This is a genomic window from Paenibacillus sp. BGI2013 (assembly GCF_002843485.1).
GTDB lineage: Bacteria > Bacillota > Bacilli > Paenibacillales > Paenibacillaceae > Paenibacillus > Paenibacillus amylolyticus.
This window is the reverse complement of record NZ_PJFA01000015.1, coordinates 1-57,671: the sequence shown is the minus strand read 5'-3', so window position 1 is coordinate 57,671 and position 57,671 is coordinate 1. Positions and strand designations below refer to the sequence as shown.

Genomic DNA, 57,671 nt, shown 5'->3' with positions numbered 1-57,671 from the left:
ACTTCCGCTTGCGACAACGGCAGCACATTACCAGCGGATACAATCTGATTGCCACGAATCAACACAGCCCCGTCATGTAATGGCGCACCAGGAATGAATAGCGATTCCAACAACGCATGCGTCACTCTCGCATCCACAGTCACGCCTGAGTGAATGATCGACTCCAACGGAATCTCCCGTTCAATCACAATCAACGCCCCATATCTCCGGTCAGATAGATGCTGTACGCTCGATGTTAATTCGGCAAACTTCTCGGTAAAGGGTGACAGATAACAATCCAGATAAAACGAAGAGGCGAGCACCTCGATCTGCTTGATCTCCGCTCGAATCTCTGCAAATTGCCCCAGCAGACAGGCACTGTCATTGTCAAATCGGGATAACGTCAGATTCATACGCTCTGCTACACGATGGAGGTCTGCCTTAAGCTTCTGCCTCATCGAGGAACTGTCACAGTCTGCTTGCTGGGTCATCATTCGCCGCCTCCTTGGTTGGGTTGGGCTTCACGCCGCATCATTAGTACCCATACCTTCCCCTCTGGAGCACATATTTATGCAATGGCGGGGCTGTAGGAGCTAATCACGAGCTTCATTGTAACTGATATAACAAGCAAAAAAAGAGCCTCTCCGCAAAACTCCACGGTCAGACTCTATTTGCATAATGATTTGGTGTTTGTCTACTTTACTTATTGTGCTTTTCCGTATGAACCTGCCTTAAACGTAGTCGGATCATACCATTTGTACCCTGCCGCAGGTGCAGCCCATGGCTCAAGTTGTGGCTCGGTTGATGCGGCCGGAGCTTCGATAGGAAGCAGGCTTGTGGCCGTATCCAATGTCAGTCCTGGCACTTGTGCCAGACTCGTGTAGCTCTCTTTGACCGCGAGCCATTTCACAGTATTCACAAGGAACGTTGCATCATCCACTTCTTTGAATCCATCATAGGTCTTCTTGGTAGCACCTGTCTCTTCACGCAAATATTTCGGAGTCGCGTCTTCTACAGGTGAAGAGTCACCGATAAATGCGGCTTTGCCTGCACCAACCTTTGCAATGGCAGCATAGGCTCCTTCAGCTCGTCCACCACCATTGTATACGCCCTGATCCACGGCATTGCCCCACTTGGACACACCACTTGGTACATACACCAAGCCTTTGGCCTTGTTAGGATCTATAATCGCAATGGTCGATCCCGCATGCATGGCTACAGAATTAACACCAGTCGTAATGCCAAAGGATTGTGCAGGTGCAACGATATCCGATGCGTTCACATCTCCAAGGGCATTGTAGCGGAAACGGACACCAAAGTTCGTCGCGAGCCAGTCTGAACTCGTCACGCTCTGCATCGCTGGTGATTCGGCTTCAGCCGAGGACATGCCTTTGGCCGGATTCAGGAAGGCACCGCGGCGATAGCCGTTAAATACTTCGGAAGAATCCCAGCGGTTTTTGTTGCGGTCTGCATTATAGTGGTCGGAGATGAAGAAGATACTTCCTCCGTTCTGCACGTACTGCACCAGCGCAGCCTGCTCAGTCGCTTTGAACGGCACGTTGGCTTCGCCGATGACAAAGACGTCGTAATCTTTCAATTTATTATAGGTGATAGCTTGCTCACCGAATGTATACGGGATGCTGCGTTCCAGCTGATCCACGGCAAAGCCTGCGTTTCGCAAACCATTGGCAAAATCCGAAAATGCCCCGTCAATAATCCAGTCGGCAGCACCTGCTGTCTGGGCGTGGGTATTATCAAACAATACTTTCTTGCCGGTACCGTCCGGCAGTGTTGTGCCAGGGTTTGGTTCTGGATCAGGATTGGTTGTTCCGGAGGAAAGTGTGATGGACGTTGGGTTTTTGACTCCTGCATAGCTGTTGTAGGCACCTAAGGTTCCGGTTACGATGATCTTTTTGCCTACAAGACTGGGGTTGGACGCCAATCCATATTGCGAACGGAAAGATGAGGGAACTTGTACATCCAATAATCTGGCGTTGGTTCGCTCTGACGCTGAATCCGCAATCAGAACATTAAAATCATTGGCATAGGGAGATGTAAACTTCGCGGTAAGCGACCCGGTAGCATGTCCAACAATGATTCCTTCAACCGTTGCTGTGCCTCCACCGCTCTGGGCAGCGATGGCCTGAGATATCGTAAGTGGTGCTGCAGCTTGTACCGGACTTTGCGAACCCGGCCCCAGCAGTGCGGTTGCCATCATGATAAAGACCAGGAATGCCCCGATCCAGTGCTGCCATAACGCCTTCTTCATATTCCCTTTCTCCTCCTCCAAATTACCTGATAATGGGTTATCCTCCTTTAATTTAATTGTTCATATGCTGAATTCCTCTTTCTTTTTGTAAAGTTTATGAAAAAGTTTAGAAGTTGAGTCTATTGGCCCATACTGATTATCATTAGAATTCCATTTACCGAAGGAGTAAAACGATGATGAAGTTGGTATTTTTGTTGCTCTTGTTGATTGTCCCGCTGATTATGGCTTATGTTGCTCTTCGTTCCCGGATGGTTAGACGATTGTTTCATATTCTTGCGCTACTCTGTTTCTATAGTGCGGCAACCGTCATTGCTGGTGATGTGTATGCGACGAATGCTCATATGACCACATTCACCACCGAGATTCATCATTTCCTGTTGAATGGCTGGTTCCTGTATCCGTCTGCATATCTCGGAGTATACATTCCCTATGTGCTGTGGATGAGCCTATTTTCAGAAAAAAGTTAAATTCGATGCGGACTTGGGATTGCATTTTACCAACGTTCATTGCATAATGAATATATAAACATGATAATGATTATCATTCTTGAACTTGTCTCTTTGTAACTTTCTACTGCATATGATTTTACGATTTTATAGATAAAGGGGAACGAACATCGAATGAATACAACTCTGCAAAAGGCTGATCTGCAGCTTGACGATTATTTGGATCTTCTGAACCTGGCAACCAACCTGGGTGATACGAGATGGCAAAAGGAAATTATCCGTAAGCTGGCTTATACTTATCCCGCAGTTCAATGTAAACAACCACAATAGCATGCCACATACATCATAGATCTACATTATGGCTCATGACCGATTCATTCGTTGAATCTGTTATGGGCTATTTTTGTTGTACAATGTACAGTAAAGTTATTCAAAAGTGAAGGAGTGAACAACGTTGCAACTGGAGACCGAACGACTCATCATTAGGGATATTCTTGAGACCGATTGGGAGAGGATTCATGCCTATACTTCCATGCCGGAAGTTACACAGCATACAGCGTGGGGGCCGAATACCGAAGAAGATACACGAGCATACGTGCAGTTTGTATTGGACACACAGCAGGCACATCCAAGAGAGGGCTTTGAACTTGCAATATGTTTGAAAAGTGATGGAACTCTCCTTGGCGGAGTCGGTATTCACGTGATGGAGAAAACCAATGCAGAGATCGGTTATGTCCTTAACCCCGCTTACCAAGGGAAAGGTTATGCCGCCGAAGCAGCCAGTGCTCTACTAGGCTTCGGTTTCAACGAACTGGGCAATCACCGGATTTACGCCAAATGTCGTCCGCATAACACTGCTTCGGAGAATGTCATGAAGAAGATCGGCATGCAGCGTGAAGGTCTGCTGCGGGAGCACTGGTTCTACAAAGGTTCCTTTCATGACTCTGTGATCTATTCGATTCTTGCAAAGGAATATGCAGGTGAACAATTACAAAGAAACACAAAAAGCTGACTCCCATATATGGGACGCCAGCTTTTCTTTTACTCCGTAACGACCCCAATCGCCAATGGAGGTGAAGCCTTGAAGCCTCATTTGGAATCCAAATCAAATTTGTTCCTCAGGGATGCAACCGTTGTTCTTCCCTCAACTCGGAACACCGGAACAAGTTATTTTACAGTCGGCAGAGCTCTACCGGGCAGCTTGGGAATGTCGGACATCCGCACATACAGCGCAGGGCTGCCAGGTCACGAATCATCAGTTTGCCGTCCATCATATCCAGCGTACCTTGTTCCTTCCATGCCCCCAGCATCCGCGTTACGCTCTCCCGGGTCGCTCCAATCATCTCGGCAAGATCGGTATGGTTCAGCTTCATGTCCAGCACAATACCATCCGGTGTAACCCTGCCATACGAATTGCTGGCACGGATCAGTGTCGAAGCGAGCGCACCCGCCTTGCCATAGAGCAGCAAATCACGGAATCTCGACTGGGTGATCCGCTGCGACAGTGCCATCCATTGCAAGAATTTCAAGGCAAGGTCGCCATGTTTGCTGAGTATACTTTCCAGATCGCTAAGCGAGATAATGGCCAGTTCCCCTTTTTCCGCCATCTCTGCACTGTAGCTATGATTCAATCCGCCGATGCCGCCGAATTCACCGATGAGATCGCCGCTTTGCTGAATGGATAAAATAATTTCCTTGCCATCCTCCGTCGACTTGGTCATTTTCACTCGTCCCGAACGAATGTAGTACAGATATCCGGCTTCATCGCCTTCGAGAAAGAGACTATACCCCGACTTCACCCGTTTGGGCTGCATTTTTGCTTCAATCAGGCCCCATTGCTCAGATGTAACGAACGAAAGGATTCCGCCTGTTTCTCGTGTCATTTTGCCCGCCTCCGTTTGTTTCTGCTCTGCTCTTTGGGTTGTTCTTTCTACAAATACTGTACCCATAACCTTCGTCCCCCTCGGTGATTCCTTATGTATCCATCATACCGCGAAAGTAGCGCGAGGGTTATCGGGGGATTACCTGATCATTAACGAGAAACTCCCTGAATTTGCTGTGAGAAAAGTCACATTTCACCGATATGCCTCATCCTTCGCATTTCTTCAATCCCTTGGTGCACCTGACTCAGGAGCCCTCCACTGCCCAAGTTCAGTAGATTATAGAACGGAAATAGGGGTTTTCCCTGAATTACAACGTACGAGAAAGGGTCTACAATAGAATTAACATTGTAATACCCTTACTTTAAGATGATCCTGTTCAAAGGTTAATGATAATAATTACACGTCACGTACGTTATAATTTTGAAAAAGGAAGTGTCCTCTCATGCATGATGAACTGCCATCTGGCATTCAGGAGATGATCGACGGCCTGCGCCTGAACACATCCAGCGACTTCTGTGGACTTGCCTGTCTGAACGGGACGATGCTACGCTGGAAGTATACCTCTGGGGCTAGTAATGAACGGGTGAAACGCATGGAAATGCGCGCCGGACAAGATCTGGTGGGCACAGCCCTTCGGACTGGACGCACAGCCCGATCTGATGCACAATCCACCGGGGAGCATACACCCGGTCGTTGCCCGTTAATGCTTGCTGAGCGGCTGGTATGTGCCATAGCGGTACCTGTGTTCCAGGAAGGAAGTGTGCCTGGCGCCGTGCTGCTCGTTGGCAGCAGATTGCCTTGCACCTTCTCACCGGACATGATCCGGCAGACGGAGCAAATCGCTCTACATCTTCAGCCGAAGGTGTTTGGATAAAAGTTTGAACTAGAGCGTGAGAGAAGCTATTCGGAGATTAAAGCTCTGAATGGCTTCTTTTTTTGTTATGATATAGATAGAACTAAGGAAGCGGACAGGGGGAAATCATGTGATTCAACTATTAGTTGTAGACGACCATGTTGTCGTGCGTTCCGGGCTGATCGCCTTACTTGAAGGAAAGAATGATATACATATCGTTGGAGATGCCGCAGATGGCGATGAAGCCATTGCCAAGGCTCAAGAGTTGAAACCAGATGTGGTCTTGATGGATTTCAGCATGCCGCCAGGCAAAGACGGTCTGACCGCTACGGCTGAATTGAAGAAATTGATGCCAGATGTCTCCATTTTGATACTAACCATGCATGACGATGAAGAATATCTGTTCCGCGCCATCCACGCGGGAGCATCCGGATATATACTCAAAAGTGCGCCGCATGAAGAATTGCTTGCTGCGATTCGTTCCGTAGCAGAGGGTAGCGCCTATCTGTACCCCAGTGCAACCAAGCGGCTGATGAGTGAATACCTGGACAAAGCCAAACAGGAAAACGCCGGACCGTATGACACGTTATCCGAGCGGGAGAAAGAGATTTTGTCCTGGATTGCCAAGGGTTACGCCAACAAGGAAATCGCCGAACATCTGATCATCAGTGTCAAAACGGTCGAATCCCACAAAAGCAATCTGATGGAGAAACTTGGCCTGCGTACACGACCGGAACTGGTGAAGTTCGCCATGAAAAAGGGGTTGCTGAACTTTGAGTAGTGCACGCAAGAACAGATTAAGTGGACTCGCAGACCAGCCCGTACGCCTCCTGCTGAACGAAATCGATGATCACATTACGGATAATGAATTTCGCAGCAGGTTGAAGGGTTCCCTGCATCAACTGAGTGATCTGAAATTTGCCTTGGATGAATCCTCCATTGTAGCCCTGACAGACCGCAAGGGTAAAATCCAGTATGTGAATGATAAATTTTGTGAAATCTCACAGTATGAGCGCGAGGAACTGATCGGTAAGGATCATCGAATCATTAATTCCGGATACCATGGCAAAAGCTTTATGAAAAACCTGTGGGACACGATATCCTCAGGTAAGGTTTGGAACGGGGAAATTCTCAATCGTGCCAGAGATGGCAGTCATTATTGGGTCAACACCACCATCGTGCCTTTCCTTGATAACGACGGGGAGCCCTATCAATACTTGGCTGTACGCAGCGAGGTCACCAAGCTGAAATCCGTCGAAGCCGAATTGCAAAAGATGATGTCCCAAGTGATGAACATTCAGGAAGAGGAACGACGCCGGATCTCGCGTGAACTGCATGACGGGATTGGACAGAGTCTCTTCTCTCTGGTGATTCAGATGGATCGCCTGCTGGCAGACCAGCCTCACCCCGGGGTTGAAGCACTTCGTAAACAAGTCACGGGTATCATGGAAGATGTACGCGGTATGGCATGGGAGCTGAGACCATCCGTTCTGGATGACTTGGGTGTTGTTCCGGCCATTCGTACGTATATCGAGAATTACACCCGTCACTACGGGATCGAAGTTGATCTGGAATGTAATTTGCGCAAACGACTGGAGATGAACCGGGAGATAGCCATCTACCGAATTATTCAGGAAGCCTTAACCAATGTCGCAAAGTATGCCGATGTTGCCGAAGCACGTGTTACTATAGAAGACGCTGAGAACATGACGATGGTTATTATTGAAGACCAGGGTGCTGGATTCAGCGAAGCAACCGCTGGCAATGGCGTTGGATTGTTTAGTATGGAAGAGCGTGCCCGTGGTGCAGGAGGAACGTTGAGAGTTTCTTCCGAGCCTGGCGAAGGGACCACCGTTACCCTTTTACTGCCCAAGACAGCACAGGGATAACCGTACATGCTTCGTATCACACTTTGTGCTTTACTCCAGCTTATCTATTATTTAACGGCTGCTCGCTATTGGACTGTGCGAGTGGTCTTTTTATTTCCGATTGGTCGAAATGACAAAATGAAGGCTCAAAATCGGTTAAATTCAATAATCATGATAAATAGATTGACTCCAGTTACGATTCGTCATTAAACTATGAATGCCACATACACATTGTATGTTTAGTAAAATTTCATTGTTCATTTCATATAGCGAGAGAAAAGGATGGTCAACATGTCAGAGAAACGCTCCTCCAAAGGAGGAGAAATTCCACAAATGTACAATCTGGACGAGATGGATCGCAAAATCATCGCCGCGCTTCACCACAACAGCCGAATATCCTATACGGACCTGGGTACACAGATCGGGTTGTCACGTGTGGCTGTTCAGGCCCGCATTAATGCGTTATCCGAAAAAGGAATCATCGAACGCTTCACCGTTGTGATCAACCCTGGCAAAGTTGGGCTTCAGGTCTCAGCCTTTTTCAATGTCGATGTCGAACCGCCCTTCCTGGATGAAGTCGCTGAGAAACTGGATGAAGAGCCAGCCGTCACCAGCCTTTATCATATGACAGGCCCGAGTACCCTGCACATGCATGGTATTTTTGCAGATATGGAAGAGATGGAGCAGTTCTTGCTGGAGAAGCTCTATAAGATGCCGGGTATCGTCAAAGTGGAATCACAGCTATTGTTGAAACGTTATAAAAGCCGGATGGGCATGAGACTCTAGGAGGAAATCAGCATGGGTTGGAAAGATTACAACGGTCTCGTCATCGGAATGGTACGAACCGGAATTCTCGGATATGGCGGCGGCCCTTCGGTGATCCCGTTAATCCGTTACGAAGCCGTTACGCGTTACAAATGGGTCAGTGATGAGGAGTTCGGCGAGATTTTGGCTATCGCCAACGCCTTGCCGGGTCCCATCGCGACCAAAATGGCCGCATATCTCGGTTATAAAACCAAAGGTGTGCTGGGCGCGATCGTGTCTGTACTCGCTCATATTTTGCCGACAAGTATTGCCATTATTGCTCTGCTCGGTTCCATGTACGCGCTACGCGAGTCGAAAGTGGTAGCAGGCATGGTAGCCGCCGTAAGGCCAGTCATTTTTGTCATGCTGGGCATGATGGCTTATGAATTTGCCATGAAAGCCTGGAAGGGACTTGGTAAAGTTTTTGCCGCCCTATTCGGCGTAATTGCCTTTGTACTATTGCAGCTGCTGGATATCCATCCGGGGATTGTGATCGCAGTTTTCCTTGGATATGGTGTCTTCCATCTGGATTTGGTTCAGCGCTTCAAGTCCAAAGGCGAGTCCGATAAGGGGGTGTCCTAAGGATGCTCCAGACCTGGTGGGAATTATTTTGGGGATTTTTCGTAGCAAACATCTTGGGATATGGGGGCGGTCCAGCTTCCATCCCGCTTATGCAGGAAGAGATTGTGAACCACTACCAATGGATGACCACCGAGCAATTCGGTGATGTACTGGCGATTGGTAACGCCCTTCCCGGCCCGATTGCAACCAAAATTGCTGCATTTGTCGGGTACCACGTAGCAGGCTGGTTTGGGGCATTTATCGCAAGTTTTGCCACAATCGTGCCTTCCGCAACCGCACTAATTATATTACTTCGTCTGTTGAACAAACATCGCACGTCACCAAAAGTCAAAGGTATGACTCTACTCGTACAGCCTGTTATCGCTGTACTCATGATTCTGCTCACATGGGAATTCGGGCAGCTGTCCACTGATTCCATCGGCATCTGGCAGACGTTGATCATTGCAGGCATCTCGCTCTGGGTCATGACCAAAACCAAGCTGCATCCGGCCATTCTGATCGTGATCGCTTTTGCCTATGGTGCGCTGGTACTGTCTCACACGATGTAGTAGTAGAACATACAGGGAACGTCACAGAATCACTTGGTTATACATCTGTAATAGGATGGTGTATGCGAGGGTTCTGGACGTTGGCGAATGGCTAGATTATTTTCATTTTTTAAGGAACTGAGGACGTCTTATTCGTTCTTATAGGACGTTTCAGATTCGTTAGAGCTTGAAGACATGCCTAGTTTATAAACAAAAAACGGTGATGCCAGCTATTAGCTGGCATCACCGTTTTATTTGCGCGTTTCACACTCACATTTGGAAAAGCAATTACTTCGCTTCAACCACTACCGTTACTTTGGTTTTCACACCTGCAAATGTTACTGTAATCGTTGCTTTACCTTTGCCGTTCGCCTGAATGATTCCATCTTTCACCGATGCTGTTGCAATACGGGAAGATTTCCAGAGAGCCGGTTTGGATACATTCGCTTCACTGCCATCGGCATACGTTGCAGTTGCAGCCACGGTTACCTTTTCACCAGGTTTCATAGTCAACGTTACTTTATCCGTCTGCAAATATTTCAGTGTATCCACATCTAGAGCAATCGTTACAGACTTGCTACCGTATTTTGCAGTAATTTTGGCTTTACCTGAACCTGTAGCTTTGACTTTACCTTTGGTCACTTGAGCTACTTTGTAGCTGTTCGTTTTCCATTCAGCTTTGTCCGTAACATCACGCTCGCTACCGTCGCTCAAGAAGGCAGTAACCGTCAGATCAGCTGTATCGCCTGATTTCAGGGAAAGAACCGGCTCGGAAGCTTCAATACGTGTGATGACATCCACTTCAACTTGGATCGTCACTTTTTTGGAGCCGTATTCTGCTGTGATATTGGCTTTACCACTGCTGTTACCCGTAATCACGCCTTTTTTCACATCCGCTACACGTGCATTGCTGGATTTCCAGGTTGCTTCGGATGTAACATCCAACGTGTTGCCGTCCTCATCCGTACCTGTTAGAAGGATCGTCTGAGTTTCTTTGGCAGACAGAACAACGAAGTTCACATCTGCTTCCAGTCCACTAGCCATACCTACTTCAACAGGCAGAGTCAGTGTTTTGCCTTCAATCTTCGCGGTAATGGTTACTTTACCTGTAGCAACACCTGTGATAACCCCTTTGCTATCTACCTCAGCGATTTTGTCGCTGCTGCTGCTCCAAGTTGCATCTTCAGATACATCTTTGGATGTTTCACCATACAACGCCAGTACTTTGGCAGAAGTCGTTCCACCAACGGCTACTGATGCTTTCTTCTTGTCCATCTCATACTTGTCTGCTACGTCTACATTGACTGTGAATTTAACCGTTTTACCGCCATAAGCTACAGTAATCGTAGCCGTACCGGATTTGTATGCAATCAGATCGCCGTTTGATACATATACAACATCTGCATTGCTTGAAGTCCATGTTGCTTTGGAAGTTACATTTTCTGTGCTTGCATCAATATACTCTGCATTGGCTACCAATTTTTTGGACTTGTTCTCACCTGTAACACTCATGGCGAGCTTGTCAGTCACATCTTTGATATCCAAATATCTTGCCGTATCTACATCCACAGCAACTTCTACGGTTTTGCCACTGTAGGTTGCTTTAATCGTTGTTGAACCTGCACTAATCGCTGTGACCTGTCCCTTGAATACCGTTGCAACCTTCTCGTTGCTGGATGTCCATGTTGCCTGATCGGTTACATTCACATCGCTGCTGTTTGGATAAGAAGCCGTTACAACGACATTAGCCGTTTTGGTTGTATCACTCAAACGGAAGAAAATACTTTGTTTCACCACACTCAGTTTGCTCGTCAGATCCACATCCACGTCAACGGATACTGATTTCGTACCGTATTTGGCTGTGATCTTGGCAGAACCTGCCGAGTATCCTGTAATTTCGCCTTTGAGAACATCTGCGACCTTCTCATTGCTGGATGTCCACTCCGCCAGATCGGTTACATCTTTGGTTGTACCATCTGGATACGTAGCCGTCACTTTCACACTTTCACTTTTGTTCAACAGCAAGTTAACTTGCTGTTTATCTACATCTACACGTTTAACCACTTCAACGTTAACATCCACCGTCACGCTTTGGCTGCCAACTTTGGCTGTGATCACAGCTGTACCCGCGCTTTGTCCAGTTACTTTACCATTCACCACGGTAGCAACCTTCTCATCACTGGTAGACCATTCTGCCGTACTTGCTGCTTCATTATTTGTTTCATTGTCACTATACGTTGCTGTCAAAATAATTTCTTTTGTATCTCCCGTGCGTAAATCCAGACTTTGCACGTTTTTCGAAAGAGCTTTGACCTTCTTCGTTACTTTCACTTGAACAGTCTGACTCTGACCCTGGTAAGCTGCCGTAATCGTCGCTTTACCTTCTTTTTTGGCCGTGATTGCACCATTATATACAGTTGCTATCGAAGTATCTTCGCTACTCCAGGTTGTACTAATCGTTACATTAGCCGAAGTATTATCTGAATATACCCCTGTCACCGTAACAGACCCAGAATCACCAACTTCGAGCGACATCTCATTCTTGGAAACCACAATTTTGGACAGTTCTTTGTCTGCCGCAGCGGCCAAGCCTACGTTGGAAATACTCAGCATCAACACCAGCATCATCACCATGTACTTGGTCAATCTTGGCTTTAACATCATTTCCCCCCGATTATCATCATTTTTTTCCTTATGTTTTATGTCGGCAAGTTCTTTCCAGATGTTTAGACTTTCAGGAAATTTTCAGGGAATTCTATGGAAATTAATTTATCTTCTATTCCTGTTTCAACCGATCATACCTGCGAATATTGCGCATACCTATGTATATTGGCAGTCTTGAACTTCTTTTAACAGGATTGGAGGAAACATAATGCATCAGCCTTTTGATTACATCGGGTATTGGGAGGAAACATATCGTTCGGGTGAAACTTCTGGGAGGGGTTCATACGGGGTTTTGGCTGAATTCAAGGCCGAGGTCGTGAACGGACTGATTCAACGTGAAGGGATTCATCGTGTCATTGAGTTTGGATGTGGGGATGGCAACCAGTTGCAATACATGAATTATGAGGACTACCTGGGCGTGGATGTAGCGGCTTCTTCAGTAAAGCGTTGTGCTTCCCAATTTGCCAAGGATTCTTCCAAGAGCTTCATGCTGTATACACCAGGCCTATGGATTAACCGAGGTTTCCTGCAAGCCGATCTGACGGTCTGTCTGGATGTGTTATATCACATCACGGATGAAACAGATTTTCGCAATACCCTCTATGATATTCTGCACTCCTCAACAGCATGGGTGGTGCTTTACACCCGTTTGAAAGAAAACGGCAACCCGGGGATTGATACAATCCAGGACCGTAATCTGTTCGAGTATCTCTTCGACTATCCTGATTTCAAAGTTCATGAGATTATTCCGCAGCGCTATCCAGATCAATCTTCTGCCGACTTTGTCATCCTGAGACGTACACCTTCGAAGTGAAAATTGATTTTTTCAGTAGAGCATAGCTAAGTCTGCACCCCAACTGGACCCGTAAGAATGAGTATTCATAGACCAGACATTCTTTTGTCTTCCTTCGATTATGTACACCATCCGCCTGTCCGCTCACCTTGATTTGTCTATTCAAAGCTCAAGCTTAGGTATACTCCTTCTCCAGTAGAGGGAATATCGTTCCTAATCCTGGAGACAGCCTTATGCGGACAGGTGATGATGGTTTGCTAATGACGCTACTGACAATAAATACTGAATATATAACTGATTAACTAGTTGAATCTAATGAAACAACTCGAAGGCTCATAACACGACGACCTTACTAATCCGTTCTCACTTTCGGTTCTTCCTGCCCGTAGTTCTCAATTCTTCTTTTAAAATAACCCCGCATGTCCACGCAACTTCGCCAGCGCTTCCATATAGAAATAATCGCCGTATATAATCGGCACATTCAGCCCTCGCCCTTCCGGGTAATGCACCGTTCCCTGCATGATCAGACCTTCTTCCGCAGCCGAGTCGCCTGAGCTATAGTGCTCATGCAACCCGCGGACGATACGTTCTCCAGCGGCAGCATAGGTTTCCCCCCGCGGCGACAGCTTCGCCAGCTCAAGCAACCCGCTCGCGGCAATCGCCGCAGCGGACGAGTCCCACGCCACCTGATGCTCCGCAGGTGCGCGGAAATCCCACACCGGCACGATCTCTTCGCCAAGCATGGCGAGGAAGAAATCGGCCGCACGCTCCGCTGTCTCCAGATATCGGGCTTCGCCCGTATATCGGAAAGACAGCGCAAACCCGTGCAACGCCCAGGCGGTCCCCCGCGCCCAGGCGGAACCTGGAGCATGGCCCTGTCCGCCATGCTCTCGCAGCTTCTGCCCCGTGTGTGGATCGAACTCCACCACGTGGCAGATGGACCCGTCCGCGCGGATGAATTCGCGCGCCACGGTGTCCGCGTGTGCTTCCGCCAGCCAACGGAAGCGCGGGTCGCCGCTCTGCTCGGATGCCCAATAGAGCAGCGGCAGGTTCATCATGCTGTCAATGATGGCTACGCCGCGCGTATCCATTGCTGACGAGCTGAAGTTCCAGGCGCGGATGAACTCACCGCGCACGTGGAACCGGGCAGCGAGCAGGTTGGCGGCAAGCATTCCACGCCGCCGTCCATCCATGCTGCCCGTCTGGCGATAGTTGGCTACGCCACTAAGCAGCCAGATGAACCCCAGATCGTGATCCACCGATTCGGGATCACGCAGACAACCTTCCAGTTGCCGCTCACAGCTTTCGGCAATGCGATGTAGCGGAGCGACCGCTTCACTTTCCGGAGCATCCTCATAGACCAGCCATAACAATCCAGGCCAGAAACCTGCTGTCCACCATTCCGGATCATTCCGATCATACGTCCCTTGCGGGGCAATGTGTGGAAATGTATCCTTGATCCGCTTTGCATTCCGAATTGTTTTGGCAGCCCCCTGTTGCCACGCTTCCTCGAGCCATTTTACCGACGTTGATGTGTTCATGAACATATCCCTCCTCGATTCAATACCAGACATCTAAGCTTGATGCTCCAGCTCAAACTTATCTATAGCGTCGTATGCCGTAACTGCAATAGCTATCCGTTAAATATCACTAATCATCCACGAATAACACTTTTAACTATGCTTTGAGCTGTTTTGAGATGTTTCGAGATCTAATGATCCTCAACCTGAACACCTTCAGTTAACCTCGCCCAATCGGATCGCAAATGACAACCTACGTGCTCCGTTCACTTCAATCCGGGCTTCCTTCAGTAAACCATTACGGGAGGCCACAGCCTGTTCCTCCAGATGAATTATGGCTCCCTGATCCAGCGCAGTGGATTCTACATACGCCCCCCGATACTCCGTTCGCACGCTATGATCCGTATTGGTAATTACCGCCTGTTCACGGCCATCATGGAACATCAACGGAATGAGTGCCCCTGCTGCCGCGATCTCTCCTTCGAATTCATACGTTATAGTCAGCACATCCGCCTGTTGTACATAATGGGTACGCAATGTTTTAATTCCGGGTAATGGACCGACCCATGTCACGGCAAAAGCATTCTCCAAGGCGTTCACGCCATCTTCTGCCGCTCTTTCCTCCAGATGCTGCTCCACTTGGTTCCGTGTATCATCGTCCACCTTCTCATACACAATGGAACCACCTCCCTGAGCAGGGTCTAATCCAACATCCCGATCATATGCACCACCGGATGGAATCCCCTCTGCAAGACTGTGCCATACCCCATCTGGTGTCTTCCAGGCAGGACAGTAGCTGAGCGGACGGACCGCCCCTTCGGCAAACTCCGTAAATCCGGCCTGCACATGGCTGGCAGCGGACGGACCAATCAGACCAGGTAACCCCATCTGCTGAATCCGTACCAAACCAGAAATCGTATACGGATCATTCATCGCCGTGTGTAATACCAGTTGCTGACCAGGTATGGAAGCAATCACAGTTTCGAACCACCCATCGGTCTGCAAAACCCTACTGCCCACCTCGGAAGGAAGATACACTTCGCCCACATCGTCTCCCGGATCACTGAGACAAGCGTGGGCCAGCGCTGCTGCCGTCCACAGGTTGTAACAGGTGTGGTTGGTATAGATTTCATACCCGTGCCGATCTTCTGGCGCGTATTCATTGCGCACGATTTTCAAACGTCCATCTTCCATCTTCCAGCGCTCAACAGCAGCAAAACACCGATTGGCCGCACGTGCAAAAGCACCCGCCATCACCGGATCTCCCGCCTCCAGAGCCTGCGTTGCATGTGTAGAACATACATAAGCTGCGGTAGCTTCATTCCACTGATGTTGGGAGCTGCGACCACGCGGTGGAATCTCACCTAGCGGCGAGAGCGTTAGTAACGAGCTGAAGGCACCATGGCGCAGCTGCTCACGTAACGTATCGGCAGTGGTTCCCTCGTAACCTGCTTCGAGCATCACCCCAAGGTGATAACGGGTGGCAATATCATAGGAAAATGGACAATTTGGACGGTCCAGCGGTCCATCCTGATACAAGCCAAGGGCCGTAAACCGGGGTAGATGATAGGCTTCCAGATATCGATCCATCCACGCAGTACCCTCATTCGCCAGCTGTTCATGCCACCGCAGATATTCGCCAGAGATCATAATGGCGTTCCAGTTAATCATGCGATTGGGATTGTTCATCTTGCTCATCGTAAATACATAATCTTGTTCAGGACTGATTGTCTTGAGTGCCTCAGCCCAGATCTGTGCATGTTCAGGCAGGTGTGATTTCAACAACATATAGGCTCTCATCATGAGAACCGGAAAAAAATCGGGGTGATTGTCAGGTGCGCTACCATTGACCACGGCATCAATGCTCTGTGACAGGGCTATTGCTGCCGATTGGAGCAAATCTGTACGCCCTGCATCAACCAGAACTGCCGCAGCCATCGCATAGGCCGGTGTAGAATAATATCTCTCCACACCCGAGAACGGGTCGATAATTGCCCCCTGGCTGTCCTGATATGGTGTGTAAGCGCGAACAACACTTTCAACAAGTGCCAACTTGCGCTCACTATTCCAGCCGTCTGCCGGAGGGCGGCCCGCTTGTTCTGCCAATGTACGGTAATGTTCGAGTTCATCTTTCCATGGATATGTGGACGCAGATGTATATTTACTCACGCATGCTCACCTCGGTTTCTCCCATTTTCGGTTCAATGATGAAGCGTACCTCACATACCGTTTCAAGCGAATTAGGGCGTTCTGTCCGAACATCTGTCTCATCAATTGCACCTGTCCATGATAGTGACGTCCGATAGAATGTGACTGGAACATTATCATGATCAACTGTGTCTATTGCCTCCGTAAGGACTTGCCACTGGTTCCCATCATACGTCATATGGACCGTTCCATGTTCGCCTTGCCAGCGAAGATTACCGCTCTTCACCACTTCAGGCTGTACTCTACTCATCCATCGTTCAACAACACTTGAAAACTCTGCATGTGAATCTGAATTATCCACCGAAGATGATCGATCAGCCAAAGACACCACCCTGCTCTTCCATTGAAAACGGTCAATGAGACGCAATTCCGCTCCATTCCTGCTACCCCCAGAAGCCTTCTTCCAATGAAATTGGCGCGTATAACGAGCCAGTGAAACAGCTCCAGAATATGCGGATGTCAGATCCAATGTTGTATTCAGCTCACCGCCATCCTCTGCCAGCTTTGCCTCTAACACATGGGCTTGCGCTTGCCGGCCCGAGCTTTGCTCCTGGCCTTCAATGAGCGGAACGTTATGCCCGGATGATGAGATGTGTAACAACTGCTCTCTGCCTGGCGCAAAATACGCTTGGGTATACAACCCTGCTCCTGGATCACACAGAATATTCTCACCACCGCAATGGATAATGAACTGCCCCAGATCATTATGGTTGTGAGGTTCATCGTTATGCCCGCCTTTAATGGAAATAGCCACATGAAGGGGTGCGCCGTTCGCATGTTTTGTATCCGGAGAATCGAACGATCCTTTTGCAATCATCCAGCCCAGATTTTGAAAGATAAATCCCCGTTCAGCCTGCCCAGAAGCACCTTCATCACCATACACTGCCGGATCGCTCCACATCACGTTCCGCAACAGATGAGCCCAACGATGACAGGGATCATCAGTAAGCAGTGGAATATGAAGCGGCAAATCCACCTGCAACCCAAATCGGGATGCGAGCAGGGAAAGCAATCCGGAAGGGATCTCTTCCTGCTCGGCACTGTCCGAATAATTTACGAATGTTCCACCTGACAAATGAACTCGCAGTGGGAAGGCTGCGATGGCTGTTATTTTGGAACCCGTCAGTAGATCTAGTTCGCCCTCACTGTACTCACGAAGCATCTCGGTATAATACGTGAAATAACCGAATCCATATACCCAATATCCAATGCCTTCGGCACAGCCGCCATCCTCGCCATATCCGCTCAAGAATGCGTTCATACAGCTGAGTTTATGGGAGATCGATTCCTGTAGTATGGACTCATCCTCGAGCAGCAACAATGCGGCCATGCCACAGCACCCACCACAGACCGCCGACCAGTTGTGATCCGCTGTCTGCCAGTGGAACTTCCGTTGCTCCCGGTAAAGCGGAGTGAAGATTCGCCGTTCTGCTTCAGACCTGATCCGTTCTATGACAAGGCGATCCAGCCGCTCGGCGTGAATGGTCACAATCTCGGCCAGCATATGTACCGTCTCTGCTGCGAACAGATCGATGTTCCCATTCACCTGGTTGACCTCTCCCGTACCCAGATGCGCGGGCAAACACCACGTATACTCACCACACACGTCCCACAATATTTCTTCCAGCGCCTGCAGTGCATCCGGCCTAGCTGTGTCTAATGCGAGCATCGCCACAGCAGCAAGTCTGCCCCTTCGATCGAAATAAGCCTCTTCATAGGCTTTTCGCTCACCCATATCACTGAACTGTCGATATAGACGGAACGACAAGGAAGGCATGGGTTCTTTCAAGGCACGTTCACCGTAAGCCTTCAAGTCTGTGTATAACGTAGCCAATTCAGGCCGGGATAACTTCTCCAAGAGTCTGTCGGCACTTAAGGAACTCAATGCTCTGCTCTCAGTACCACGTTGGTTTATATTTTCATTTTCGACTTCGTGAATGGAATCTTCCATTGGATTCACCACTCTTCGTTAATGGATTGTCATGCCCATATTATAATGTAATCGATTTCATTTTACCGGATATGATAGCATTTTTGAAGAATTATCCATTAGAACCCTTTCCACGACGTTACTTCCTTCTCCTTCCTAACCAAAAAAACGAAGAACCTTCGTCAGGTTCTCCGTTGCATTCTGCCTGTCACCACAGGCTTTTTATGGTTATCTCATATTCTTAACTATCTTATATCCTCATCCTCAATTAATCCTGAATACCTATAATGCTGCTGCCCATATCCTAGCTGTCCGCTGTTGTTATTACACAATCGCAAGCGAAGAATTCTGTACAACAGACAACCATTGGCGTGCAATCAGCTCATGACCTGCCGCGGTTGGGTGTACGCCATCCCATAACCAGTACGCTGCATCCGCCTGTTTCAGAGCGTCATTAAACGTCTGCTGCAATGGCACCCACACAGCTCCAAATTCTTCAGCAAGACCTTGGGCCAGTTTCTGATATTGACCGACATACTCTTCCCAGGCTTCCCATTTCTCCGCAGTCGCTCCAGTTCTCAAAATAAACGGCTCCATCAAAATCAGCCCCGTATCTGGCATCACTTCCCGAGTTTCTTCGAGCAAATGGCGATACGCCCGTCCGAAACGATCCGTTACCCCGCTAGGTTCACCATTCATCGTGCGCCAGGCATCATTAACCCCAATCAGGATGCTGATCAGGTCCGGTTTTAGACTAATGGTATCCTCATTCCAGCGTGCGTACAGGTCCGATGCCCGATCCCCGCTGATGCCTCTGTTATAGAAGGTCTTTTGCTTGCCCGCCAGTTCCATACCCAGTTTGCTGGAGATCAGATACGCATACCCGTGTCCGAGAAAATGATTTGGATCATCATTGCGTGATCTTCCCCCATCTGTAATCGAGTCTCCCTGAAACAATATAACGGATGGACTTGTACTCATGATTGAAATCGTTCCTTCCTCTTGTGCAAAATGGAAACACTGAACACCTCAGTCTCCATTTTATCCCTTTCTGCTACAATAGAAAATAGCGTTTTCATAACTGAGTTTCGCCATCTTATGACTCTCCTAGCAATTATCCGATCCAATATCGCAGTATCATCATAGCCACAATACCGACCAATACGGTTCCAAGCAGACTGCGTGTCCAGATAGCTACTGCAATCGTAGGCAGGGATGCCCACAGAGCTGCATTTTGCGTAATCGGCACTAACTGGTTGCCCGTCATGAACAGTTCCTGACCAATCAGCGCTGCCATAACCGCTACGGGTACATACTCCAGCCAGCGTAACAACCACATTGGAATCTGTATCTTGCTGAACAGCATCAGTGGCAGTACACGCGGAATAAATGTTAACAACGCTGAGCCCATAATAATCCAGAAAACATCCCATCTTACTTCCATCGTTCCATGAACACTCCCATCGTTGCCGCAATGACCGCAGCCACAATGACACTCATGCTGCCAAGTGAAGCCATGCTGGCGAAGATTACACAGACAACGGCGATAATAGCCACATTAATGTGTATTTTTTTGTTTTTGCGATGCACCAACTGGAGTACAACCAGTCCAATAAACATCGCTGGCAGGGCATAATCCAGACCCAGTCGTTCCGGGTTAGTGATCCAGCGTCCAAAGTACGCTCCCGCCATATTAGCCACGAACCAGTTCAGATATGCGGTAATATTCAGACCGTGCATCCAGCGTTCACTAAGCCTTTCCCTGCCAATCGCACGTGTCATCGCCACGCCGAAAGACTCATCGGTAAGCAATGAACCAATCCACATATTTTTAAGCGGGGTCAGATGCCGAAAATACGGTGATACAGCTGCACTGAGCAGCAAATGGCGAAGATTCACAAAAAATATGGTGAACATGATGGCTACTGCTGATCCATTCGATGCGAGCATGCCTGCTGCAATGAACTGAGCCGATCCTGCATATAAAATCAGGCTGAGCAGTGCCGTTTCCGCCAGACTCAGACCTGCGGTCATTTCAATAACACCCGCCGCAAAGCCAATACTCAAATAACCAAGCAGGGTTGGGATACAATCTTTGACCCCCTGCATGAATGTAGCTTGATCCTGGACCTCTTCCATGTTCTCCTGTCCAGATATCTGTAGTGTACTTTGGTCCAACTGCCTTACAACCCCTCTCCAATTTCAGTCCCCATAAACCGATATATATGGATGTAGATCCATCCAGGTCCACTCTTCATGAAAACAACTTCTTTGTGTATTCAACATGACCAGTTACATGTCTTATGGATTTCACATTTTGCAGAATTCACTTCACATTAATTCAGAAATATACCACAAGATGTGCACTAAGGGAGAGACAGATTACTTTTTATAGAACAGATGTAATCCTAAATACCTACAAAATCGAAAAATATTTTCGCGAAACTCATAAATTATGTTGAATAAACGCGAATTTTGTCATACGATAGCACCAGAAACTTCTGGAAAGGATGGAATGAAATATCTTTTACCAGATGGGCTTATCCACTAGACATGGGGATGGGTTACACAGAGGGGGAATGTGTATGAAAAAAATTCGTAAACAAGGGGTCAAAAGAACAATGCAGATGAGAGAGAAACTGATTTTGTCATTTGCCATTGTATTGCTCATTCCAACCATTAGTCTGGGCATTATCTCGTTCCAAACAGCTGATGCCAAGGTTGAAGAGAAAATGTATGAGAACGCAATCAGCAGTGTTACTGTGCTCAACCAGACCATTGACCAGATCATTGGTGCAACACGCAAAAATGTTGATTTCCTGGCAAGTCAGCTGGATGCAGGCAATGTCGGACCCAATCAGGGTGACGAAACAGATACCATCCGTACCTTGCTCGACGCTTACAAGGAAACGCATGATGACGTGGAACTTGCCTCCATCGGTACCGATCAGGGCGTGTATATTAACTCCCCTGTAACTGCGGTGAACAAAGAAGGTTATGACCCGCGCAAACGCCCGTGGTATCAGGCTGCTACGCAGAACAAAGATGTCCCTACCGTAATCACCCCCTACTTATCAAGCAATACCGGCAATGTTGTTGCTTCAGTAGCTCAGACCTCAGCGGATGGCCATGGTGTCGTCTCTGTCAGCCTGTCGCTTGAAGCCCTCTCGAAGACGGTTAACTCCACGAAGATTGGCGAGAAGGGTTATATCTATATCATTGATAATGCCAATAAAATCATTGTACATCCTACCGAAAAACCAGGGACCGAAGGAACCATGGCACCCTATAAAGATATTTTCGCACAGAAAAACGGAAGTCTGACCTATACACTAAATGGAAACCAGGAACACGCCTTTTTCTCCACCAATGAAACGACGGGCTGGACCGTGGTTGGTGTCATTGACAGTGGGGAAGTGACGGCATCTGTCCGTCCGATCCTATACACCACACTTATTGTTGTAGCGATTGCAATTGCGGTAAGCTCCATTATTATTTTCTGGATTGTGCAATCAATCACCAAGCCACTGAACCGCTTGGTGAAGGCATCTGACGAAATTAGTAATGGTAATCTGACCATTGAGGTAGCTGTATTGGGACAGGATGAATTCGGCAAGCTGAGCACCAGCTTCAATAAGATGAGCGAATCCCTGCGAACCGTTATTCAGGACGTGCGACACACGGCTGACGAGTTAACCGCCTCATCCACACAATTGGCAGTCAACTCATCGGAGACAACCAAAGCAACAGAGCAAGTCGCCCTGATCACGGAAGAATCCGCAGCTGGACTTGAGAAACAAACAAGCAGCCTGAAACATACGGCACTACAGATGAATGAGCTTGCTGGAGGTGTGGGACAGGTAACGAACAGCACACAGCAAGTATCCGAAGCTGCCATGCAAGCAAGTGAGCTCGCGGATAAAGGGAATGCAACCATGCAGACCGCCGTATCCGAGATGAGTTCCGTGAGTCGCTTTGTGCAAGGTATGGCAGATACTGCTGGACGACTTGAACAGCATTCCACATCCATTGGTGAGATGGTATCTGTCATTACAGATATCGCTGCACAAACCAATTTGCTTGCTCTCAATGCTTCTATTGAAGCAGCACGTGCAGGTGAGCATGGACGCGGCTTCTCCGTGGTTGCCAGCGAAGTCCGCAAGCTGGCGGAACAATCGAGCCTGTCCGGCCAGAAGATTGTAGAGATGGTTGGAGCAATTCAACAGGAGATTTCAATGGCCAACCAGAATGTACAGATCGGGCAACAGGATGTGAGCAACGGCATTCGTGCCGTGCAGTTTGCAGATGAAGCTTTTGCCCAGATTAGTGAGGCTGTTGGGGTCGTCAATCATCAGCTTGAGAACATTGCAGCCGCCTCACAACAGATGTCTGCAAGTACAGCCGAAGTGGTGCAATCCATTGATCAGATCCACGCCATATCGGAAACCAATGCCGATGGAACGGAGAACATCTCTGCTGCTACGGAGGAGCAGGTGGCTTCCATGCAGGAGATATCATCCTCTGCTGATTCCCTTGCCCATCTGGCTCACAAGCTACAGAAGCTGGTGGAACAATTCAAGCTGTAATCTTATATAACAAGTAGTCTGTACACACCAAAAGCCCCTTTGCCATCATATTGGCAAAGGGGCTTTTCAGTTATAAAGGGTGCGGCATTTCAGAAAGGAAATGCCTCTCCTATTCAGCAGATTGCTTTTTATCTCCGTGGTACCCTTGATCTCCGTAGGGCTCTAACTGTTCAAACCAGCGATTCAGACATTTGGCGAGTGCATCTTTGGAATCGTAATACGGGTTATCGTCTTGTTTCAATGTCTCCAGCACCTCGATCACAAACGCATTCTCTCCATATTCATTCCATTCAGCCTGCAATCTTCGATTCAGATGGCTACCCATCTGTAACATAAACCGTTGTCCGTTAATGGTTTTCAGGTTAAGTGTGCTGTCGATATAAACTTTGCCGTTACGTTCATTCCGAATCTGGTAGACGCCCGCTTCCGTTTTGACTTCTTTGGCCTGTTCCTGCAATTCTTTGCGACGATCCATCTTCCCCTGCTCCCCCTTTGCTTTGCGCTCCTGTTTTCCAACTTCGGCGATCTGTTGATCTGCGTGGCTTCCCAGCCAATACTGACTCCCGTCTGGCTCACGTTCCAGCAAACCATAGTCGACGAGATACCTCCGTATTTCCACGTAATCATCATTAACTTCCTTCAGCAGCTCGTTGACCTGTTTCTCGGAATATTTGCGCTCTGTCTCGAATCGTTTGGCAATTTCGGTGAGCACAATATATTTATGCTTTTGCTGCATATGAAACGTCGTCAGCGGACCGCCGGTACCCTCTGGAAAATACTTATTCAGCACCTTCTCCCGATCCTGTTCTGTAATATCAAATGAGTTCGGATGGATCGTATGTTCATGCCTTGTCACTGGCGACACCCATTCGGCTGGAGCCTGTGTATCCTTACTTTTGAGAAGTTCCATTAATGCCAGGAATATTTTGGCCTGCCGTTCCTTCTCCTTTAATACAAACCGATGATTCCGGATCGTGGAAGCACTCCCGATGCCAAGGGTCTTCTGTACTTCAGCATCCTTCTTGCCTTCATAGAATTGTGACAACAAGCCCCGCTGGACATCAGACAATCCGGTTACGCTTTTATCCAGCTCCAGCAAATATTCAAATACCGATCCATGAACCTTCTCAATATGCACTCGCATATAACGGGCTGCCTCATAGAGGACTCCTTCTTCAGGATAGATAATCCCCGCTTCCGTCCTGTATCCGCAGCAGACACATATATAGGCGGGACCCTCCTCCATATAACCTCGCTTGATCTCTTCCAATGAAGCTGTTTGCAACCAGGATTCCGATGATTTCATGTAAAAGCTCCTTTTTATCATTGTTATGGTCATTCCAACCGTATATTAATCAAATATTTTATAATTATGTTTGTTTATTTATAGATATAATATAGTTTTGTTTATTATATGTCAATATAACGGAAAAGAATGCTGTGTTTAAAGACATAACGGATGCCCCTTGTTCAACAGAAAAAAGACCGCAGGGTCGCAACCCTGCAGTCTCATTTCAATCCCTGTTACAACTTAAACCGTTCAATCATGCTTTGCAGATCTTCAGCCATACGTGACAATGCTGCCGAAGAAGCTGCAACCTCTTCCATTGTAGCCAACTGTTCTTGAGCCGCCGCTGATCCATCTTCCGTTCCAGAGGCAATTCTGTCCGACAGAACCATGGTATCACTTACTGCCTTGTTGATATGACTCATGCCCCCATCAATTTGACGGGAAGCCGTGGATACTTCTCCAGCTTGTGCAGCCACCAACTGTACCGCAGTACGAATGTTATTGAATGCTTCGCCTGCTTCTGTAACCATCTGCGAACTCTTCACCATACCTTCTCCCGTACGGGCAAAAGTGGATTGCACCGCATTGGTTTTCTCCTGCATCTCATGCATAAGCTCATTAATCCGCTCGGCTGAAGCGCCTGAACTGTGAGCCAGTGTCTTCACTTCGTTGGCTACAACCGCGAATCCGCGCCCTTGCTCGCCAGCTCTTGAAGCTTCAATGGATGCATTCAATGCAAGAATGTTCGTCTGCTTGGCAATGGCCGTAATCTCGGCCACAATCACAAGAATCTCTTCATTTTTCGCGCGCAGATCCTCAATGACCACAGACATGGCTTTGCTCTCATCATTCACCTGCTGAATATGGGTAACCGCTTCTTCTACTGTAACCATACCTGCTTCCGACTTAGTGGATGCATCCAGAGCGATACGAGCGGTATCTTCAGCACTTGATGAGATCTCTTTGACTCCAATGGACATTTCGCCCACGAGTTGACCTGTAGCAGCAAGACTATTGTTCTGCAAAGTCGTTCCCGCAGCTGCATCCTGCATCAGTTCAGCCACCTGTTCTGTGGCTTTGGATGTCTGCTCGGAACTCGCCATCAGTTCTTCAGAAGATGCCGCCAGCTGGCTGGATGTATCATGCACCTCTCCAAGCACACTACGTAGTGAACTCGTCATCGTGTCGAAGCTTTCCCCGAGCTGTCCGAACTCATCCCGGCGCTGTAAACCTACCCGAACGGTGAGGTCCCCAGCGCTTACTTTGGATGCTGCCTGCGTTAATTGCAGCAATGGCCGGTGAATGCTGCGGATAATGAATATAAGCAGAATCAACCCGATAACCAATGCAGATGCCACAATTGTAATTGCACGGATCAAAATAGGCATTACCGCTTCACTTGCTTCGGAAGGAACCATCTCACCAACAATTTTCCAACCTGTCACCGGATTGGTAAAATACACAGCTTCCACTTCGTGACCATCATATGTATACTTCACCGTTCCACTTTCCTTCGTATACATCTCATTAATGTAGCTTTCATCCGACTGTGTACCGGATTCAATATTGTAGTGGAACAGGAATTTACCCCCGTTATCCAGCATGTACAGTTTTCCTTCTTTACCAATACGTATCTGATCAACGGATTCTTTCAGATGATTGAGACTGACATTGGCCCCGAATACCCCTTTGCCGTCAGCCAGCTTGACCGCTGCGGTCACAACCCATTCGCCCGTCGAAGCCGACTGGAACGTATCCGAGATTACCGGTTCATCCTGGGACATGCCCATCTTATACCATGAACGTTCTCGAGGATCATAATTCTGTTCCTCGGATTCAGGGGACTTCATCCAGCTACCATCTTCGGAACCTGCGGTAAGTACACCCAGTTCCTTATGATTCTGAGACATCCGATCCATCTGCCTTTGCAGTGCAGGGGATTTAGTAATAATATCGTTTGAAGTAATACCCGCAGCCATCTGAGCTGCGTTATCCTTCTCCATATCCAGCATTTGATTTATCTGCAGACTAAGCATTTCTGTTTTGGCCTGTGCGGAACGAATAATCTCCATTTTAACCTGGTCAGCAGCTTTTTGATAAGACAACCATCCCACGGTAATGCTCGGTACTATCAGGAACAGGAGCAATGCAGCAATCAGGCGTTTTTTTACGGTTAAAGTAAACCAATTTCGAATCCTTTTCTTCATATAACTATCCCCCATCATAATCTTCACCCATCCTTTTATCGGACAATTCCTGTAAAAATATTATGTATAGATACTAAATTAGAATAAATTTAATCTTTTCGGTCAGTTTAGATGGATTCACCTAATCCTTCTATTCGTTTTGACCCCCTTAGCGAGATCGTTTACAATGCTCATAAGCTGGCTATTCATGAAACGATTGGAAGGAGAGGATTCAAATCTTACGCAAGTCACATGAAAGACAACGTATTTCCACGGTATATTCATCCATGTTCCGCATTCTGTTAGCGCTCATCCTGTGTGCAGGCCCGATTCTGGGACAAGCTGGTATTACGGTATCCGCAGCGCAGGCGACGCAAGCAGTTCACATTGAAGTGAATGGTGAGCAACAATCCTGGAAGAACGCACCACTTATCATCAAAGGTTCAACGTTTGTTCCACTGCGGGATGTGGTCACATCGGTTAAAGGCACGTTGAAATGGGATAATCACACCAAGACGGCTACCATTACCGTTGGCAGAGACAAGCTGATCCATCAGGCTGGCAGCAATTCCATTAAAGTAAACAAGGTCGATCTAGCTACAGGTGTGAATTCACGTACCGTTAACGGTACGTTGATGGTACCTGTCCGGGCCATGGCTAATGCAATCAAAGCAGACATCAAGGTCCAACGTACAGCCACGGGGCAGATGAGTGTAAGTATGGTCACTGATCAAGTCAGCCTGCTGAACAGCGAGGTTGCCAGCGTGGATACGTATCTGCGCGAGATCAACTATCCAGGTATGGCTCTGATCGCCCGCGATGGTGAAGTACTTCTAAAGCAAGGCTACGGACTTGCCGATGAACAGACGCTGAACCGCCCGGATCAGAAGACTCGAATCGCATCGCTGAGCAAATCCTTCACGGCCGCGTCCATTCTGAGTCTCGTGGAGGATGGTAAGATTAATGTGCAAGATCCAATCTCCAAGTATATCTCTGGTATACCAAAGGGAGATCAGATCACGCTGCATATGCTGTTATCCCAGACTTCAGGTCTGCCATCTGCATTTGGTCGGGGTGAAGGAACTTCTATGGAAGAGACTGTAGAGGAGATTCGCCACAAAACGCTGAAGTTTGAACCAGGAAGTGCCTATCTGTACAGCAACAGCGGGTATGTTTTACTTGCATACGTCGTTGAACAGGTATCTGGCATGAGTTATGCCGACTACGTGCAGCAGACGATACTGAAACCACTTGGTATGAAGAATTCGGGAGAGGCCTCCCGTAAAGTGCACACGATTAGTGGTTTTGTTCAAGAAGATAACGCATGGGTAACTGCACCTTACTATGTGTCTCAATCCGGATCAGGAACCATCTATTCCACGGTGGACGATATGCTGAAATGGGATCGTGCGCTGTATACGGACAAGATTCTAAGCCAGGATACGATTGAACAGATGTATGAGCCTTATTCTGATAAAAACTATGGCTACGCCTGGATTCTTAAAGAGAATGGCGCAAACCGTACCGTCTTCCACAACGGTAGTGGTGGCGGGTTTGCCACAGCCTTTTCACGTAATCTGTCCGATGATATCACCATTATCCTGCTTGGCAACCACGCAGGTATGGACATGACTTCACTTTTGGATGAAGTTGAGGCACAGACAGCCAAAGCACTGCAATTGCAATAATCTATAATTAATAGCTTATAATGAGCAAAGAGACGGTCCTTTAAAGGATCGTCTCTTTGTGTTGTATATGTTCTCATTTTAACGACTCACACTTCCGTTTCGCTCAACCCACAATCCATCTCTTCTCCATCCTGCAAAAGGTAGTTTTACTCATATTCTTATTACTGCCTAGGAGACATCCGCTCTTTCATCATCTGTCTGCTTTAATGTTACAGGAAGTTTCCCCGCAAAAGGAATGCGCCCCATCAGCGCCTGAGCGACGCTATCCATGGCAAGTGGCCGGCTCTCGTAAGCCGCTACATAGACCTGGGCATCCGGAAGCGCCAGCAGATCATAGGGGCTTCGCAATGCCACAACAGCCAGCGTTTTGCCCAATTGCTGTATCCAACCAATCAGCCTGCACTGTGGATCGCCGGAGGGACTTCCCGCATTGTAGGTTCCCACCACAATCTGCCGAATGTCATCTGCTTCCGCTGCCTGAAGCAGACGTGCGGAACGAATGGCGACTTCCTCGGGCGTGACCGTCAGATCGACAACATCCAGACCATACATGGATAAGGCTGAGCCCAAGGTGAACGTCTGAGTCAGCTGTTCGTCGGCAATTGTCGTCACGGACGTGGCAACCGTTATGACCAGCGTGCGTTCCGGCTTTAAAGGCAGCATATTCAGCTCATCGCGCACCAGTGTGATACTGTTCTCGCTAATACGGCGAGCAACCTCTTGGTGTAATGAACTGTTGCGCTCCGACCCACTGGATAGAGCAGGAGCGTTTGATGCCTTTGGCAATGATGCATTCGATACTACGCCATACACTTCCTCATCACCTGCACCACCCGTTTCACTCTCTAACAAACCACGTTTCGCCTTGTACATCAGCAAGCGATTCACCGACTCATCAATACGTCTCTCGCTAATCCGCCCGCTCCTCACAGCTGCTAACAACGCATCAAATGCCTCTGCCTGAAGCTTAGCCGTATGGCTAATTAACACCAGATCTGCCCCGGCCTCTACCGCCATTACGGCTGCATCGACAGTGCCATAGTTCACGGCAATGGCATCCATCTCCATGCAATCTGTCACGATCATGCCCTGATAACCCAGTTCCTGGCGAAGCAGACCGCTTAATACGGTTTGCGATAGCGTTACGGGCAGACGCTCTGGCTCCAGTGCAGGAAAATAAATATGCGCCGACATCATGGCATCGACACCTTCGGCGATAGCGGCTCGGAATGGAATCAACTCCAGGCGCTCTACCCGTTCACGATCATGAGTGATGATTGGGAGGTCCAGATGGGAATCGGTATCCGTATCCCCATGCCCCGGGAAGTGCTTGGCTGTCGCTGCAATTCCAGCGTCCTGTATTCCCGCAATGGTTCTGGCTCCATATTCTGCAACGGATTGTGGAGATTCGCCGAATGATCGTACACCGATGACCGGATTGGCCGCGTTATTGTTTACATCCAATACCGGAGCAAAGTTCATGTTAATGCCCATGGACTTCAGCTCCAACCCACTGATATATGCCGCCTGATATGCATCGTCAATGGAACCGGCAGCGGCAATGGCCATTGGTCCAGGCATCAAGGCGATTCCTTCGGTAATTCGTGCAACCATGCCGCCCTCCTGATCAATGGATATCCAGAGCGGCACATTACCGCTGCTTTTGGCAATCTGCTGTAACCCTGACGATAACCGCTCTACCTGCTCTGGCGACTCAACGTTGCGAGCAAAGTAGATTACGCCACCGATTGGATACATTCGGAGAAAGGATTCCACATCGCCAGTAGCTTCGGTGCCATGAAAGCCACAAAGCAGCATTTGCCCGATTTTCTCACGCAAGGTCATCTGTTTCAGCTTCGACTGGTATAACTCTTTTGGCCCACTCATTTCATGCCTCCCTCCGCTAACAAACATCCGTTCATTCATATAACAAAAACGGCTTTCGCCGCTCCTTCCATTCCGCTACCTGTACATTCCACGCATCCATTAAACGAATGAATTCCGCGCGGTCATGAATCGTTTCCCTGACTTCCTTCCCCCCTGCCAGCAGGTCGATAAAGTACCTTGAACCCGGCTCTGGTGGCTCCAGCCAGCACAATTGCTCCGGATAGAGTGACACCAGTTCATGCAAAAGCACCAACCCTGTCTCTACCGCCCGGAATTTCCCGCTGTCCGTTACAAAAATCCTTACGCCACCACACAGCTCACCTGCGTGTTTGGAGAATGTTGGGGACATGTACACTGGATGCACATGTACACCTTCCAGCTTGTATTCCCCAAATCGTTCCGCCAAACGCTCACCCTCAACCCAGGGGGCTCCAACCCACTCGAATGGGCGAGTCGTGCCCCTGCCCTCCGATACATTAGTGCCTTCGAACAGGCACGTACCCGCATATACCCGCACACTGTCCAGCGTGGGCATATTGGGAGAGGGTAACATCCAGGGAAGACCACAATCCGTAAACTCCATGGAGCGCTGCCATCCTTCCATGGCAACCACGTCCAATTCGCAAGGTACATCCATCTCGCTGTTGACCATCAGGGCGAGTTCACCTATCGTCAATCCGGTACGTACAGGTATACGCCAAGCGCCAACGAGTGATTCATACCCCGCGTTCAGCACACCGCCTTCCACAACGTTTCCACCCAGCGGATTGGGACGGTCCAGAATCAGCATACGTTTGCCTGCTCCAGCACAGGCATCCATCATATGGAACAAGGTTGAGGCATATGTGTAATAACGGATACCCACATCCTGAATGTCGAACAGCACCGTATCCACTCCAGCCAGCATTGCAGGCGTAGGTTTCTTGTAATCTCCATACAGGCTGAACACCGGAATGTCCAGACGTGGATGAAACATGTCTCCGAATCTGACACCCGCCTGAAGCTCTCCATACAGTCCGTGCTCACAGGCATAGAGCGCTGTAAGCTCGGTATTAGCCAGTCCGGCGCACACATCTATTGTCGATACAAAATCCGCTGTAATACCAGTCGGGTTTGTAATTAGACCGATTCGGTTACCCGTTATCCATGGATGCGATAACCCTCTGGACAGAAGATCAACTCCCGTTTTTACAGCCGGGATCTGCTCGGTCCCATTCAACTGACCCATCACACATTCCCCTGGCTGACCCAGCCTGTATGCTGGTGATCATTACCACCTGTTACGACAGGCTCTTCTTCAGGCTCCAGCACATTAAGAGCAACCTTATGCTGATAAATGGCAAACATACCTCCAAACAGCGCTCCGAAACCAACGACAGTCAGCATCAGCAGAGCCGTCAGGCACATGGCCTGAAAACAAGCGCCCATCGTGTACCCCGGGTGACGGAAGAACAGCTTTACACTTTCCCCCATCGCCTGAACGATGCCCATGTTTTTTTGTAAAACAAGCTGCCAGGTATAGAACTGTGACATCAGCGCCATGAGAACAAAGAACGTCTGGAATACACCCACTGCTGTACCTGTAATTCCACCCTGTCCACCGTAATACCACCAAGTTGACCATAGAATGAAGCCAAGCACCGCGAAAAGCACACCCACCGAGCCTCCCGGGATTATTCCCTTCAATGTTCCGACCCAGATATCCTTAAGTCCATTGCGCCGTTCCTTACGTTCCAATCTGTGATGTACGGCATAACAAACACCGAACAGGATGGGCATATACATCAAAGCCAGAAGCAGCACCGCGATCGGCAACGGAGCAAACATCAGAATGGGAACCAATACGATGGAACTAACGACACTGTACAAGGCCACCGAAATAATATCCCGATAGATTTCCGCACCCGACTTGATCAATACTTCACTCAGCTTACGCATTTTTATTCTCCCTTCTATATAAGTTGAGCTAAACATTTTACACGATAACGGAGAAAACAGAACAAATCTGGAGAAGCGAAGCGTTCGCCCACAAGGGCTGTCTTAAAAAGGCTACCCATTTGGGTTGGCTTGGCCGCACCGCTGGTCAGTATGTTGTACCAAACTTGCAACGTGCTAACGAATCTACCGCACCTTAAACGACGGATTTTCGAGGCATACCAATTTTAACGAACTTCAGCCCCGCCTACTCCCGTCCAATCGCAAGCTCCGTCTCTGGATCAAAAAAGTGCGCCTTACGTAGGTCCAGCACAAAATTTTTGTCCATACCTACATAAGCATGTGTTTCCGGGTGGACCTTGGCCGTAACAGTACGGGCACCGGAATGGAAATATACCAAATTCTCGGAGCCCAGATGTTCTACAACCTGAACCCGCGCCTGCAGCATGTAGTCTGTCGGGATATTCGGAGCGACATCATCACCAAAAATATGCTCTGGACGCAGACCCATAATCACTGGCTTGCCTTGATGACTCTGAAGACGAGCGAGTACATCTTCTGGCAAGGTGAATGATGCACCGTCCACGACAACCTGCGTGCCTTCAATCCGGGCATCGATGAAGTTCATCGCCGGGGAACCGATAAATCCGGCAACAAACATATTCCGCGGACTCGCATACAATTCTTTCGGTGAAGCCACCTGCTGAATATCTCCATGATTCATGACCACGATGCGTTCCCCAAGTGTCATGGCTTCTACCTGATCATGCGTCACGTACACAATCGTGGCACCGAGACGTTTATGCAGCTCACCCAACTCCACCCGCATCTGTACCCGCAACTTGGCATCCAGATTGGACAGTGGTTCATCGAATAAAAACACCTGCGGATCACGGACGATCGCCCGTCCCACCGCAACACGCTGGCGCTGACCACCAGACAGCTCGCGTGGTTTGCGCTCCAGCATAGCTTCCAGTCCCAGAATGGACGCCGCATTCTGCACCTGTTCATCAATGTAGGACTTTGGCTTTTTCAGGTTTTTCAGGCCAAAGGAAAGATTCTCACGGATGGTCATATGCGGATAGAGTGCATAATCCTGAAACACCATCGCGATATCCCGATCCTTCGGATGCAGATCGTTAACTAGCCGGTCACCGATCACAATATCACCGCTTGTTTGCTTTTCAAGTCCGGCAATCATCCGCAGTGACGTTGTCTTGCCACAGCCCGAAGGACCCACAAACACTACGAATTCCTTATCTTCTATAACAAAGTCCGAGCCGGCCACAGCCGTGAACGTTCCTTTATGATCGTCTTTGAATTCTTTGCGCACTTGGCGAAACTCCACGCGTGCCATAGGTAGATCCCCCTTTACGTTGTCGCTTGTCCTGAACTATATAAGTTCAACTAACGAATCCTTACACTGGCACTCCGATGACAGAACAACCTTCCGATCGCTGTTATCCCCAGATTTCTTTGATTCCTTTATAAAAAGGGGAAATCCGGTGATAGCGTATGCTTCCGATGTAGCTTTCTTTTAGAAAGCTTTTAGGCGAACGCCTTCGCTTCTTCAGGTTATTTCTGTCCTCTCCGTTATAGTGTAAATGTTTAGTTGAACATATATTGGAATTAACCTTTAACTGCACCGATCGTAATGCCCTGCAGGAAGTAACGTTGCAGTGAGAAAAACAAAACGATCATGGGCAGCGCACCTATTGTAGCCCCCGCCATCATCGCGCCGAAGTCCGTTGATTCGGCAAATACAAACGAGGCCAGCCCCACCTGAATAGTACGCATCTCGTTGGAATTGGTAATGAGGAACGGCCAGAAGAATTCATTCCACGAAGCTACAAACGTGAATATCGCCAGCACCGCAATTCCCGGCTTTGCCATCGGCAGAATGACTTTCCAGAAGATACCGAATTCACTACATGCATCGATACGTGCCGCATGTATCAGCGATGTGGGCAGCGTAGACATGAACTGTTTCATCAAGAATATGTTGCCCACACTAACGGCAGCAGGCAGAATAATGGCCGTATACGTGTCCCCTAGGTCAAACACGTTGACCATCAGAATGTACAAAGGAATTAGTGTCACCTGTGCCGGGATCATCATTGTCCCAAGCAAAGTCCAGAATACCGCCTGACTACCCGGAAACTTCAGTTTGGCAAACGCATATCCCGCCAGGGAGGCGAAGAATACATTTGTTACGGTCAGAATAATCGAGATGAGCAGCGAATTGTATAACCAGCGCCAGGCATCGGTTTTGGCAAAAAAGCGCTCATATGGTGATAACGATAACTGCTCCGGAATCATCTGTGGTTTAAACGAAGCCGACATCGCACTATCCTGCACCGAACCAACGAGCATCCAATACATCGGAATGACCGTCACCAGCGCCCAGACCACCAGCAGAATGGATGCAACAACGAGCAGTATCTTTTTCTGTGTTGATTTCATGGATTTCATTCACCCCCGGATGCTTAATGCAACGTGCTCTAATCGTACGTGTTTTGAACTACCTCTAATACTCAATATCGCTGGAGAAATATTTGAACTGTATGACAGAGATGACAATGATGATAATCGCCAGTACAAACGACTGAGCCGAAGCCAATCCGAACTCATAGAACTTGAATGCCGTCTCATAGATCAGATAAGCGATTGTAGTTGTCGCAAAGTTTGGTCCACCCTGTGTCATCAGATATACCGAGATAAACACCTGGAAGGATGTAATGACACCCGTGACGAGCAGATACAGCGTCGTTGGTTTGAGCAGCGGCCATGTAATCTTGCTGAACTGGGTCCAGCCGCTGGCATGATCAATATCCGCCGCTTCGTACAGCGATTTCGGAATACCGCCCATGGCTGCCAGATACAGAATAATGCCCGCTCCGTGCGATCCAAGCCAGTTCATCAGAATGAGGGAAAAAAGTGCCGTTCCCGATTGGCCCAGCCAGATTACCGGGTCAAGGCCGAACAAGCCGATGAAGCGGTTCAATAATCCCGAATCCGTCGGATCAAAGATCGCCAGCCATACAATGGAGATGGTCACCCCGGAGGCTACCGCAGGCAGATACATGGTAGCTTTGAAAAATGTCTGCCATTTACTTTTCATCTGATAGATGAAATAGGACAGTACAAATGTAATGAGAATATTGACCGGGACTGTGCCTACGGTGAAGATGACTGTATTTTTAATCGACTTCCAGAATGTCTCATCCTTCACCAAACGCTCGTAGTTATCCAATCCAACCCACGTCGAGTTCATAATGTTGTATTTCTGGAAGCTCATCACAAGAGCCGTCAGAACGGGATACAGTGTGAAAATGAGAAACAGCAGGACAGGCGCCAAAATAAACAAATACGCCCACCCGTAGTCTCGCCAAAACCGGGCAACCCGAGAAGTCCGGGGCACTGACGATTTTGGCGCAAGGGCGGTCTGCATGGCGAATCCTCCTCTCCTAATCAGTGTGGTTTTACGTTATGTTTGATTGTCCGAGTTATTGTCCAAACATCTGCTGGCCTTTGCTCTTGAAGTCTTCTGCGATCTGCTCCGGTGATTTTTCACCCGAGAACAGCGCCTGAATATTAGGCTTCACAACCTGTTCCTTGAATTGTTTTTGCTGGGATGCTTTGTCGATATCCAGTTCCAGTACAACCGGCATCGCGATATTCTCTGCCATGACTTTTGCAGCAGCCAGATTATCCGGTTGACCAAGCTCTTTTCCTTTAAACAGATCCACCTGGGACTGTCTTACGAATGGAAGCGCCAGTTCATTGGCCGAGTTCCCTGCTTTGGCACCACTAAGCGCCTCCATCGCCAGGAACGTATTTTTAGCATGCTGTTCGCCCTTGTCCTTTTTCTGTTTGAACGCTACATACCCTTCGCCGCCCATCGTTGTGGCCGCAGGTTGAGCATCATTATGCGGTACAGGCAACAAGACAAAATCAATCTTCTCTCCCTGCACCTTGCCATCATCGATGTCCTTGTTACGGTTCTGAATCATCACATCATAATAAGGAATCGCTTTGGAGATGATCGCCGTTTCCCCCGCGTAGAACATATCCGTCCGTTTTGCTGGAGCAAGAGCCGCCGTTTCCTTCGGCATATACCCTTGATCCATCAGGTTTTTGATAAAAGAGAGGGTATCCAGAATGCGCCCATCATTCCATTGGAACGTGCCGTCTTTATCCAGAACATCGATCATCCCGTTGTTACGGGACAGCATTTCAATGAAGTCAAGCGAGGTTCCGTCGGTAACCAGTGCATATTGCTTGGCCCCGCCATCCAGCGTTTTGGTCAACTTGGCAGCAGCATCGTTGAACTCGGACCAGGTCCAGCCATTTTGCTGAATGGACTTCCAATCAATTCCTGCTTCCTCCAGAATGCGTTTGTTCCCACCCCAAGCCCATTGGAATTGATACAACGGCAGTCCGTACTGTTTCCCCTGAATCTGGCCCAAATCCAGCGTACCCGGCAGGTAGTCGTCCTTGATCTCAGGTGTCAGGTAGCTGTCGAGCTCAAGTGCCAATCCCGTATTCACATATGTGCCGTCTACACTATGAAAGTAAAGATCCGGCGGGTTGCCCGCGTTCAGAGCGACATCGAATTTTTTGGGCCCTTCCGCCCAGGAGAGCATTTCCGTCTTCACGGTAATGTTCGGGTGTTCTTTATTGAAATCAGAGATTAGATCCTTCAGTTCATCTTCATATGTGCCATGTACAGGATAGGTCCATACCGTTACCGTATCATCGGCATTCGGGTCATCCGAAGCAGCACCTCCGCTATTCCCACAGGCTGTAACCCAGACCATCATCAACAACATTGCCCATACCAGACCCTTCTTTTTCATCCCTTCATCTCCTTTGCATGTCATCATCCGATTCTTTCATTGCCTAACCATGCTACCCCTTTGTGATCGTTCGGCCTTCAAACGCAATCCACCTATACACGCGGCAGTAAGGAAAAGCACCTCCCCTGTAGATTGGGCCTGCCAGTCGCAAGCTAAATCTCTTAAATGCAATATTAACGTCAACTTAATTGACATTAACAGTATTAATTCCTTCCAAAATTGTAGATTGAATTCATTATATGAGTTGTAAAATAAAAATTCAACATTATTTTTTATTATAAAATTTAATTTTACTTTTTCTTTTCATGCAACTATACTATGTAAAAAGAAAACCCAAGCAAGCGAGGTGAGCCACTTTGCGAATGTATGTAGGCGTAGATGGAGGCGGTACCAATACTGATGCAGCAATCATTTCTGAATCTGGTGAAATTCTTGCCCGACTCAGCGGCGGTCCCACGAATCCTCACAGCGTATCAACTGAACAGGCCATTTCTGAACTGCAACGAGTGCTGGAACAGCTATTTAATCTAATAAGTGATTTATCGACAAATTGTGAGGGTATATGCCTTGGTATGTCAGGTGTAGATACGATCCAAGAACGGCAACTTATAGCCGAAGCAGTAAATAACTATATGAAGAGTCGTAATCAACAGGCATCAGAAGGTTGTCCAGTCTGGGTTGTATCCGAAGGAGAGATTGCTCTGATGGCTTCTCTCGGACATACGCACGGTGTATTGTGTATCTCTGGAACAGGTTCCATCGTGTACGGATTTACGCGGGAAGGCGAGCGATACCGTGCAGGAGGCTGGGGTCATCTGCTCGGAGATGAGGGGAGTGGCTATCGTATTGGGCAGCGTGCACTCCAAGTGGTTATGCAGAGTTATGACGGTGTTCTTCCTCCAACCCGTTTAACCCCGCTTCTTCTAAAGAATCTGAACCTTCGGGATATATCGGAGTTAAAGACGCGAGTGTATCAGACGGATTGGGGCAAAACCGAGACCGCATCCATCGCCCGCTTAGCTATGGAAGCAGCTGAACTCGGAGATGAGGCCGCCCAGGCACTGATCATTGACGAAGCCTCACAATTGGCGGATACCGCCAAGGCACTGATTGCCCGTCATCCCCAATTTGCATCCACTCCGGTTGTCCTGTCCGGATCAATGTTTCGATACGCTACACTTTTCCGAAATACATTTATCCAGAAGTTATCAGGATATTATGGAGAGTTGGACTTTGTATATCGTGAAGATGCCCCCGCTCCAGCGGTTGGCGCAGCACAACTGGCAAGAAAACGCTGTTCCCTGAATGAATCATTTTAAAAGAGAGAAGGAGGCCATACGGATGAATCACATGCTGAATTCACTACTAACAGAACAACCCAATCCACTAACGGATCATATAGATGAATTGCCTTCGGCAGAAATTATGGAACTCATTAATAAGGAAGATCAACGCATTGCGGAGCTCATTCAGCCCCTGATTCCGGTCATTGCTCAAGCTGCGGATCGGATCTTGGAGGCATTTCAGTCTGGCGGCAGGCTTTTTTATGTAGGCGCAGGTACCAGTGGACGATTAGGAATACTTGACGCTTCGGAATGCCCGCCTACCTACGGAACCCCGCCCTCCATGGTACAGGGTATTATTGCAGGGGGATTCCGGGCAGTGAAGGACCCAGTTGAAGGTGCTGAAGATAGTGAGGAGTTGGGAGCTGCCGACCTTGATGAACATGGCTTAGACAAAAACGATGTCGTGGTTGGCATTGCAGCCAGTGGACGAACACCGTATGTGCTGGGTGCGATGAGACATGCCAAGGAGATCGGGGCTACGGTGATCAGCCTGAGTAATAATGCAGGCACGCCGATGACCCTGTTGGCTGATGTGAGCATTGAGGCTGTTGTCGGCCCAGAGGTTGTCATGGGTTCAACACGTATGAAGGCAGGCAGCGCACAGAAAATGATTCTGAACATGCTCACCACTACCGCCATGATTCGTCTGGGCAAGGTTTACCGTAATTTCATGGTTGATCTGAACCCTTCGAATGAGAAGCTTGTCCATCGTGCCAAACGCATGATCCATCTAGCAACCGGAGCAAATGAAGCGGATATTGAAGAGGCTTTTACCGGTGCAGACGGTCATGTTAAAACGGCAATCGTCATGCTGATGGCAGGTGTGGACGCAACGGAAGCCCAGCACAGGCTTGATCTGGCTGACGGATTTGTCCGCAGCGCCATTGCGGGGCCTTCCTGAGCCGTATCAAGGGGTATTATTAGAGGTGGTAAGAGAGGAGCCCAACATTAGTCTGGGCTCTTTTTTTTATTTTTTTATTCTAAAAGCGGATATAATCCGTCAAAAAATCCCCTCCTGCATAAACAGAAAGGGATTCATATGGTTCTACTTCACTTGTGCTCCAGAATAGCCTGCCGACTCTTTTCCAAATATTCCACCGACTGGTTGTAATCCCGACTGGCAATCGCCAGATACAAAATATCGATCACGTTCAACTGTGCAATCCGTGACGAAGTTGCTCCGCTCCGAATATCACTTTCGGTAGAAGTAATCATCAGGGGCACATCCGCCATACTACTGAGTGTATTGCTGCCCCACTTGGTAATGCTGATTGTCGCTGCACCACCATCATGAGCATGCTTGAGACAGGAGATTACGTTCGACGTCTCCCCTGAATACGAGATACATACAACCGCATCATCCTCACGAAGCGTCGTTGCGGACGAAATCTGCATATGCGGATCGGCGAACGAAAAGCTTGTGCGATTGATTCGCATGAACTTGTAATGTGCATCCAGCGCAATCAGGTTGGAGGCCCCTACTCCATAGAAAAAGATCCGGTTTGCCTGATGAAGCACGTCCACAGCTTTTTCCACCAGACGTGGGTCCAGAATATGAACCGTATCCTTCACCGACTGAATATTGTTTGCGGACACATGCTGAATAATGCTCTCCATGGAGTCCTGGGGACGAATCTCCGTATATTGATATGGCTCACTCGTCTGCAAATCTCCGGCAATCTTCAGCTTCAGCTCCTGAAAACCCGTTACACCTAGTGATTTGCAGAGACGGATAATGGCAGCTGGGCTGCCTCCACTCCGTTCAGACAACTGGGCCACCGAGGATTGAACAGTTTCTTGCGGGTGATCGAGAATATAAGCTCCGATCTTCCGTTCGGACGGGGTCAAGTCATCCATTAATGCGCGTAAACGTACAAGTCCACCTTTCATGCCTTCCATTCGCTCCTCCTTTCCGTACTGCATTCATGTACAAGCATTTTATCTTATAATTCCACTCGCGTCTAATCGAATTCCTCGCCCTTCCATAACTGAACTCATATTAAATTCAGGTCTCACTAAAGTGTGAGATTGCCCGAGATTACGGCGTGTTTTGCGCCGGTTACTGCCGGAAGTGTATTGGTTCTTCCCATAAGTGCCTCATGGCCAAGTAAAGCAAATCCAATGGCTTCCCGAGCATCATCGGGTATACCATAATCTGCCGTTCGCTCCAAACGGATATCCTTCGGTAGTCTCTGACGGATCATCTCCATTAACGTGGCATTGGAAGTGCCACCACCGCACGCGAGCATGGCCGATATTTGCACCTTGGGCAGGATAAAATCCTTCACTGCACGCACGATGGTTTCCGCGGTCAGACAGGTGGCAGTAGCCAGCGTATCTTCAAGAGATAAGGAACGCTTTGCGGCCATCTCCATCAGTCTCACTGCATACGCGGCTCCATATACTTCTCGCCCGGTACTTTTCGGTGGAAGTCTTTTGAAATACTCATCCTCCAAACACAGGTCTACCAGACCCTGATCGACCTTTCCCTGTGCGGCAATACTTCCATTCGGATCATAATGCTGCCGCCCATCCGTTGCCTGCCGCACAATGGCGTCCATCACCATATTCCCTGGTCCCGTATCAAATGCCGAAATACCTTCGGTAGATGACTCCTCGGGAAGCACCGTCACATTGCCAATGCCACCGATATTCTGCACCAGCCGTCCTTCCGTCGGGCTACGGAACATCAGAGCATCCGCATAAGGCGTAAGCGGGGCACCTTCCCCACCAGCCGCCATATCCCTTGCCCGCAGGTTGCCAATCACTGGAAGTCCTGTCCGTTCTCGAACGACAGCACATTCACCGATCTGCAATGTCGATACCACATCAATACTTGCTCCCGTTGGCCCTGGAAATGCAGATGCTACAGGAGCATGCCATACCGTCTGTCCATGCATGCTAATCATTTCCACCTGCTGCGTTGAGATACCGGCAGACTGCATCAGTTCCGTAACGCTATGCGCATACCACTCCGATACACCAAAGTGCGCGGCTGTCAGCTCGTCGACACGCGCCGTCCCCGGTGAACATAACCGGATCAGTACGTCTCTCAATCCATTCGAATACGGCACACAGACGAAATCAACCAGCTCTATCTGCTGTAATGCCCCGCTCATATCGGTTTGAATACGCACCAGTGCCGCGTCAGTTCCATCAAGTGACGTTCCTGACATTAGTCCGATGACCAGATGCTCCTGCTTCAAACGATACTTCTCCCACATCGGATAGCTGCCTGTATCCATCCACTTCCAACCTCCTGCAAGACCCGATGAACACGTCATCCTGCCATAATTTCACCCAGTATATGATATTAAATTTCACAAGTCAAACATTATATGAAATTTAATTACATCATTGAAAATAAAAAGAGAAATATTCATCCCATTTGCGATCACACATCATGTTTTCTTCCATCAATTGATAATTAGATATCAGAAGAGAAACATTTTTACATTTTTACCGTTTATAATATGTAGGGATATTTTGGAATTAAGAAAATGCTCTAATATTAGTCGAGGTGCATAATGAAGAAAACCATTTTACTACTGTTTTTAAGTCTGTTCTTACTCGTTTTGCTCCCTAATCAGGGAAATGCCGCTGCAAGCACGTCGAAAATCTTTATGGATGGAGAGGAATTAGTCCTCCCAAGTGATGTACAGGTGACGATTATCAATAAAAACGTGATGATCCCAATTCGTGTCGTTGCCGAAAATTTGAAATTCAAAGTCGATTGGAACCAACAAGCACGCACTGTAAAAATTCAGCAAGATCAACAGACGATTTCCCTAACCGTCGATCAAAAGCAAGCCATGGTTGCTGACAAACAAGTCACTTTGAACACAGCACCGCAGATTTTGAATAAAACGCTGGTGGTTCCCATTCGATTTGTCAGTGAACAAATGGGGCTTAAGGTAAGATGGAACAATCAAGACAAGATCGTATACTTAACAAACACCAGTAAGGAACCTGCTATTGAACCAGGAAATAGTCCTGGAAAAGGGGATTCAAGCTCTACCGCTCAGGTTACCGATATCCAATTTGCCAATAATCAGCTCGTTTTATCCACCGATGGGGCCGTTCAGCCGATAGTAACGACCCTCAAGTACCCTGATCGTCTGGTTGTGGACTTGCCCGGAGCCACCTTTGGCGATATCTCCCAGCCGCTAGATCAAGGACTCAATGGCAAGTTGGATGTGAGCGGTTATCCCAATGTGACAGAAGTGAGATATTCACTGTTCAAACGAGAACCGGCACAAGTTCGCATTGTCGTAGAATTGAATAATGTGAAGGATGTCCAGTACAACCAGAACGTCATTGCCGACAAACTGATTATTGATCTGAATGTTGCGGGTGACAATGTCACACCTGCTCCAGTCACTCCAGTAGGCGACTCAGGACGCAAGGTTGTGGTCATCGATCCAGGACACGGTGGCAGTGATCCAGGGACTATCAGCATCACGAACAAACCCGAAAAGGAATACAATCTGGCATTAGCTCACAAAGTACAAGCCCTGTTGCTCAATGAACCCAATATCGAATTGGTGATGACTCGTGAAGGTGATACCTATCCGACCCGCCCTGAGCGTGTTCAACTCGCCAATCAATTAAATGCGGATGTATTTGTATCTATCCATGGCAATAGCGTGAAGTCCGCCCCCCAAGCCACAGGTACGGAGACATATTATTATCAACGCAGTAACAGCAAGGAATTAGCTACTATCATTCATCAACGTTTGGTGAAAGCCATGGGTCTCAGAGATCGTGGTGTGAAGAATGGCAACTTGGAAGTAATCCGAGACACGACCATGCCTGCAGTGCTTTTGGAAGTGGGATTCTTGAGTAATGTGCTCGATGAAGAACTGATGTCGTCCGAAGTTGTTCAGATGAAAGCCGCTCAAGCGATAGCCGATGGAATCAAGGAGTATTTGGGCCTATAAATCATCAAATAAATCAGATGAAGGAAGTGATTCTTTGAATAAGAAGCTAGGTTGTGCACTTATATTATCATGCTTGATCCTTATCGGAGTTGGGTGTGCCCAGAAGCCAGTGAGCCAATCCGGTTCGAATGAACCTGCTATTCAGGGAGGACAGGTGCAGGCACCAAACCCATCCGAAACGGAGGTGGATCTGGGCACAATGAATACACAAGTCGTCGATGTATATTTGGCAGACTCTCAGGTACTTGAGCTAGAGAAAACAGAGCAGGAAATTGAGTACAAGGATGACTCCGAAAAATATGAAAAAACATTTGCAGCGTTACAAACGAACACCGATTCAGAGCTTGTTTCCCTCTGGGAGCAGGTGGAATTGCTCTCTGTCCAATATGCTGAGGGTACGGTGACTTTGGATGTTCATATCCCCGCTGAAGCGAACCTCGGTACCAGTGGAGAATTGCTCGCATTGGAAGCTTTAACAACAACGATGTTTCAATTTGATGAAGTGAAGAGTCTGGATATACTGGTGGATGGTGAAGCCGTTGATAGTTTGATGGGCCATGCCGAACTGGAACACCCCATTCATCGCGAACCCTAACTGATCAGACAACAATGGAAAAAGAACGTCCCCAGGGACGTTCCAATCTGACGCATCAATTCGATTCATGCACAATTCACACATATAGCTCGTCACCAGCAGACAGTGAATGTATAACTGTTCTCGGTGACGGGCTATTTCTGAGCAATCCTTCTTTTAATCGGTCCGTCTCTGCCCGGTCAGCATGCACAAGGACCGTATGCCTTGCTGGAACATGATGCAGCATCCGTTCAACATCCTTCCAGCCCTGATGTACTTTATAACGTATTTTCCGCACTTCACACACTCCATACTTGTCAGGAACCCGTAGCAACTTATCAGCAAATGTACCATGAGCAACATGCCCGGTGAGCAGAATCAGATTCTCCTCCCTGTCCGATAATTGACTGTAATACCAACGGGCAAGCGAGGACTGCATCATGCCGTCCGGAATGAACCATAGCGAAGCAGCATGATGTTCCAACAGTTGTTCCCGCTCTTGGGTAGTCGTAGGCAGATCCCATCCTCGTCCAGTCAGAAAGCAATCGATTTTGTCTTTCAACGAACTTCCGATGACATGCTCTCCCTTCTCCCTCAACCAATACGGAACATGCATAAGCTGCTTCATACCGTCCACCAGCCCTTGTTCCACTACGATTGGAATAGCCGGGAATTGTTGCTGTGCCCACAGTATGATCTCCTGTCCACGCCCTACGACAGGCATAGGTAAGAGCACCTTTCCACCTTGAGCAATCGTCTGGCGAATGGCTCGTTCAAGCTGTTCCAGTTTTTCGGCCTGTGTATCCTGGTCCGTACCGTAGGCCGCATCAACGATCGCCAGATCCACCACGACGGAAGATATTGGCGCAGCGTCTGCTACGTTTGCTCTGCCTGCTCTGACTGCTCCATCTGCTCCATTGGATGTGAAATTTCTCTCCTTCATGGGTATCTCCATGGATACAAGTGTTCTTGACGACACTTCTGATGCAACAGATGTCTGATCTGGTGACGTTATAAGTTCTCCAGCCTTTTGCCCACTGTTTATAGCAATTAGTTCCTCCGCGCCCCACTGTTCACTGCTCGGAGTATCGAACAACGTATCTTCACGAATCATGTTTTCCCGTAAGAACGCCTCCGCTGGATAATCCTCCTGTAAAAGCATCGATTCTGACGTGTAGTCCCCGGAATAAAAAATCCGCTTACCTTCCATTTCAACCCCAAACCACACCGATCCAGCCAGATGTCCACTCCGGCCCCACATCACTTTTACTTCGGGAATCGGTTGGAACCAGGTTTGGGATACGACCTCATCTTCCAGATACCGATAACGAATAGCCTGCTCATCTGCTTCATCGTAAGGGAGCTTCTCTCCGACACGTTCTGCAAACCTTCGCCAGTTGGCAAAATACGTACGCAGCTGCGCCCTCGTCTCTCTCGTCGTCCACACTTCACCCTGGTAGCCCATCTTGTACAGCAAAGGGATGGCGACCGAATGATCCTCATGGGCGTGGGACAACAGGACCGCATCCAGTTGCGGGACAATCTCCGGGTCAATCATCGGATACTCGCCCGTGCCTTCTTTTTTCACACCACAATCCAGCAAAAGGTGGAACTGGCTCCCGCTCAGGAGATAGGCGGAACGTCCGTGTTCCCCTGCACCGCCCCATACGTTCAGTTTGATCATGATGCATTCCACTTTCTCTTTGAATTCAGCAGTTCGATTCCCAGCAGCATCAGCACCGTCATGCCTACAGTCACAACAGCCATTGCCATTCCCAACGACACCTGACCTTGTTCAAACTGGGCAAAAATATACGTAGCCGACGTCTGCATCGACGGCGGAAGAATCAATAACGAACCTACCAGCTCCCGGGTAGCAATCGTAAAGGTCATCATCCAGCCGGCCAGCATGCCGGGCAGGATCAGCGGGATCAGGATTCGCCGCAGAATATACAGCGGCTTCCCGCCAAACACTTGCCCAGCTTGGAACAACGTTCCGTCAATCTGGGTAAAGCTCGATTTTACATACTGCACGGTGTAAGGCAAGAAGAGCACAACGTACGTGAGCACAACCATGCCATAGGTGTTATACAACGTGACTGGCATCCAGGGTGAGTTCCAGAACAGAATCAAACCCACCACCATCACGATACCCGGCACCGTATTAGGCAACAGACTGAACAAGTCAATCACACGCTGCATGAATGAAGATGATCTGCCGATCGCCAGCGCAAATCCAGTTCCGATAATAACAGCGACCGTTGAAGCCGCAAGGGATAGACCGAGACTGTTCCCGATGGCCTTCATGCTCACCGATCCCCAAGATAACAGCTCTTTGTAATGATCCAAGGTCAGATTATCAAATGCAATTCCCGATCCCCGTAACTTCATGGTCGAAGCGGCGATGATGGAGAAATACGGGATACCTATCGACAGGATCAACAGGATTGCAAGATGCACCCCGCACAACCATCCTGCTCCGCCACGAAGAGAATATCGCTTTGAACGTTGCCCTTTGCCACCAACCAGACGATACGTGAACTTCCGGCTCATGGCAGACTGCATATACCACATCACCAGACAGACGGAGAGCAGCACCGATGCCAGCGAAGTCGCCTTACCGAAATCAATCGGCCAACTGGAGATGTACTTATGGATCTCGGAGGTCATGACATAATAGCCAATCTTGCGCCCGAAGGTTGCTGGTGTTCCGAATTCCGCAATCGTTTTGACAAAGACCAGCATGATCCCCATTCCGTAAGACGACAACAATAAGGGTAAAATAATACGTCTGAAACGGTACCCTGCACGTGCACCATGCACGGCTCCCGCTTCTTCCAGATTGCCACCGATGCGGATCAATGCATCCCGAAGCAGCAGATACAGGAACGGGAACAGGTGTAAGCTCATGATGAGCACCATGCCCCAGAAGCTGAAGAACAGCTCACTCCAGCCCGCAGATGAGGGCACCCATTGCTGGAGATATCCCCCTTTTTGCATAAACAGAATCCAGCCCATTGATCCGATATACGGCGGGGTCATGAACGGAATCATCAGGATTACATCCACCCAACGATGCTCGCCCATTCGGGTCTTCGCCATCATCCAAGCCAGCGGTAGCGCCAGCAGCGTAGTTACCGCTACAACGCATATGCCAAGCCAGACGGAATTCAGCAATACACCTGATAGATGATGACCTGTAATCGTGCGAATCGGAGCCATCCAATCCCACTGCCCGTCCGGATACACACTTTGCCAGAAGATCAGCAAGAGCGGTACGCCAATGCTTATGGTCAGCAGAAAGAGGGCCAGAATCACGCCCACTCTCCGAAAAATTCGGTTGTTGTCTATTCCAACAGGTTTCACTACGTTCACCTCACATGACTTTCCACAGACAGCAGGTATTCCTTTTGCCTAGTTGTCTCTATCCTTGTTCTTCTTTCGGTATTTTGCATAATTCGAATCAAATCGCTGGCGGGTACAAGGTATAGACGAATAGAAGCATTTCGATCTATACCTTGCTTATTGAAAGACGCTCTTTGGATTTATGCAAAAGTACTTACTTAAAAGTCTCGGAAAAACGCGCCGCTGTCTCTTCGCCATGTTCGCTCATCCAGTTCCAATCCACTTTAAGTTGTGGAATATCCTTCACATTGGCACGGTTAGTCGCTTCAATGTCTTCGCGGCCCGGAATCAGATAAGCATCTGCAACAAGCTTCTGTGCTTCATCGGACAACAGGTAGTCAATGAACGCTTTGGCGTTCTCTACATTTGGACTGGATTTCAGAATCGCTGCCGGTCTTGGGCTGATTACCGTGCCTTCCTCAGGATATACGATATCCAGTGGTTCGCCTTTTGCCTTGGAGGAATACGCCATGTAGTCCACACCTGCTGCTACGATGCTTTTGGCACCCGTAATGACTGGATCAAGTGCTTCCTGATTGGCGCCTGCCATCGCTACACCATTGGCTTTATAGGCACTCAGCAGATCCCAACCTTTTTCACCGTTCGCGCTCAGATATCCTGTGATGAAGTCGAGTGCTGAACCTGATAATGTTGGGTCGGGAATGTTCACTGCATCTTTCCACGCAGGCGTAGCCAGCTCTGCCCAACTTGTTGGGGGTGTAGATACCAGTTTGGTGTTATACACAATACCCAGTGCGGAAGCACTGCTGCTGAAGTAGTTGCCCTCTGCATCCGACCAATCCTTGTTCAGCTTGTCTGCATTGGCTGCGTCCGGGTAAGGCATAGTCAGTCCATCGGCTTTCAGAGCCTGTGCGGAAGGTAAAGAAGCCAGAATTACAACGTCTGCAACCGGATTGGATTTCTCAGCTTCCATACGAGCCAGAATTTTTCCTGTCGTTCCCTGAAACATCTCAACTTCGATCCCTGTTTTGTCTGTAAATCCGCTCACGATGTTATCTGCCAGCTTCTGTGGGCCAGCACTGTACAAGACCAACTTGCCACCAGCCGGTTTCGTTGTTTCTGCCGCTGCTGCTGTGTTTCCTTCACCTGCGGGTTGTGCTGCGTTGCCTGTGGTGGAGTTCCCTGTGCTACATCCGAACAAACTGATACTCATTACCGCTGTTAATAACAGCATTGCGCTCTTTTTCCGTGTTTTCATACCCAACATATTCGTCCATCTCCCCTGGTTTCTTATAAAATGTGTACTTCTGCTTCCAACTGCGTGCTCGTTCAACAATTTAATATGCCACTGCGATCGCGTCGTTTTGCTTCATACTCGGGTGGTCATAACCCTCCATTCGGCATATCCGCTCAGGGGTTACATAGAGCTGCACCCGCTCCCCTACGCGCACCCTTTGGTTCATATAGGCTGTCCATACCCCAAGCCCTTCCATCTGCACTCGTACTTCATATCGTTCACCTACATAGCTGACACTAAGTACCGTCCCCGGATAACACAGATCGTCATGACCTGTTTTGTTCCAGGTGACATGCTCTGGACGCACCATCGATTGATTAGGCGTGAGCCAGTTGGACTTTCCGATAAACGAAGCGACATACGGATCACTTGGCGCCGAGTAGATCGTTTCCGGGCTTCCCTTTTGCAATATCCGCCCCTTCTGCATCACCACAATCTCATCCGACATCGACATCGCTTCAATCTGATCATGTGTGACGTACAGCGCAGTCAATCCCATGTCCCGAACCAGTGACATCATCTCAATCCGCATCTCTTCCCGGAGTACAGCATCCAGTGCGCTCAGTGGTTCATCGAACAGGATCACACCAGGTCTGACGGCTACGGCTCTGGCAAAAGCAACCCGTTGCTGCTGTCCACCAGACAGCTGATGAGGATATCGGTCTTCCATGCCTTGCAGGCGAACCATGCCAAGGGCTTCATTCACCTTTTGCCGCAGATCAGATTTCTGTTTTCCGGCCTTCAGGCCAAACGCTACATTTTCGTATACGGTCATATGCGGCCATAATGCAAAATCCTGAAACACCATGCCCAGATTACGCTTGTGTGTTGGTATATCAATCCGCTTCGCCGCAGAGTAGGTACACTGACCATCTGCACGAATCTCCCCCGCGTCCGGCTGTTCCAGCCCGGCCAACATGCGGAGCAGTGTTGTTTTGCCACAGCCCGATGGGCCGAGCAGGGTCGTGAACTTTCCATGTTCAAGCGTTAGATCTGTCGGCAACAGTGCGGGTGTTTGATTAAATGATTTTTGAATTCCTGTTATCTCTAATTTCATAAGCATCCCTGCCTGTCTTCTGTTACTTAATCTCTTGCACTGTTCTCAGTCTAACGTCCGCTTTCGCGAGTTGTATGTCTTGTATGTAAAATTGGAATTAACTTTTTAGATGAATTCTGTTGATGTTCATAGATTAAATCTATAGAAGGTGAACTAAATTAATTTTCATGTTGTCGCTTCGATTACAGTACCATCTTCCGATCGCTGTTATCCCCAGATTTCTTATATTCCCTTTATGAAGGGAGAAATCCGGGGATAAAGGCGAAGCATATGCTTCCGAAGCAGCTTTCTTCCAGAAAGCTTTTGGCTCCGCTTCTTCAGATTGGTTCTGTACTCTCCGTCTTTATGAAAAACATTAGATCATCTTATATATTGGGGCTAGTAGAAGTGAGAGGAGTGTTAGGACATTGAATCTGATCAAATTACAAATTGTTGAGCTGATCGATAAACATCATCACATGACAAGCGTGGCCGAGTTACTGGGGATCAAACAACCTACCGTTACATTTCATATGAAGTCATTGGAGGAAGAGATGGGTGTGCGATTATTCGAATCGCGCAGTGGAAAGACCTTTTTAACCGAAGCCGGACAGGCTTTGCTCCACTATTCCGTCAAAATCAATGCTCTGACCCAAGAGGCAAGGCGGGTAGTGAAGGAATATGACAGTCTCTATCGGGGCACCCTGCACATTGGAGCAAGCTATGTACCGGCTACATATTTGCTGCCTACCATACTCAACACCTTTTCTCAGGAATTCCCGGGCATTCGTATTGTCTTATCCGTCAAACCATCACCTGTTATTCGCGAGATGCTGATTCGGCATCAGATTGATCTGGGGGTGATCTCTTCCGAGCCATTTGTTGGCCCTGCCCTGCAAGCAGAGACGTTATGTGAAGACGACCTGGTATTAATCTGTTCCCCGCAACATGGGTTGGCCCAGAAGGATGCATTAACACCTGATCATATCGCGCAGATTCCTTTTGCCTTACATGGCAATGAATCCAGTACACGGCGGCTAACCAATCAATGGCTTGCGCAACATGATATTCGTTTGCGGAGTACCGTGGAGATGGATTCCCTGGAAGCGATCAAACAGCTCGTGTTAATCGGGGGACATGTCTCATTCATGTCTCGGATGGCGGTACAGTGGGAGGAACAGCACGGTCTCATTCAAGTTCTTCCAATTCCGGGAGAGCAGGCACCGCGCCATATCTATACTGTACATAACAAGGATCGCCACCCTTCCGTTCAAGTAAACCGCTTCAAAAAAGTGCTGCGAGAGGTGAGTCACGGCTTCCCCATTTTCCATGGCTGATTGCCCTGATCCGCTATAAACTATCGTTTGCCATTCATCAAATCTATGCAGGGTTAACGCAATGTGCGCTTCCCTTTAATCGCTTTCATATATTCGGGCGATAAAGTGGGATCTGTACGTTAATCCAGATTAGGAGAGTGATTGGTTTTGAAAAAGTGGAAAAAGGTAACCGCCTCATTGATGCTGAGCATCGTAACATTGGGAAGTGGAATGACATTTCTGGGAGCACCCCAGGCTTCAGCTGCTGCCAATGCCGTTCCTGCTTATGAAGTAAAGTTTCTGGCCAAGCCGGAACTTGTATTAAATACAGATGGGACACCACGCAGTGAAGTGATCCAGACACTCGGCCTAAATTCCACGCCAAGAAATATTAACGTAGAGTACTTCGACACCAATGCTCTCGGATTGGATCAACAAGGATGGAACGTACGTTTTCGCAAAAAGGATGATAAAAATAACTACGAATTGACTTATAAAAAACGCTACCCTGTGATCAATGGCGATATCAACGCTGCGCTGACTCTGGCTAACCAAGAGGGATTTGACAAATCAGATGATAACTACGAGGCTGAAATTGATTGGGGTTATGGCAAACAAACGCTGAGCTTCTCCAATACCAAAAAAGTCGATACCAAAGCGACAGGAGTCCAACTTCCTTCCCAGCAAGAAGCCTTGAACATGTTACTGGACAAGCTTCCGGGCAAATTGAAAAACTGGTCTGCCTCCAACTGGGGTAAACAACAACTGACTCAATCCCGTGCATATGGTCCAATCACATTCCAACGTTATGAAGGTACATGGAGTGGTCAAGAGCTTACACTCGAAGTATGGCCGATCCGTGACGCAGCAGGTACAGGTATTGAGAATATCGTAGAGGTTTCTTTCAAAACCGATGATGCTGTAGCCGTATCCGGACTGCGTACCCAACTGTTGCAGTTGCTGGAGAACAACAACTGGCTGATTCCTGCAGATGGCTTGAAGACACAGACGATTCTGGAAAGATACTAATCGCAAGCTCTAATTAAAAAGACAAGTTCCTCTTCCTGCGGACATCGTAGGAGAGGGGCTTGTCTTTTTTTGCGTAGTGAATTAAATGATCTGTTATTTAAGTAATTCTACGATTAACATCAGTTAAGATTTTCACTAATTATTCGCTCAACGGTTTAGATGATGGGAACTATGTATTGGCTATTTTCCAACTCGGTAACCTATTTCAATTCAAGTTATAGTGGAGAGTTACGCGGTTCAATGATTAGAATTCGCTATTTCATTTTCATATTATCATATGGACTTCTTATTTGTATGACAATATGCGATAATTGATAATTATTCTCAAATACATCATATGTAATGTTACTATCGTAAGTTAAGGAGGGATTCTGGTGACTTTGCAAGTCTTTCCACTGATATCTAACGGTGACCATACCCGTAACCTATATGCAAGATTCAAGACATCCGAAGTTCTCGATCAAGCGTCTTTTCTTACCCCATTCGTATTAGCGGACTCACATCTGCTGCTCATCTGTACTGGCGGTGAAGCCGATATTCGTATCGGGCATAGGCAAAATCATGCCACCATCGGCAAGATGTATCTAATCCTGCCAGGAACAGCGATAGAATATACAACGGATGAGGTTCATCCTTTACAGGGCATCGCGATATATTTTGATATGTTGAAGCCTCTCTCCGACATCAATAAAGCTACTTCCGGATCTACTGTAATGGAGGTATACCAAAAAGGGTTACTTCGTTCGGCTTATGCCGATGAGTTACCGCATGAACTTTTTCAGGAATGTACCAGAATTGCCTCACAGCTCCATGAATGCATCTCTGTACCTCAAGAAAATCGTCCATTTCGTATTCAGACTTTGATGCATGAATTGTTGACCCATGTGTATGCTCCTCCCAAAGAAAGTGCAATAGGAGATTCCGAACACACCTCTGCTTTGGATCAAACGCTTGAACTTATTGAGCTTGGATATGCTGAGCATCTTTCTCGGGAAGTTCTTGCCGGAGTGGCAGGCATGAGTGTATGGCACTATTCGCGGGTATTCAAAAACAGCACTGGCATCAGTCCCATGGAATACGTGAATAGCATCCGCATGGACCGGGCCAAAGAGATGCTGCTCGTCCCCGGCCAAACCATCAAACATATCGCCTCACAGGTTGGTTTTCAGGACGAGTTTTACTTTAGTCGCAAATTCAAAAAATATGTTGGCGTGTCTCCCTCTACCTATCAACGACAGAAACGCAGTAAAATTGCCGCTCTCTCCTTCGGAACCACTGGCCATCTGCTGGCATTACAGATCATCCCCCATGCGGCATTGATCGATAACCGACGTGATCAACACAGGAATCTGTTTTTCTCGAATATCCCTTATCATCTGGGACGTAGCAAACGAATGAATCCTCATATCTGGCAAACCAACGTTGAGTTGTTGATGCAAGCGAGCCCTGACCTCATACTCTGTAATGAGTACGAAGCCCATACGTTAAAAAGAACGCTGCAGCGAATTGCGCCTACCATCGTTATCCCATGGAAAGGATTGAGCTGGCGGGAACACTTCATACAAGTTGCCTCCATTGTGGGACAGCAACAAGATGCTCAGCAATGGTTGGAGCAGTACGATGACAAGGTAATCCAAGCCAAAGAGCAGCTTACTCATTTAATCGGTAAGGACACGGTCTCCATTATTCATATCATGATGGGTCATCTGTTAATCTACGGGCGACGCAATGGGGGCGCTGTTCTATATAACGACCTGGGCGTGTCCCCTTCACACGATCTGCTTCCAGGGCAAGTCTATCGTGCATTGGATGAACAGGAGTTGCCTCAAATGGTTGGAGATCGCATGTTACTGATTGTGGACCAGGACTCAGAATCCCAGCAACGTTGGCATAAACTACAACATACTCAGCTATGGCAAGATTTGATGCCTGTGCAGAACCAACATGTATATCTGCTAGATGAAATGCCGTGGTTGGATTATTCACCATATGCTCATGATCAGATCATCGATGAAACCCTGAAACTTTTTGGTGGAACTCAGCACATTAATCCATGACCGGATAGCACAGAAGGCTATGTCTCCCCCAACATGAGACCGCTACAATATAAAGTGTACTGAGAATCAATATCATTAGAAACACAGGGGGATTATGATGTACAAACAGCATTATGTCAAAATAACGGGAATCCTGCTCATACTCGCCATGTTACTTGTTGCGTGTGGACAGACACCTGCAAGCACTTCGCAGCCATCTGCAGATGGCGTAAAATCAGCTGCGGGGACAGATGGCGACTCATCCACTGAATCAGCTACTAAGACCGTGGAGAGCGCCAGTGGCAGCAAAGAAATCCCGGCACATCCCGAACGGATTGTGTCCATTAATATGGAGGACATTCTCCTCTCCTTGGAGGTACCACTGGTACTTGCTACACCTATTGGTCGGCAAGATTACCTGAATGAGCAACTTGAAGCTCAAGGCGTGGATGTCGAACCCATCAATGAAAGTGTCAATTTTGAAGCTGTAGTCAGCGCCAATCCGGACCTCATTATTGCCAATGCCAGTTTGGATGCCAAAATTCTCGAACAACTCGAGAAGATCGCGCCTACGATCACTTATGATCGCCGTAATTGGCAGGAATCTATCGTGCAGGTAGCTACTGCGCTAGATATTGAAGAGCGGGCTGAACAGCTTTTACAAAAAAATAAAGATCAAGTAACTGAAGCTCAGAAGCTTGCAGCCGATATCACCAAGACCAAACCTACAGCTGCATTCCTGCGCCTGGAAGAGAAGGATATGCGTTTGTTCTTCTCTTCCATTCCATCCACGCCATTCCCAGCTTCCAGTTATGTAGGAGCGGGTTATGAGGTTGGATTCACTCCCGATGCTCTCGTTACCAAACTCGAGGCAGAGAACCCGGATCGGATGAATGCCAGTATCTCGGTAGAGCTTTTACCTGAAATCAAATCAGACTATCTTTTTATCGTGTCCATTAGCTCAGATGGGACAGCTGAAGCATTGCAAAAAACAAAAGATGAACTCAATGAAATCCAGCAACTCCAAGTATGGAAAAGCCTACCCGCTGTTCAAAATGGTCATGTCTATGTCCTCAATGCTAAGAAATGGCTCATTGATGGCCCCATTGCCGAATCGCTCAAACGTAATGAGATGCTCGAAGTTCTTGGGCTACCTGCTCCATAATAGTCAATATACCTCTGTTTCATTCACAACAAACAAAAGGAGATCTACCGAAAATCCGGTGGATCTCCTTTTTATTTAATATTTCAAATGGCCTCATTCAGTTCTGTTTCATGAAAAATCATTCTACATGCTTAACAGCTAAATGTATTTCATGTACACCTTTCTCATCCTGCAATTAATTAGGGATAGGTAATCATCAAATCATATATAACTGTCCGGCTTTTAATATATTTTGAAATTTTGGGCTGTTTCAATCCCAAGCGCACTCTGGATAAACGTATTAGCCACTTTCTCTACAGGTACAGGATTAAATCCAATAAAGAAATCCTTATATTTCTCCGCCGACTCTACAAACAGATTAGGACTAACCGAATTCAAACGAATGCCTCTTGGTAACTCAAACGCTGCCGCTTTGGCAAACGAATCAATAGCTCCATTGACCATAGCACTTGATGCACCTTGCTCAATAGGGTGGTCTTGTATAATGCCACTGACCAGCGTGAAACTCCCCTTGTCGTTAATATAGTGCTGTCCAATCAATACGATATTGACCTGTCCAAGCAGTTTACCCTGCACACTAATCATATTGTTCTCAGGTGTCAGTTCTTCGAGTTTCGCATAATGGGTCTGGCCCGCCGCCACAATGACGTAATCAATATTTCTCACCGTTTCGAAGAGGGTAGTAATACTCTCTGTCGACGTCATATCCACCTGAACATCCCCGGATTGTCTACCTGCTGTAATAACCTCAACGGAATAATCTCTCAGTTTCGCAACAACGGCTTTACCTAATGTTCCGTTTCCACCAATGACCAGAGCTCTTTTCATTACTGTTTGTCCTCCTTTATAAATAAATACGGTTAATCAGATACGAATTGTTCTATTTATTTAAACAAAGATTCCATCCTTAATCAAATGACAATTGACCCTATTTTAAATAAATTACACTTATTCTTTTTAACACAAAAAAAGCCTTTGCTATAAGCAAAGGCTCTTCTATATGTTACTAGGAAGCGGGTGATGGGAATCGAACCCACGCTATTAGCTTGGAAGGCTAAAGTTCTACCATTGAACTACACCCGCAAATAAAAAAAATCGGGATGACACGATTTGAACATGCGACCCCCTGGTCCCAAACCAGGTGCTCTACCAAGCTGAGCTACATCCCGATACTTATGAGAATAATGGCGCGCCCTGAGAGATTCGAACTCCCGGCCTTTTGATTCGTAGTCAAACGCTCTATCCAGCTGAGCTAAGGGCGCAAATATTGGAGCGGAAGACGGGAATCGAACCCGCGACCCTCGCCTTGGCAAGGCGATGCTCTACCGCTGAGCCACTTCCGCAAAACATATGGTGCGGTCGAGAGGACTCGAACCTCCACGGGGGTTAGCCCACACGGACCTGAACCGTGCGCGTCTGCCAATTCCGCCACGACCGCAAAATATAATGGTGAGTCATGAAGGGCTCGAACCTTCGACACCCTGATTAAAAGTCAGGTGCTCTACCAACTGAGCTAATGACTCGTAATGAAATGGCTGGGGATATAGGATTTGAACCTATGCATGACGGAGTCAAAGTCCGTTGCCTTACCGCTTGGCTAATCCCCATTAAAAAATCATGGGGCGATCGAGGGGAATTGAACCCCCGAATGCCGGATCCACAAACCGGTGCGTTAACCACTTCGCCACGACCGCCATAGAGTAAGCCATTCATCCACTAAGAGAATCTTAGTATTAACAATTTTACTTGTAATATACATTCTATCACAAATTCAGATGTAAATACTAAAAATGGTGCCGGCGAGAGGACTTGAACCCCCAACCTACTGATTACAAGTCAGTTGCTCTACCAGTTGAGCTACACCGGCACGGTGTATATTTAATTATAAAATGGCGGAACCGACGGGATTCGAACCCGCGATCTCCTGCGTGACAGGCAGGCATGTTAGGCCAACTACACCACGGTTCCAGATCACTTTCTCAAAGGAAAGTATAATTGCGGGGGCAGGATTTGAACCTGCGGCCTTCGGGTTATGAGCCCGACGAGCTACCGGGCTGCTCCACCCCGCGTCGTTATAAAGTTATATGGTGGAGGCTGAGGGGATCGAACCCCCGACCCTCTGCTTGTAAGGCAGATGCTCTCCCAGCTGAGCTAAGCCTCCATATTATGACCCGTAGGGGATTCGAACCCCTGTTACCTCCGTGAAAGGGAGGTGTCTTAACCCCTTGACCAACGGGCCTTACTGGCTCCCCGAACAGGGCTCGAACCTGTGACAACTCGATTAACAGTCGAGTGCTCTACCAACTGAGCTATCAGGGAATGGTGGAGCCAAGCGGGATCGAACCGCTGACCTCCTGCTTGCAAGGCAGGCGCTCTCCCAGCTGAGCTATGGCCCCATACACTGTGTATTTCTTGTTGTGGTCTTGCTATGGGCCCTGGTGGACTCGAACCACCGGCCTCACCCTTATCAGAGGTGCGCTCTAACCAACTGAGCTAAGGGCCCTAATATATATCCCTTATTCCTTAGCAAGGGGGGCAAAAAAAATACCCCAAAGGGAAATCGCTTGGCGGCGTCCTACTCTCCCAGGACCCTGCGGTCCAAGTACCATCGGCGCTAGAGGGCTTAACGGTCGTGTTCGGGATGGGTACGTGTGGAACCCCTCCGCCATCGCCACCAAACGCGTAGCTTACATTTCAGAGTTGGTTCTCTGAAAACTAGATTCGAAACGAAACATGCGAATTACAACTTGCTATTGGATAAGCCCTCGACCGATTAGTACTGGTCAGCTCCATGCATTGCTGCACTTC

General features: G+C 48.1%; 46 protein-coding genes, 16 tRNA genes and 1 rRNA gene (1 of these 63 running past the window's edge). 20 read left to right on the top strand and 43 right to left on the bottom strand.

Annotation, left to right across the window (positions count from 1 at the left end; genetic code table 11):
- On the bottom strand, positions 1–473 hold the 5' portion of the coding sequence (gene cdaS / locus CXK86_RS26830; protein WP_047840418.1) for a sporulation-specific diadenylate cyclase CdaS. Its footprint begins 157 nt before the window's first position; 473 of the gene's 630 nt are visible here — the first part of the coding sequence; it begins with the start codon at positions 471–473; the stop codon falls past the left edge of the window.
- Between the two features lie 209 nt (positions 474–682).
- Positions 683–2,248: a DUF6359 domain-containing protein gene (locus CXK86_RS26825; RefSeq protein WP_076253925.1), complete on the bottom strand. Its 1,566-nt coding sequence runs from the start codon at positions 2,246–2,248 to the stop codon at positions 683–685.
- 173 nt (positions 2,249–2,421) lie between these two features.
- Here CXK86_RS26825 and CXK86_RS26820 point away from each other — a divergent pair, with 173 nt between their 5' ends.
- The 3 genes from CXK86_RS26820 (at position 2,422) to CXK86_RS26815 (ending at position 3,706) form a co-directional block, all read left to right on the top strand.
- Positions 2,422–2,715, top strand: a complete 294-nt coding sequence (locus CXK86_RS26820; RefSeq protein WP_076253926.1) for a hypothetical protein — start codon at positions 2,422–2,424, stop codon at positions 2,713–2,715.
- Positions 2,716–2,868: 153 nt separating this feature from the next.
- On the top strand, positions 2,869–3,024 hold the full coding sequence (locus tag CXK86_RS32310; protein WP_017691064.1) for a hypothetical protein: 156 nt from the start codon (positions 2,869–2,871) through the stop codon (positions 3,022–3,024).
- 124 nt (positions 3,025–3,148) lie between these two features.
- On the top strand, positions 3,149–3,706 hold the full coding sequence (locus CXK86_RS26815; RefSeq protein ID WP_076253927.1) for a GNAT family N-acetyltransferase: 558 nt from the start codon (positions 3,149–3,151) through the stop codon (positions 3,704–3,706).
- 160 nt (positions 3,707–3,866) lie between these two features.
- Here CXK86_RS26815 and CXK86_RS26810 read toward each other — a convergent pair whose 3' ends face one another.
- Positions 3,867–4,643, bottom strand: a complete 777-nt coding sequence (locus CXK86_RS26810; protein WP_235193905.1) for a Crp/Fnr family transcriptional regulator — start codon at positions 4,641–4,643, stop codon at positions 3,867–3,869.
- 376 nt (positions 4,644–5,019) lie between these two features.
- On the opposite strand from CXK86_RS26810, the gene CXK86_RS26805 reads away from it, so the two are divergent.
- From CXK86_RS26805 to chrA, 6 genes are all read left to right on the top strand, one after another.
- Positions 5,020–5,451, top strand: coding sequence for a GAF domain-containing protein (locus CXK86_RS26805; protein ID WP_051447438.1), 432 nt, complete (start codon positions 5,020–5,022; stop codon positions 5,449–5,451).
- A gap of 109 nt (positions 5,452–5,560) precedes the next feature.
- Entirely contained in the window at positions 5,561–6,211 is a 651-nt protein-coding gene (locus CXK86_RS26800) for a response regulator (RefSeq protein WP_017691068.1), read from the top strand.
- Complete coding sequence (locus tag CXK86_RS26795; protein ID WP_101314851.1) at positions 6,204–7,319, top strand: PAS domain-containing sensor histidine kinase; 1,116 nt, start codon at positions 6,204–6,206, stop codon at positions 7,317–7,319. The genes CXK86_RS26800 and CXK86_RS26795 overlap by 8 nt, the downstream gene beginning before the upstream one ends.
- A gap of 270 nt (positions 7,320–7,589) precedes the next feature.
- Positions 7,590–8,084 carry a chromate efflux transcriptional regulator ChrS gene (gene chrS, locus CXK86_RS26790; protein ID WP_036616550.1) on the top strand — a complete coding sequence of 165 codons (495 nt, stop codon included), beginning with the start codon at positions 7,590–7,592 and terminating at the stop codon, positions 8,082–8,084.
- Between the two features lie 12 nt (positions 8,085–8,096).
- Positions 8,097–8,684 carry a chromate efflux transporter ChrB gene (gene chrB / locus CXK86_RS26785; RefSeq protein ID WP_017691071.1) on the top strand — a complete coding sequence of 196 codons (588 nt, stop codon included), beginning with the start codon at positions 8,097–8,099 and terminating at the stop codon, positions 8,682–8,684.
- 2 nt (positions 8,685–8,686) lie between these two features.
- Positions 8,687–9,232, top strand: a complete 546-nt coding sequence (chrA, locus tag CXK86_RS26780) for a chromate efflux transporter ChrA (RefSeq protein ID WP_017691072.1) — start codon at positions 8,687–8,689, stop codon at positions 9,230–9,232.
- Positions 9,233–9,499: 267 nt separating this feature from the next.
- On the opposite strand, the gene CXK86_RS26775 is transcribed toward chrA, so the two are convergent.
- On the bottom strand, positions 9,500–11,872 hold the full coding sequence (locus tag CXK86_RS26775; protein ID WP_076253929.1) for an Ig-like domain-containing protein: 2,373 nt from the start codon (positions 11,870–11,872) through the stop codon (positions 9,500–9,502).
- A gap of 211 nt (positions 11,873–12,083) precedes the next feature.
- Here CXK86_RS26775 and CXK86_RS26770 point away from each other — a divergent pair, with 211 nt between their 5' ends.
- The gene (locus tag CXK86_RS26770; protein ID WP_036616541.1) at positions 12,084–12,689 is read left to right on the top strand and encodes a methyltransferase domain-containing protein; all 606 of its coding nucleotides are present in this window, start codon (positions 12,084–12,086) and stop codon (positions 12,687–12,689) included.
- Between the two features lie 383 nt (positions 12,690–13,072).
- Here the strand turns inward: CXK86_RS26770 and CXK86_RS26765 are convergent, their stop codons facing one another.
- The 6 genes from CXK86_RS26765 to CXK86_RS26740 all read right to left on the bottom strand — a co-directional run bounded on the left by CXK86_RS26765 (position 13,073) and on the right by CXK86_RS26740 (position 20,465).
- Complete coding sequence (locus CXK86_RS26765) at positions 13,073–14,209, bottom strand: glycoside hydrolase family 88 protein (protein WP_017691075.1); 1,137 nt, start codon at positions 14,207–14,209, stop codon at positions 13,073–13,075.
- 195 nt (positions 14,210–14,404) lie between these two features.
- Positions 14,405–16,357 carry a glycosyl hydrolase gene (locus CXK86_RS26760; protein ID WP_101314850.1) on the bottom strand — a complete coding sequence of 651 codons (1,953 nt, stop codon included), beginning with the start codon at positions 16,355–16,357 and terminating at the stop codon, positions 14,405–14,407.
- Positions 16,350–18,347, bottom strand: coding sequence for a heparinase II/III domain-containing protein (locus CXK86_RS26755; RefSeq protein WP_101314849.1), 1,998 nt, complete (start codon positions 18,345–18,347; stop codon positions 16,350–16,352). The genes CXK86_RS26760 and CXK86_RS26755 overlap by 8 nt, the downstream gene beginning before the upstream one ends.
- A 303-nt stretch (positions 18,348–18,650) precedes the next feature.
- The gene (locus tag CXK86_RS26750) at positions 18,651–19,307 is read right to left on the bottom strand and encodes an SGNH/GDSL hydrolase family protein (protein ID WP_047840427.1); all 657 of its coding nucleotides are present in this window, start codon (positions 19,305–19,307) and stop codon (positions 18,651–18,653) included.
- Between the two features lie 133 nt (positions 19,308–19,440).
- Positions 19,441–19,770, bottom strand: a complete 330-nt coding sequence (locus tag CXK86_RS26745) for an AzlD domain-containing protein (RefSeq protein WP_101314848.1) — start codon at positions 19,768–19,770, stop codon at positions 19,441–19,443.
- The gene (locus CXK86_RS26740) at positions 19,761–20,465 is read right to left on the bottom strand and encodes an AzlC family ABC transporter permease (protein ID WP_036616527.1); all 705 of its coding nucleotides are present in this window, start codon (positions 20,463–20,465) and stop codon (positions 19,761–19,763) included. The genes CXK86_RS26745 and CXK86_RS26740 overlap by 10 nt, the downstream gene beginning before the upstream one ends.
- Positions 20,466–20,911: 446 nt before the next feature.
- Between CXK86_RS26740 and CXK86_RS26735 the strand changes: the two genes are divergently transcribed.
- Positions 20,912–22,912 (top strand): methyl-accepting chemotaxis protein, encoded by a 2,001-nt coding sequence (locus CXK86_RS26735; protein WP_101314847.1) that lies wholly within the window; start codon positions 20,912–20,914, stop codon positions 22,910–22,912.
- A 109-nt stretch (positions 22,913–23,021) separates the two neighbouring features.
- Here CXK86_RS26735 and CXK86_RS26730 read toward each other — a convergent pair whose 3' ends face one another.
- Entirely contained in the window at positions 23,022–24,218 is a 1,197-nt protein-coding gene (locus tag CXK86_RS26730; protein ID WP_076253934.1) for a DUF2087 domain-containing protein, read from the bottom strand.
- Positions 24,219–24,436: 218 nt separating this feature from the next.
- The gene (locus CXK86_RS26725) at positions 24,437–26,410 is read right to left on the bottom strand and encodes a methyl-accepting chemotaxis protein (RefSeq protein ID WP_179087953.1); all 1,974 of its coding nucleotides are present in this window, start codon (positions 26,408–26,410) and stop codon (positions 24,437–24,439) included.
- Between the two features lie 266 nt (positions 26,411–26,676).
- Here CXK86_RS26725 and CXK86_RS26720 point away from each other — a divergent pair, with 266 nt between their 5' ends.
- A complete protein-coding gene (locus CXK86_RS26720) occupies positions 26,677–28,077 on the top strand; it encodes a serine hydrolase domain-containing protein (RefSeq protein ID WP_101314846.1) in 1,401 nt (466 codons plus the stop codon).
- Between the two features lie 168 nt (positions 28,078–28,245).
- Here CXK86_RS26720 and nagZ read toward each other — a convergent pair whose 3' ends face one another.
- From nagZ to CXK86_RS26685, 7 genes are all read right to left on the bottom strand, one after another.
- Positions 28,246–29,964 carry a beta-N-acetylhexosaminidase gene (gene nagZ / locus CXK86_RS26715; RefSeq protein WP_101314845.1) on the bottom strand — a complete coding sequence of 573 codons (1,719 nt, stop codon included), beginning with the start codon at positions 29,962–29,964 and terminating at the stop codon, positions 28,246–28,248.
- Between the two features lie 31 nt (positions 29,965–29,995).
- Positions 29,996–31,192: an exo-beta-N-acetylmuramidase NamZ family protein gene (locus tag CXK86_RS26710; RefSeq protein ID WP_101314844.1), complete on the bottom strand. Its 1,197-nt coding sequence runs from the start codon at positions 31,190–31,192 to the stop codon at positions 29,996–29,998.
- Positions 31,192–31,902: a hypothetical protein gene (locus CXK86_RS26705; protein ID WP_101314843.1), complete on the bottom strand. Its 711-nt coding sequence runs from the start codon at positions 31,900–31,902 to the stop codon at positions 31,192–31,194. Before CXK86_RS26705 ends, CXK86_RS26710 begins: the two co-directional genes overlap by 1 nt.
- A 244-nt stretch (positions 31,903–32,146) precedes the next feature.
- Positions 32,147–33,256 carry an ABC transporter ATP-binding protein gene (locus CXK86_RS26700; protein WP_101314842.1) on the bottom strand — a complete coding sequence of 370 codons (1,110 nt, stop codon included), beginning with the start codon at positions 33,254–33,256 and terminating at the stop codon, positions 32,147–32,149.
- 272 nt (positions 33,257–33,528) lie between these two features.
- Complete coding sequence (locus tag CXK86_RS26695) at positions 33,529–34,362, bottom strand: carbohydrate ABC transporter permease (RefSeq protein ID WP_101314841.1); 834 nt, start codon at positions 34,360–34,362, stop codon at positions 33,529–33,531.
- Positions 34,363–34,426: 64 nt separating this feature from the next.
- Positions 34,427–35,350: a carbohydrate ABC transporter permease gene (locus CXK86_RS26690; RefSeq protein ID WP_101314840.1), complete on the bottom strand. Its 924-nt coding sequence runs from the start codon at positions 35,348–35,350 to the stop codon at positions 34,427–34,429.
- A gap of 55 nt (positions 35,351–35,405) precedes the next feature.
- The gene (locus tag CXK86_RS26685) at positions 35,406–36,758 is read right to left on the bottom strand and encodes an ABC transporter substrate-binding protein (RefSeq protein WP_101314839.1); all 1,353 of its coding nucleotides are present in this window, start codon (positions 36,756–36,758) and stop codon (positions 35,406–35,408) included.
- Between the two features lie 362 nt (positions 36,759–37,120).
- Between CXK86_RS26685 and CXK86_RS26680 the strand changes: the two genes are divergently transcribed.
- Both CXK86_RS26680 and murQ read left to right on the top strand, forming a co-directional pair.
- On the top strand, positions 37,121–38,077 hold the full coding sequence (locus tag CXK86_RS26680; RefSeq protein WP_101314838.1) for an N-acetylglucosamine kinase: 957 nt from the start codon (positions 37,121–37,123) through the stop codon (positions 38,075–38,077).
- Between the two features lie 22 nt (positions 38,078–38,099).
- The gene (murQ, locus tag CXK86_RS26675) at positions 38,100–39,005 is read left to right on the top strand and encodes an N-acetylmuramic acid 6-phosphate etherase (protein ID WP_100527788.1); all 906 of its coding nucleotides are present in this window, start codon (positions 38,100–38,102) and stop codon (positions 39,003–39,005) included.
- A 149-nt stretch (positions 39,006–39,154) separates the two neighbouring features.
- Here murQ and CXK86_RS26670 read toward each other — a convergent pair whose 3' ends face one another.
- Positions 39,155–39,994 carry a MurR/RpiR family transcriptional regulator gene (locus CXK86_RS26670; protein WP_036616797.1) on the bottom strand — a complete coding sequence of 280 codons (840 nt, stop codon included), beginning with the start codon at positions 39,992–39,994 and terminating at the stop codon, positions 39,155–39,157.
- Positions 39,995–40,119: 125 nt separating this feature from the next.
- Positions 40,120–41,349: an anhydro-N-acetylmuramic acid kinase gene (locus tag CXK86_RS26665; protein ID WP_101314837.1), complete on the bottom strand. Its 1,230-nt coding sequence runs from the start codon at positions 41,347–41,349 to the stop codon at positions 40,120–40,122.
- Positions 41,350–41,631: 282 nt separating this feature from the next.
- Here CXK86_RS26665 and CXK86_RS26660 point away from each other — a divergent pair, with 282 nt between their 5' ends.
- On the top strand, positions 41,632–43,044 hold the full coding sequence (locus CXK86_RS26660; protein ID WP_076329877.1) for an N-acetylmuramoyl-L-alanine amidase family protein: 1,413 nt from the start codon (positions 41,632–41,634) through the stop codon (positions 43,042–43,044).
- Between the two features lie 34 nt (positions 43,045–43,078).
- On the top strand, positions 43,079–43,639 hold the full coding sequence (locus CXK86_RS26655; RefSeq protein WP_180361875.1) for a GerMN domain-containing protein: 561 nt from the start codon (positions 43,079–43,081) through the stop codon (positions 43,637–43,639).
- A 76-nt stretch (positions 43,640–43,715) separates the two neighbouring features.
- Here CXK86_RS26655 and CXK86_RS32790 read toward each other — a convergent pair whose 3' ends face one another.
- The 4 genes from CXK86_RS32790 to CXK86_RS26630 form a co-directional block, all read right to left on the bottom strand.
- Positions 43,716–45,302 carry an MBL fold metallo-hydrolase gene (locus CXK86_RS32790; protein WP_257468221.1) on the bottom strand — a complete coding sequence of 529 codons (1,587 nt, stop codon included), beginning with the start codon at positions 45,300–45,302 and terminating at the stop codon, positions 43,716–43,718.
- Positions 45,299–46,984, bottom strand: coding sequence for an ABC transporter permease (locus CXK86_RS26640; RefSeq protein ID WP_101314835.1), 1,686 nt, complete (start codon positions 46,982–46,984; stop codon positions 45,299–45,301). The genes CXK86_RS32790 and CXK86_RS26640 overlap by 4 nt, the downstream gene beginning before the upstream one ends.
- Before the next feature lie 193 nt (positions 46,985–47,177).
- A complete protein-coding gene (locus CXK86_RS26635) occupies positions 47,178–48,251 on the bottom strand; it encodes an ABC transporter substrate-binding protein (protein ID WP_101314834.1) in 1,074 nt (357 codons plus the stop codon).
- A 70-nt stretch (positions 48,252–48,321) separates the two neighbouring features.
- Positions 48,322–49,338, bottom strand: coding sequence for an ABC transporter ATP-binding protein (locus tag CXK86_RS26630; RefSeq protein WP_101314884.1), 1,017 nt, complete (start codon positions 49,336–49,338; stop codon positions 48,322–48,324).
- A 407-nt stretch (positions 49,339–49,745) separates the two neighbouring features.
- Between CXK86_RS26630 and CXK86_RS26625 the strand changes: the two genes are divergently transcribed.
- The 4 genes from CXK86_RS26625 (at position 49,746) to CXK86_RS26610 (ending at position 54,863) form a co-directional block, all read left to right on the top strand.
- Positions 49,746–50,654, top strand: coding sequence for a LysR family transcriptional regulator (locus CXK86_RS26625; protein ID WP_101314833.1), 909 nt, complete (start codon positions 49,746–49,748; stop codon positions 50,652–50,654).
- 147 nt (positions 50,655–50,801) lie between these two features.
- Positions 50,802–51,662 (top strand): hypothetical protein, encoded by an 861-nt coding sequence (locus CXK86_RS26620; RefSeq protein ID WP_076319606.1) that lies wholly within the window; start codon positions 50,802–50,804, stop codon positions 51,660–51,662.
- Between the two features lie 374 nt (positions 51,663–52,036).
- The gene (locus CXK86_RS26615) at positions 52,037–53,719 is read left to right on the top strand and encodes an AraC family transcriptional regulator (protein ID WP_101314832.1); all 1,683 of its coding nucleotides are present in this window, start codon (positions 52,037–52,039) and stop codon (positions 53,717–53,719) included.
- A gap of 97 nt (positions 53,720–53,816) precedes the next feature.
- Complete coding sequence (locus CXK86_RS26610; RefSeq protein ID WP_180361874.1) at positions 53,817–54,863, top strand: ABC transporter substrate-binding protein; 1,047 nt, start codon at positions 53,817–53,819, stop codon at positions 54,861–54,863.
- A 222-nt stretch (positions 54,864–55,085) separates the two neighbouring features.
- On the opposite strand, the gene CXK86_RS26605 is transcribed toward CXK86_RS26610, so the two are convergent.
- The 18 genes from CXK86_RS26605 to rrf form a co-directional block, all read right to left on the bottom strand.
- Positions 55,086–55,691, bottom strand: coding sequence for a short chain dehydrogenase (locus CXK86_RS26605; RefSeq protein ID WP_076329870.1), 606 nt, complete (start codon positions 55,689–55,691; stop codon positions 55,086–55,088).
- A 184-nt stretch (positions 55,692–55,875) separates the two neighbouring features.
- Positions 55,876–55,946, bottom strand: a tRNA-Gly gene (locus CXK86_RS26600).
- A 12-nt stretch (positions 55,947–55,958) separates the two neighbouring features.
- Positions 55,959–56,032: transfer RNA gene (locus tag CXK86_RS26595), tRNA-Pro, on the bottom strand.
- Between the two features lie 16 nt (positions 56,033–56,048).
- Positions 56,049–56,125 (bottom strand) — tRNA-Arg (locus CXK86_RS26590).
- Positions 56,126–56,131: 6 nt separating this feature from the next.
- Positions 56,132–56,206 (bottom strand) — tRNA-Gly (locus tag CXK86_RS26585).
- An 8-nt stretch (positions 56,207–56,214) separates the two neighbouring features.
- A tRNA-Leu gene (locus CXK86_RS26580) sits at positions 56,215–56,301 on the bottom strand.
- A gap of 9 nt (positions 56,302–56,310) precedes the next feature.
- A tRNA-Lys gene (locus CXK86_RS26575) sits at positions 56,311–56,386 on the bottom strand.
- Positions 56,387–56,395: 9 nt separating this feature from the next.
- Positions 56,396–56,470, bottom strand: a tRNA-Gln gene (locus CXK86_RS26570).
- Between the two features lie 11 nt (positions 56,471–56,481).
- A tRNA-His gene (locus CXK86_RS26565) sits at positions 56,482–56,557 on the bottom strand.
- 97 nt (positions 56,558–56,654) lie between these two features.
- Positions 56,655–56,730, bottom strand: a tRNA-Thr gene (locus CXK86_RS26560).
- A gap of 23 nt (positions 56,731–56,753) precedes the next feature.
- A tRNA-Asp gene (locus CXK86_RS26555) sits at positions 56,754–56,831 on the bottom strand.
- A gap of 27 nt (positions 56,832–56,858) precedes the next feature.
- A tRNA-Met gene (locus CXK86_RS26550) sits at positions 56,859–56,932 on the bottom strand.
- Positions 56,933–56,948: 16 nt separating this feature from the next.
- Positions 56,949–57,024, bottom strand: a tRNA-Val gene (locus CXK86_RS26545).
- Positions 57,025–57,030: 6 nt separating this feature from the next.
- A tRNA-Glu gene (locus CXK86_RS26540) sits at positions 57,031–57,102 on the bottom strand.
- Positions 57,103–57,106: 4 nt separating this feature from the next.
- Positions 57,107–57,182, bottom strand: a tRNA-Asn gene (locus CXK86_RS26535).
- A gap of 1 nt (position 57,183) precedes the next feature.
- Positions 57,184–57,259: transfer RNA gene (locus CXK86_RS26530), tRNA-Ala, on the bottom strand.
- Positions 57,260–57,292: 33 nt separating this feature from the next.
- Positions 57,293–57,366 (bottom strand) — tRNA-Ile (locus CXK86_RS26525).
- Positions 57,367–57,425: 59 nt separating this feature from the next.
- Positions 57,426–57,542 (bottom strand): 5S ribosomal RNA (gene rrf / locus CXK86_RS26520).
- Positions 57,543–57,671: the final 129 nt, after the last annotated feature.

Bases quoted from the DNA above. Each gene is read 5' to 3' on its own strand.
- CXK86_RS26825 (WP_076253925.1), bottom strand. From the start codon at position 2,248: ATGAAGAAGGCGTTATGGCAGCACTGGATCGGGGCATTCCTGGTCTTT.
- CXK86_RS26820 (WP_076253926.1), top strand. From the start codon at position 2,422: ATGATGAAGTTGGTATTTTTGTTGCTCTTGTTGATTGTCCCGCTGATT.
- CXK86_RS32310 (WP_017691064.1), top strand. From the start codon at position 2,869: ATGAATACAACTCTGCAAAAGGCTGATCTGCAGCTTGACGATTATTTG.
- CXK86_RS26810 (WP_235193905.1), bottom strand. From the start codon at position 4,643: ATGGGTACAGTATTTGTAGAAAGAACAACCCAAAGAGCAGAGCAGAAA.
- CXK86_RS26805 (WP_051447438.1), top strand. From the start codon at position 5,020: ATGCATGATGAACTGCCATCTGGCATTCAGGAGATGATCGACGGCCTG.
- chrS (WP_036616550.1), top strand. From the start codon at position 7,590: ATGTCAGAGAAACGCTCCTCCAAAGGAGGAGAAATTCCACAAATGTAC.
- chrB (WP_017691071.1), top strand. From the start codon at position 8,097: ATGGGTTGGAAAGATTACAACGGTCTCGTCATCGGAATGGTACGAACC.
- chrA (WP_017691072.1), top strand. From the start codon at position 8,687: ATGCTCCAGACCTGGTGGGAATTATTTTGGGGATTTTTCGTAGCAAAC.
- CXK86_RS26775 (WP_076253929.1), bottom strand. From the start codon at position 11,872: ATGTTAAAGCCAAGATTGACCAAGTACATGGTGATGATGCTGGTGTTG.
- CXK86_RS26770 (WP_036616541.1), top strand. From the start codon at position 12,084: ATGCATCAGCCTTTTGATTACATCGGGTATTGGGAGGAAACATATCGT.
- CXK86_RS26765 (WP_017691075.1), bottom strand. From the start codon at position 14,209: ATGAACACATCAACGTCGGTAAAATGGCTCGAGGAAGCGTGGCAACAG.
- CXK86_RS26755 (WP_101314849.1), bottom strand. From the start codon at position 18,347: ATGGAAGATTCCATTCACGAAGTCGAAAATGAAAATATAAACCAACGT.
- CXK86_RS26750 (WP_047840427.1), bottom strand. From the start codon at position 19,307: ATGAGTACAAGTCCATCCGTTATATTGTTTCAGGGAGACTCGATTACA.
- CXK86_RS26745 (WP_101314848.1), bottom strand. From the start codon at position 19,770: ATGGAAGTAAGATGGGATGTTTTCTGGATTATTATGGGCTCAGCGTTG.
- CXK86_RS26740 (WP_036616527.1), bottom strand. From the start codon at position 20,465: ATGGAAGAGGTCCAGGATCAAGCTACATTCATGCAGGGGGTCAAAGAT.
- CXK86_RS26735 (WP_101314847.1), top strand. From the start codon at position 20,912: ATGAAAAAAATTCGTAAACAAGGGGTCAAAAGAACAATGCAGATGAGA.
- CXK86_RS26730 (WP_076253934.1), bottom strand. From the start codon at position 24,218: ATGAAATCATCGGAATCCTGGTTGCAAACAGCTTCATTGGAAGAGATC.
- CXK86_RS26725 (WP_179087953.1), bottom strand. From the start codon at position 26,410: ATGAAGAAAAGGATTCGAAATTGGTTTACTTTAACCGTAAAAAAACGC.
- CXK86_RS26720 (WP_101314846.1), top strand. From the start codon at position 26,677: ATGTTCCGCATTCTGTTAGCGCTCATCCTGTGTGCAGGCCCGATTCTG.
- nagZ (WP_101314845.1), bottom strand. From the start codon at position 29,964: ATGAGTGGGCCAAAAGAGTTATACCAGTCGAAGCTGAAACAGATGACC.
- CXK86_RS26710 (WP_101314844.1), bottom strand. From the start codon at position 31,192: ATGGGTCAGTTGAATGGGACCGAGCAGATCCCGGCTGTAAAAACGGGA.
- CXK86_RS26705 (WP_101314843.1), bottom strand. From the start codon at position 31,902: ATGCGTAAGCTGAGTGAAGTATTGATCAAGTCGGGTGCGGAAATCTAT.
- CXK86_RS26700 (WP_101314842.1), bottom strand. From the start codon at position 33,256: ATGGCACGCGTGGAGTTTCGCCAAGTGCGCAAAGAATTCAAAGACGAT.
- CXK86_RS26695 (WP_101314841.1), bottom strand. From the start codon at position 34,362: ATGAAATCAACACAGAAAAAGATACTGCTCGTTGTTGCATCCATTCTG.
- CXK86_RS26690 (WP_101314840.1), bottom strand. From the start codon at position 35,350: ATGCAGACCGCCCTTGCGCCAAAATCGTCAGTGCCCCGGACTTCTCGG.
- CXK86_RS26685 (WP_101314839.1), bottom strand. From the start codon at position 36,758: ATGAAAAAGAAGGGTCTGGTATGGGCAATGTTGTTGATGATGGTCTGG.
- CXK86_RS26680 (WP_101314838.1), top strand. From the start codon at position 37,121: ATGTATGTAGGCGTAGATGGAGGCGGTACCAATACTGATGCAGCAATC.
- murQ (WP_100527788.1), top strand. From the start codon at position 38,100: ATGAATCACATGCTGAATTCACTACTAACAGAACAACCCAATCCACTA.
- CXK86_RS26670 (WP_036616797.1), bottom strand. From the start codon at position 39,994: ATGAAAGGTGGACTTGTACGTTTACGCGCATTAATGGATGACTTGACC.
- CXK86_RS26665 (WP_101314837.1), bottom strand. From the start codon at position 41,349: ATGGATACAGGCAGCTATCCGATGTGGGAGAAGTATCGTTTGAAGCAG.
- CXK86_RS26660 (WP_076329877.1), top strand. From the start codon at position 41,632: ATGAAGAAAACCATTTTACTACTGTTTTTAAGTCTGTTCTTACTCGTT.
- CXK86_RS32790 (WP_257468221.1), bottom strand. From the start codon at position 45,302: ATGATCAAACTGAACGTATGGGGCGGTGCAGGGGAACACGGACGTTCC.
- CXK86_RS26635 (WP_101314834.1), bottom strand. From the start codon at position 48,251: ATGTTGGGTATGAAAACACGGAAAAAGAGCGCAATGCTGTTATTAACA.
- CXK86_RS26630 (WP_101314884.1), bottom strand. From the start codon at position 49,338: ATGAAATTAGAGATAACAGGAATTCAAAAATCATTTAATCAAACACCC.
- CXK86_RS26610 (WP_180361874.1), top strand. From the start codon at position 53,817: ATGTACAAACAGCATTATGTCAAAATAACGGGAATCCTGCTCATACTC.
- CXK86_RS26605 (WP_076329870.1), bottom strand. From the start codon at position 55,691: ATGAAAAGAGCTCTGGTCATTGGTGGAAACGGAACATTAGGTAAAGCC.